The sequence below is a fragment of the Comamonas avium genome (assembly GCF_014836675.1).
Lineage (GTDB): Bacteria > Pseudomonadota > Gammaproteobacteria > Burkholderiales > Burkholderiaceae_C > Comamonas > Comamonas avium.
In genome coordinates, this window is the sequence record NZ_JACSQK010000005.1 from 48,392 (window position 1) to 104,959 (window position 56,568).

The 56,568-nt window shown below is 55.5% G+C and carries 55 protein-coding genes, 1 tRNA gene and 1 pseudogene (1 of these 57 running past the window's edge); 31 read left to right on the top strand and 26 right to left on the bottom strand.

Features of this window, described 5'->3' with window-relative positions; genetic code table 11:
- The 9 genes from H9646_RS10420 to H9646_RS10460 form a co-directional block, all read right to left on the bottom strand.
- A partial coding sequence (locus H9646_RS10420; protein ID WP_225214125.1) for a hypothetical protein occupies positions 1 to 494 on the bottom strand: 494 nt, incomplete at its 3' end.
- Positions 469 to 639, bottom strand: a complete 171-nt coding sequence (locus H9646_RS10425) for a hypothetical protein (protein ID WP_191723316.1) — start codon at positions 637 to 639, stop codon at positions 469 to 471. The genes H9646_RS10425 and H9646_RS10420, both read right to left, overlap by 26 nt.
- Before the next feature lie 50 nt (positions 640 to 689).
- A complete protein-coding gene (locus H9646_RS10430) occupies positions 690 to 1,775 on the bottom strand; it encodes a ribonucleotide-diphosphate reductase subunit beta (RefSeq protein ID WP_191723317.1) in 1,086 nt (361 codons plus the stop codon).
- Positions 1,776 to 2,052: 277 nt separating this feature from the next.
- Positions 2,053 to 4,959 carry a ribonucleoside-diphosphate reductase subunit alpha gene (locus tag H9646_RS10435; protein ID WP_191723318.1) on the bottom strand — a complete coding sequence of 969 codons (2,907 nt, stop codon included), beginning with the start codon at positions 4,957 to 4,959 and terminating at the stop codon, positions 2,053 to 2,055.
- Positions 4,960 to 5,472: 513 nt separating this feature from the next.
- Positions 5,473 to 6,069, bottom strand: coding sequence for a 1,6-anhydro-N-acetylmuramyl-L-alanine amidase AmpD (gene ampD / locus H9646_RS10440; protein ID WP_191723319.1), 597 nt, complete (start codon positions 6,067 to 6,069; stop codon positions 5,473 to 5,475).
- A complete protein-coding gene (locus H9646_RS10445; RefSeq protein ID WP_191723320.1) occupies positions 6,053 to 7,507 on the bottom strand; it encodes a sigma-54-dependent transcriptional regulator in 1,455 nt (484 codons plus the stop codon). The genes ampD and H9646_RS10445 overlap by 17 nt, the downstream gene beginning before the upstream one ends.
- 8 nt (positions 7,508 to 7,515) lie before the next feature.
- Complete coding sequence (locus H9646_RS10450; RefSeq protein ID WP_287915184.1) at positions 7,516 to 9,246, bottom strand: ATP-binding protein; 1,731 nt, start codon at positions 9,244 to 9,246, stop codon at positions 7,516 to 7,518.
- 30 nt (positions 9,247 to 9,276) lie between these two features.
- The gene (locus H9646_RS10455; RefSeq protein ID WP_191723321.1) at positions 9,277 to 9,504 is read right to left on the bottom strand and encodes a PP0621 family protein; all 228 of its coding nucleotides are present in this window, start codon (positions 9,502 to 9,504) and stop codon (positions 9,277 to 9,279) included.
- On the bottom strand, positions 9,501 to 10,316 hold the full coding sequence (locus tag H9646_RS10460) for a cytochrome C assembly family protein (protein ID WP_225214126.1): 816 nt from the start codon (positions 10,314 to 10,316) through the stop codon (positions 9,501 to 9,503). Before H9646_RS10460 ends, H9646_RS10455 begins: the two co-directional genes overlap by 4 nt.
- Positions 10,317 to 10,576: 260 nt before the next feature.
- Here H9646_RS10460 and ffh point away from each other — a divergent pair, with 260 nt between their 5' ends.
- The 3 genes from ffh (at position 10,577) to H9646_RS10475 (ending at position 13,228) form a co-directional block, all read left to right on the top strand.
- Positions 10,577 to 11,968, top strand: coding sequence for a signal recognition particle protein (ffh, locus tag H9646_RS10465; RefSeq protein ID WP_191723323.1), 1,392 nt, complete (start codon positions 10,577 to 10,579; stop codon positions 11,966 to 11,968).
- Positions 11,969 to 12,173: 205 nt separating this feature from the next.
- On the top strand, positions 12,174 to 12,740 hold the full coding sequence (locus H9646_RS10470) for a C40 family peptidase (protein ID WP_225214127.1): 567 nt from the start codon (positions 12,174 to 12,176) through the stop codon (positions 12,738 to 12,740).
- Positions 12,741 to 12,814: 74 nt separating this feature from the next.
- A complete protein-coding gene (locus tag H9646_RS10475) occupies positions 12,815 to 13,228 on the top strand; it encodes a hypothetical protein (protein WP_191723325.1) in 414 nt (137 codons plus the stop codon).
- A 77-nt stretch (positions 13,229 to 13,305) separates the two neighbouring features.
- Here the strand turns inward: H9646_RS10475 and H9646_RS10480 are convergent.
- From H9646_RS10480 to H9646_RS10500, 5 genes are all read right to left on the bottom strand, one after another.
- A tRNA-Met gene (locus tag H9646_RS10480) sits at positions 13,306 to 13,382 on the bottom strand.
- A gap of 26 nt (positions 13,383 to 13,408) precedes the next feature.
- Positions 13,409 to 14,188 carry an enoyl-CoA hydratase gene (locus tag H9646_RS10485; RefSeq protein WP_191723326.1) on the bottom strand — a complete coding sequence of 260 codons (780 nt, stop codon included), beginning with the start codon at positions 14,186 to 14,188 and terminating at the stop codon, positions 13,409 to 13,411.
- A gap of 69 nt (positions 14,189 to 14,257) precedes the next feature.
- Positions 14,258 to 16,024 (bottom strand): M61 family metallopeptidase, encoded by a 1,767-nt coding sequence (locus tag H9646_RS10490; protein WP_191723327.1) that lies wholly within the window; start codon positions 16,022 to 16,024, stop codon positions 14,258 to 14,260.
- Positions 16,025 to 16,111: 87 nt separating this feature from the next.
- Positions 16,112 to 16,825, bottom strand: a complete 714-nt coding sequence (locus H9646_RS10495; RefSeq protein WP_191723328.1) for a DsbC family protein — start codon at positions 16,823 to 16,825, stop codon at positions 16,112 to 16,114.
- Between the two features lie 80 nt (positions 16,826 to 16,905).
- Positions 16,906 to 18,045: an FAD-dependent monooxygenase gene (locus H9646_RS10500; protein WP_191723329.1), complete on the bottom strand. Its 1,140-nt coding sequence runs from the start codon at positions 18,043 to 18,045 to the stop codon at positions 16,906 to 16,908.
- A 108-nt stretch (positions 18,046 to 18,153) separates the two neighbouring features.
- Between H9646_RS10500 and H9646_RS10505 the strand changes: the two genes are divergently transcribed.
- The 5 genes and pseudogenes from H9646_RS10505 to H9646_RS10525 all read left to right on the top strand — a co-directional run bounded on the left by H9646_RS10505 (position 18,154) and on the right by H9646_RS10525 (position 22,360).
- Positions 18,154 to 19,041, top strand: coding sequence for an MOSC domain-containing protein (locus H9646_RS10505; RefSeq protein ID WP_191723330.1), 888 nt, complete (start codon positions 18,154 to 18,156; stop codon positions 19,039 to 19,041).
- A gap of 50 nt (positions 19,042 to 19,091) precedes the next feature.
- The gene (locus H9646_RS10510) at positions 19,092 to 19,391 is read left to right on the top strand and encodes a hypothetical protein (RefSeq protein ID WP_191723331.1); all 300 of its coding nucleotides are present in this window, start codon (positions 19,092 to 19,094) and stop codon (positions 19,389 to 19,391) included.
- Positions 19,392 to 19,668: 277 nt separating this feature from the next.
- Positions 19,669 to 19,770, top strand: a pseudogene (locus tag H9646_RS10515) (GTPase); the annotation flags it as partial.
- A 299-nt stretch (positions 19,771 to 20,069) separates the two neighbouring features.
- On the top strand, positions 20,070 to 20,459 hold the full coding sequence (locus H9646_RS10520; RefSeq protein WP_191723332.1) for a nucleotide pyrophosphohydrolase: 390 nt from the start codon (positions 20,070 to 20,072) through the stop codon (positions 20,457 to 20,459).
- The gene (locus H9646_RS10525; protein ID WP_191723333.1) at positions 20,459 to 22,360 is read left to right on the top strand and encodes a DUF2075 domain-containing protein; all 1,902 of its coding nucleotides are present in this window, start codon (positions 20,459 to 20,461) and stop codon (positions 22,358 to 22,360) included. The genes H9646_RS10520 and H9646_RS10525 overlap by 1 nt, the downstream gene beginning before the upstream one ends.
- Positions 22,361 to 23,535: 1,175 nt before the next feature.
- On the opposite strand, the gene H9646_RS10530 is transcribed toward H9646_RS10525, so the two are convergent.
- Together H9646_RS10530 and H9646_RS10535 are read right to left on the bottom strand one after the other, a co-directional pair.
- Positions 23,536 to 24,447 (bottom strand): hypothetical protein, encoded by a 912-nt coding sequence (locus H9646_RS10530; protein ID WP_191723334.1) that lies wholly within the window; start codon positions 24,445 to 24,447, stop codon positions 23,536 to 23,538.
- Positions 24,448 to 24,604: 157 nt separating this feature from the next.
- Positions 24,605 to 25,315 carry a recombinase family protein gene (locus tag H9646_RS10535; protein ID WP_191723335.1) on the bottom strand — a complete coding sequence of 237 codons (711 nt, stop codon included), beginning with the start codon at positions 25,313 to 25,315 and terminating at the stop codon, positions 24,605 to 24,607.
- 414 nt (positions 25,316 to 25,729) lie between these two features.
- Here H9646_RS10535 and H9646_RS10540 point away from each other — a divergent pair, with 414 nt between their 5' ends.
- Positions 25,730 to 26,170 (top strand): recombinase family protein, encoded by a 441-nt coding sequence (locus H9646_RS10540; RefSeq protein ID WP_225214128.1) that lies wholly within the window; start codon positions 25,730 to 25,732, stop codon positions 26,168 to 26,170.
- Positions 26,171 to 26,265: 95 nt separating this feature from the next.
- Complete coding sequence (locus tag H9646_RS18710) at positions 26,266 to 26,340, top strand: helix-turn-helix domain-containing protein (protein ID WP_404813102.1); 75 nt, start codon at positions 26,266 to 26,268, stop codon at positions 26,338 to 26,340.
- Between the two features lie 39 nt (positions 26,341 to 26,379).
- Here H9646_RS18710 and H9646_RS10545 read toward each other — a convergent pair whose 3' ends face one another.
- Entirely contained in the window at positions 26,380 to 27,423 is a 1,044-nt protein-coding gene (locus tag H9646_RS10545; protein ID WP_191723336.1) for a DUF6602 domain-containing protein, read from the bottom strand.
- A 226-nt stretch (positions 27,424 to 27,649) separates the two neighbouring features.
- On the bottom strand, positions 27,650 to 28,780 hold the full coding sequence (locus H9646_RS10550; protein WP_191723337.1) for a tyrosine-type recombinase/integrase: 1,131 nt from the start codon (positions 28,778 to 28,780) through the stop codon (positions 27,650 to 27,652).
- A 153-nt stretch (positions 28,781 to 28,933) separates the two neighbouring features.
- Between H9646_RS10550 and ychF the strand changes: the two genes are divergently transcribed.
- Entirely contained in the window at positions 28,934 to 30,028 is a 1,095-nt protein-coding gene (gene ychF, locus H9646_RS10555; protein WP_191723338.1) for a redox-regulated ATPase YchF, read from the top strand.
- A 240-nt stretch (positions 30,029 to 30,268) separates the two neighbouring features.
- Here ychF and H9646_RS18715 read toward each other — a convergent pair whose 3' ends face one another.
- Genes H9646_RS18715 through H9646_RS10570 form a run of 3 tightly spaced genes read right to left on the bottom strand, consistent with a single transcriptional unit; the run spans position 30,269 to position 32,172 of the window.
- Positions 30,269 to 30,631 (bottom strand): DUF202 domain-containing protein, encoded by a 363-nt coding sequence (locus H9646_RS18715; RefSeq protein WP_225214129.1) that lies wholly within the window; start codon positions 30,629 to 30,631, stop codon positions 30,269 to 30,271.
- 2 nt (positions 30,632 to 30,633) lie between these two features.
- Positions 30,634 to 30,987 (bottom strand): YidH family protein, encoded by a 354-nt coding sequence (locus H9646_RS10565; RefSeq protein WP_191723340.1) that lies wholly within the window; start codon positions 30,985 to 30,987, stop codon positions 30,634 to 30,636.
- A gap of 21 nt (positions 30,988 to 31,008) precedes the next feature.
- Positions 31,009 to 32,172: an acyl-CoA dehydrogenase family protein gene (locus tag H9646_RS10570; RefSeq protein WP_191723341.1), complete on the bottom strand. Its 1,164-nt coding sequence runs from the start codon at positions 32,170 to 32,172 to the stop codon at positions 31,009 to 31,011.
- A gap of 178 nt (positions 32,173 to 32,350) precedes the next feature.
- On the opposite strand from H9646_RS10570, the gene H9646_RS10575 reads away from it, so the two are divergent.
- A complete protein-coding gene (locus H9646_RS10575) occupies positions 32,351 to 33,568 on the top strand; it encodes a CaiB/BaiF CoA transferase family protein (protein ID WP_191723342.1) in 1,218 nt (405 codons plus the stop codon).
- Between the two features lie 23 nt (positions 33,569 to 33,591).
- Here the strand turns inward: H9646_RS10575 and H9646_RS10580 are convergent, their stop codons facing one another.
- Together H9646_RS10580 and H9646_RS10585 are read right to left on the bottom strand one after the other, a co-directional pair.
- On the bottom strand, positions 33,592 to 34,368 hold the full coding sequence (locus H9646_RS10580) for an IclR family transcriptional regulator (protein WP_191723343.1): 777 nt from the start codon (positions 34,366 to 34,368) through the stop codon (positions 33,592 to 33,594).
- A 20-nt stretch (positions 34,369 to 34,388) separates the two neighbouring features.
- Entirely contained in the window at positions 34,389 to 35,189 is an 801-nt protein-coding gene (locus H9646_RS10585; RefSeq protein WP_225214131.1) for an IclR family transcriptional regulator, read from the bottom strand.
- 100 nt (positions 35,190 to 35,289) lie between these two features.
- On the opposite strand from H9646_RS10585, the gene H9646_RS10590 reads away from it, so the two are divergent.
- The 6 genes from H9646_RS10590 to H9646_RS10615 all read left to right on the top strand — a co-directional run bounded on the left by H9646_RS10590 (position 35,290) and on the right by H9646_RS10615 (position 39,071).
- Positions 35,290 to 36,255 carry a tripartite tricarboxylate transporter substrate binding protein gene (locus H9646_RS10590; protein WP_191723344.1) on the top strand — a complete coding sequence of 322 codons (966 nt, stop codon included), beginning with the start codon at positions 35,290 to 35,292 and terminating at the stop codon, positions 36,253 to 36,255.
- A gap of 2 nt (positions 36,256 to 36,257) precedes the next feature.
- Positions 36,258 to 36,413 carry an acetate--CoA ligase family protein gene (locus H9646_RS10595; RefSeq protein WP_191723345.1) on the top strand — a complete coding sequence of 52 codons (156 nt, stop codon included), beginning with the start codon at positions 36,258 to 36,260 and terminating at the stop codon, positions 36,411 to 36,413.
- 14 nt (positions 36,414 to 36,427) lie between these two features.
- Positions 36,428 to 37,417 carry a Bug family tripartite tricarboxylate transporter substrate binding protein gene (locus tag H9646_RS10600; protein ID WP_225214132.1) on the top strand — a complete coding sequence of 330 codons (990 nt, stop codon included), beginning with the start codon at positions 36,428 to 36,430 and terminating at the stop codon, positions 37,415 to 37,417.
- 41 nt (positions 37,418 to 37,458) lie between these two features.
- Positions 37,459 to 37,602, top strand: a complete 144-nt coding sequence (locus H9646_RS10605; protein ID WP_191723346.1) for a hypothetical protein — start codon at positions 37,459 to 37,461, stop codon at positions 37,600 to 37,602.
- Positions 37,603 to 37,624: 22 nt separating this feature from the next.
- A complete protein-coding gene (locus H9646_RS10610; RefSeq protein ID WP_191723666.1) occupies positions 37,625 to 37,825 on the top strand; it encodes a DUF1254 domain-containing protein in 201 nt (66 codons plus the stop codon).
- Positions 37,826 to 38,144: 319 nt separating this feature from the next.
- On the top strand, positions 38,145 to 39,071 hold the full coding sequence (locus H9646_RS10615; RefSeq protein WP_191723667.1) for an NUDIX hydrolase: 927 nt from the start codon (positions 38,145 to 38,147) through the stop codon (positions 39,069 to 39,071).
- 33 nt (positions 39,072 to 39,104) lie between these two features.
- Here the strand turns inward: H9646_RS10615 and H9646_RS10620 are convergent, their stop codons facing one another.
- The gene (locus H9646_RS10620) at positions 39,105 to 39,629 is read right to left on the bottom strand and encodes a YqaA family protein (RefSeq protein ID WP_191723347.1); all 525 of its coding nucleotides are present in this window, start codon (positions 39,627 to 39,629) and stop codon (positions 39,105 to 39,107) included.
- A gap of 61 nt (positions 39,630 to 39,690) precedes the next feature.
- Here H9646_RS10620 and H9646_RS10625 point away from each other — a divergent pair, with 61 nt between their 5' ends.
- From H9646_RS10625 to H9646_RS10655, 7 genes are all read left to right on the top strand, one after another.
- Positions 39,691 to 40,266 (top strand): hypothetical protein, encoded by a 576-nt coding sequence (locus H9646_RS10625; RefSeq protein ID WP_191723348.1) that lies wholly within the window; start codon positions 39,691 to 39,693, stop codon positions 40,264 to 40,266.
- Positions 40,267 to 40,399: 133 nt separating this feature from the next.
- Positions 40,400 to 41,452, top strand: coding sequence for a tRNA dihydrouridine synthase DusB (dusB, locus tag H9646_RS10630; RefSeq protein ID WP_191723349.1), 1,053 nt, complete (start codon positions 40,400 to 40,402; stop codon positions 41,450 to 41,452).
- On the top strand, positions 41,449 to 41,700 hold the full coding sequence (locus H9646_RS10635) for a helix-turn-helix domain-containing protein (RefSeq protein WP_191723350.1): 252 nt from the start codon (positions 41,449 to 41,451) through the stop codon (positions 41,698 to 41,700). Before dusB ends, H9646_RS10635 begins: the two co-directional genes overlap by 4 nt.
- Before the next feature lie 83 nt (positions 41,701 to 41,783).
- The gene (gene purH / locus H9646_RS10640) at positions 41,784 to 43,382 is read left to right on the top strand and encodes a bifunctional phosphoribosylaminoimidazolecarboxamide formyltransferase/IMP cyclohydrolase (protein ID WP_191723351.1); all 1,599 of its coding nucleotides are present in this window, start codon (positions 41,784 to 41,786) and stop codon (positions 43,380 to 43,382) included.
- Between the two features lie 228 nt (positions 43,383 to 43,610).
- Entirely contained in the window at positions 43,611 to 44,060 is a 450-nt protein-coding gene (locus H9646_RS10645; protein ID WP_191723352.1) for a c-type cytochrome, read from the top strand.
- A gap of 302 nt (positions 44,061 to 44,362) precedes the next feature.
- Positions 44,363 to 45,838, top strand: coding sequence for an amino acid permease (locus H9646_RS10650; RefSeq protein WP_191723353.1), 1,476 nt, complete (start codon positions 44,363 to 44,365; stop codon positions 45,836 to 45,838).
- Between the two features lie 167 nt (positions 45,839 to 46,005).
- Complete coding sequence (locus H9646_RS10655) at positions 46,006 to 46,611, top strand: DNA-3-methyladenine glycosylase I (protein WP_191723354.1); 606 nt, start codon at positions 46,006 to 46,008, stop codon at positions 46,609 to 46,611.
- Between the two features lie 57 nt (positions 46,612 to 46,668).
- Here the strand turns inward: H9646_RS10655 and hemL are convergent, their stop codons facing one another.
- Both hemL and thiD read right to left on the bottom strand, forming a co-directional pair.
- Complete coding sequence (gene hemL, locus H9646_RS10660) at positions 46,669 to 47,973, bottom strand: glutamate-1-semialdehyde 2,1-aminomutase (RefSeq protein WP_191723355.1); 1,305 nt, start codon at positions 47,971 to 47,973, stop codon at positions 46,669 to 46,671.
- Entirely contained in the window at positions 47,957 to 48,946 is a 990-nt protein-coding gene (thiD, locus tag H9646_RS10665; protein ID WP_191723356.1) for a bifunctional hydroxymethylpyrimidine kinase/phosphomethylpyrimidine kinase, read from the bottom strand. Before thiD ends, hemL begins: the two co-directional genes overlap by 17 nt.
- A gap of 111 nt (positions 48,947 to 49,057) precedes the next feature.
- On the opposite strand from thiD, the gene H9646_RS10670 reads away from it, so the two are divergent.
- The 6 genes from H9646_RS10670 to H9646_RS10695 all read left to right on the top strand — a co-directional run.
- Positions 49,058 to 49,210, top strand: coding sequence for a rubredoxin (locus tag H9646_RS10670; protein ID WP_225214156.1), 153 nt, complete (start codon positions 49,058 to 49,060; stop codon positions 49,208 to 49,210).
- Positions 49,211 to 49,272: 62 nt separating this feature from the next.
- Positions 49,273 to 49,671 carry a response regulator gene (locus tag H9646_RS10675; RefSeq protein WP_191723358.1) on the top strand — a complete coding sequence of 133 codons (399 nt, stop codon included), beginning with the start codon at positions 49,273 to 49,275 and terminating at the stop codon, positions 49,669 to 49,671.
- Between the two features lie 26 nt (positions 49,672 to 49,697).
- Entirely contained in the window at positions 49,698 to 50,069 is a 372-nt protein-coding gene (locus H9646_RS10680; RefSeq protein ID WP_191723359.1) for a response regulator transcription factor, read from the top strand.
- Positions 50,070 to 50,079: 10 nt separating this feature from the next.
- Positions 50,080 to 50,625, top strand: coding sequence for a chemotaxis protein CheW (locus H9646_RS10685; protein WP_191723360.1), 546 nt, complete (start codon positions 50,080 to 50,082; stop codon positions 50,623 to 50,625).
- Positions 50,626 to 50,649: 24 nt separating this feature from the next.
- Positions 50,650 to 52,884 (top strand): methyl-accepting chemotaxis protein, encoded by a 2,235-nt coding sequence (locus H9646_RS10690; protein WP_191723361.1) that lies wholly within the window; start codon positions 50,650 to 50,652, stop codon positions 52,882 to 52,884.
- A 69-nt stretch (positions 52,885 to 52,953) separates the two neighbouring features.
- On the top strand, positions 52,954 to 56,568 hold the 5' portion of the coding sequence (locus H9646_RS10695) for an Hpt domain-containing protein (protein WP_191723668.1). The gene runs 2,481 nt beyond the window's last position; 3,615 of the gene's 6,096 nt are visible here — the first part of the coding sequence; it begins with the start codon at positions 52,954 to 52,956; the stop codon falls past the right edge of the window.

Here is a 56,568-nt window from a genome sequence, read left to right on the forward strand (position 1 = left end):
TGCGGTGCCAAAACAGTCTTGGCCACAGGTGCCGTGGTTTCTGCAGCAGGAGCAGCAGCCTTCTTGGCAGGAGCAGCAGCCTTGGCAGCAACAGCCTTCTTAGGAGCAGCGGCCTTGGCAGCAACAGCCTTCTTAGGTGCAGCGGCCTTGGCAGCAACAGCCTTCTTAGGTGCAGCGGCCTTGGCAGCAACAGCCTTCTTAGGAGCAGCAGCCTTGGCAGCAACAGCCTTCTTAGGTGCAGCGGCCTTGGCAGCAACAGCCTTCTTAGGTGCAGCAGCCTTGGCAGCAACAGCCTTCTTAGGCGCAGCGGCCTTGGCAGCGACAGCCTTCTTAGGCGCAGCGGCCTTGGCAGCAACAGCCTTCTTAGGCGCAGCGGCCTTGGCAGCAACAGCCTTCTTAGGCGCAGCAGCCTTGGCAGTCACAACCTTCTTAGGTGCTTCGGATTTAGTTACGGGGGTGGCTTTTTTATCAGCCGCTTTCTTTGCAGTTGCCATCGTTTTCTCCTTCATCAATTTGCACACAGCGTTTGAGCGATCGGACTCCAAGAGCGATCTCAAGCCATAGCGACGTGGAGTGGTTCGACGCATGGACAAACAAACGCCCCATGCCATCACCTGTAGAAATAATTTGTGATGGCATGGGGCGCATTATGAATTCCATTGCAAGAGTTTGCGAGGCTTTATCGAGACTTAATCCCAAGAAAGTGCACCACCGGATTGGTATTCGATCACACGTGTCTCAAAGAAGTTACGTTCCTTCTTCAAATCGATCATCTCGCTCATCCATGGGAACGGATTTTCTTCGCCAGGAAAGAGCTCTTCCAGGCCAATTTGTGTGGCGCGTCGATTGGCGATGTAGCGCAGGTAGCCCTTGAACATGGATGCATTCATACCCAGTACGCCACGCGGCATGGTGTCCTCGGCGTATGCGTATTCCAGGTCCACTGCCTGGCGGAATAGGGCGTTGATTTCTTCCTTGAATTCAGGTGTCCACAGGTGCGGATTTTCCAGCTTCAACTGGTTGATCAGATCGATGCCGAAATTGCAGTGCATGGACTCGTCCCGCAGGATGTACTGGTACTGCTCGGCAGCGCCCACCATCTTGTTTTGGCGACCCAGTGCCAAGATTTGCGTGAAGCCCACGTAGAAGAAAAGGCCCTCCATCAGGCAGGCAAAAACGATCAGCGATTTCAGCAGTGTCTGGTCATCTTCAGGCGTGCCCGTGTGAAAGTGCGGGTCCATGATCGACTCAATAAACGGGATCAGGAACTCATCTTTGTCGCGGATGGATTTGATCTCGTTGTAGGCGTTGAAGATCTCGCCTTCATCCAAGCCGATCGACTCCACGATGTACTGGTAGGCGTGTGTATGGATGGCTTCTTCAAACGCTTGACGCAGCATGAACTGGCGGCACTCTGGTGCGGTGATATGGCGGTAAGTCCCTAGAACAATGTTGTTGGCCGCCAACGAATCTGCCGTGGTGAAAAAGCCCAGGTTGCGTTTGACGATGCGGCGCTCATCTTCTGTCAGGCCGTTCGGGTCTTTCCACAGTGCAATATCGCGCGTCATATTCACTTCTTGCGGCATCCAGTGGTTGGCGCAAGTAGCAAGGTACTTTTCCCAGGCCCATTTGTACTTGAAGGGCACGAGCTGGTTGACGTCAGTCTTGCCGTTGATGATGCGTTTGTCTGCGGCATTCACGCGCAGATGTGCGCCGCTAGGTGCAGGTGCGGCAGCGGTGTCGGTGGTGGTGATTTCGTCGTCAAAACTCAGCATGTCGGGCTCCTGGTGTTTTGCAAAAAAGAGAGCTGGCTGCGCTTTTGAAACAAAGGTTTCAAAATGAAAATGTTCGGAAACCTTGGTTAAATGAGCGCTGGCTGCTATGAAATAAAAGTAGATGCGAAGGGGCTTTAGACCCACTTACCCCACCCGGCAAATCGAACACTTGCAATGCACACGAGGTGCGAAGCCGCAGGCCAAGCTGTACAAAGGACATGGCAAGGCCTGGGCAATAACGTATCAAGGTTGGGGTTTGCGGGTGTTGTTAGCGGCCTTACTGGCAGGCTTCGCAGCCGGGGTCATCAATCGCACAGAACTTGATGTCGGTGGCCGGGGCACCCGTGCTGGCGCGTGCTGCCGCAGCGGCGCGGTCCAGCGCGCTGCTGGTTTCAACAGCTGCAGGCGATACCGCGTTGAGCGTGCGACTTTGGATGGTGGATTTCTCTGCCGCAGTAGCGCTGGTGGTGCGCAGGTAGTAGGTGGTTTTGAGGCCTCGCACCCACGCCAGTTTGTAGGTTTCGTCCAGTTTCTTGCCCGATGCGCCTGCCATGTAGATGTTCAAGCTCTGGGCCTGGTCGATCCATTTTTGGCGGCGAGCAGCAGCTTCTACCAGCCATTCGGGTGCGACTTCAAACGCCGTGGCATACAGCTGCTTGAGGTCTTGCGGCACACGGTCAATGGCGCGCAGTGAACCGTCAAAGTGCTTGAGGTCCATGACCATCACGCTGTCCCACAGCCCGAGCTTCTTCAAGTCACGCACCAGATTCTGGTTGATGATGGTGAATTCACCCGACAGGTTGGACTTGACGGACAGGTTGCCGAACGAAGGCTCAATCGAGGCATCAACGCCCACGATGTTCGAGATGGTGGCTGTAGGAGCGATGGCCACGCAGTTGCTGTTGCGCATGCCGTCGGCCTTGATCTTGGCGCGCAGCGCATCCCAGTCCAGCCGGGTGCTGCGATCGACTTCAACATAGCCGCCGCGTTGCTGGGTCAGCAGTTCCAGCGAATCCAGCGGCAAGATGCCTTGTGACCACAGCGATCCTGGGTAGCTGCTATAGCTGCCGCGCTCTTTAGACAGCTCGGTTGAAGCCCAGTATGCGTAGTAGCAAATGGCTTCCATGGAGGTGTCTGCAAATTCCACGGCGGCATCGCTGGCGTATGGCGTGCGCATGGCATACAGCGCATCTTGAAAACCCATCAAGCCCAGGCCGACAGGGCGGTGACGCAAGTTGGAGTCACGTGCTTTGTCGACGGCGTAGTAGTTGATGTCGATGACGTTGTCGAGCATGCGCATGGCTGTGGTCACGGTCTTGCGCAGTTTGGTGTGGTCCAGTACGCCATCAGTGATGTGCTGCGCCAGATTGATGGAGCCCAGGTTGCACACCGCCGTTTCGCTGTCGCTGGTATTGAGCGTGATCTCCGTGCAAAGGTTAGATGAATGCACGACGCCCACGTGCTGCTGGGGCGAGCGGATGTTGCATGGGTCCTTGAAGGTGATCCATGGATGCCCGGTTTCAAACAGCATGGACAGCATCTTGCGCCACAGGTCTGTGGCCGGGATGGTTTTGAACAGCTGAATATCACCGCTGACAGTTTGCGCTTCATAGGCGGTATAAGCCTTGGCAAAATCTGCTCCGTACAGGTCGTGCAGGTCGGGTACATCGGACGGAGAAAACAGTGTCCACTGGCCTTTTTCCATCACGCGTTGCATGAACAGATCGGGAATCCAGTTGGCTGTATTCATGTCGTGGGTGCGACGGCGATCATCGCCAGTGTTCTTGCGCAGCTCCAGAAACTCTTCAATGTCCAGGTGCCAGCTTTCCAGATAGGCGCAGACTGCGCCTTTGCGCTTGCCGCCCTGGTTGACCGCTACGGCAGTGTCATTGACCACTTTCAGGAAAGGTACGACGCCTTGTGACTCGCCATTGGTCCCTTTGATGCGAGCACCCAGCGCACGCACTGGGGTCCAGTCATTGCCCAGTCCACCGGCAAATTTGGACAGTAAGGCGTTTTCTTTGAGTGCATCGTAGATGCCACCCAAGTCATCGGGCACCGTCGTCAGGTAGCAGCTGGACAGTTGCGAGCGCAGCGTGCCGCTGTTGAACAGCGTAGGTGTCGAGGACATGAAGTCAAACGAGGACAGCAACTCGTAAAACTCAATCGCACGCGTGTTGTGGTCTTGTTCATTGATGGCCAGGCCCATGGCCACGCGCATGAAGAACGACTGGGGCAGCTCAATGCGTGTTTTGCGCACGTGCAAGAAATAGCGGTCGTACAGGGTTTGCAGGCCCAGATAGTCAAACTGCTGGTCACGCTCAGCTTTCAGGGCTGCGCCCAGACGAGCAAGGTCAAACTTCAGCAGCTCGGGGTTGAGCAGCTCGTGATCGACGCCTTTTTGGATGAAAACAGGAAAGTTCTCTGCATAGGCCGCAGGCATGTCACAGGGCTGTACATCGCGGCCCATGACTTCGCGCACGATGGTGTGCAGCAACAGGCGGGCAGTGACGTAGGTGTAGTCGGGGTCGCGTTCAATCAGAGTGCGGGCGGCCAGTATTGAGGCTTTGTAGACTTCGGCCAATGGTACGCCGTCGTACAGATTGCGCAGGGTTTCTGCCACGATGGGGTCGGGCTTGATGTCAGCATTGAGGTTGATACAAGCTGCTGCAATCAGGGCTTCCAGACGGTCCTGGCGCAATGGAATTCGCTCCCCGTTGTCGCTCACATGCAATACGGGCTGCGGTGCAGCGGCAGCCGCGGCATCTTCCAGCGCTTTTTTCTTTGCGGCCGCACGTTCCTGGTTGCGCGCTTCGCGGTACAGCACATAGGCACGGGCCACATCTTGGTGCCCACCGCGCATCAGGGCCAATTCCACGTGGTCTTGCACATCTTCTATATGGAAGGTGCCGCCTTCAGGGCGTGAACGCAGCAACGCACGCACGACGGCGTTGGTCAATGCTTCGACCGTTTCGCGGATGCTGACAGATGCTGCGCCTTGCGGGCCACGCACGGCCAGAAAGGCTTTGGTGACGGCGATGGCGATTTTCTGCGGGGAAAAGGGAACGACATCCCCGCTGCGGCGAATGATTTGGTATTGATCGAGTACCGCTGGAACACTGCTAGCACCGGGTGTGTGGGGCGCTGAAAAATCAGAGTTCGAGCTGTTCATAGCGTGTTGCATGAGGGCCTCTTGGTACGGGTAGTGGGGCGTTGCGGTATGTGGCAAGGCCTTGAATGGTCACGTTGGGCAGGATTTATTCTCTACCAATGGTGTTTTTGATAATTTAAAACACTAGGGGTAGTGTATTGGCCTGTGGTCAAGAAAACCATTGTGTGGATGCCCGGCACTAGGCAATGTTCCTTGTTGACACGCGGCTAAGCCTTGAGGACGTTGCTTGGAGATGGAAAAAACCATGTCTGGTGCGGCTTGCAAGGCCAAAGGGGGCTTGAATGCCTTTGTTGGCAGCAATAAAAAGCGCGCAAAAATTAAAAAATCCCTGACGTGGTGATGGGATATGGACGCTAAATATATGGATGTAAATCCATGTCAAAGCACTAGATATAGTGTTTTGACGGTTTTCTCAAAAAGCAGGCGCTGAATGGCACAACGCGATGAGCACGGGCGGCTGCAGCGCTTTGTACGGATTGTTGTTGCTTGCCTTCAAGGCACTAGCGCTGGTGCTACTGCGTCTTGCTATGGAAACTGCAGTGGCAATGCTTGCAACTTTGTGTGCAGCAGGGGCCAGTCAAAACCTGCCCCCGGGTCTTGTTTGCGGCCTGGAGCAATGTGTTCATGCCCGGCAATCTGCGTGATGGGATAGTGGGCAGTCAAGGCTTGACACAACTGGCTGAGGGCTTGGTACTGAGAGGCTTCAAACGTCAAGCCTTCCAGACCCTCCAGTTCAATACCAATAGAAAAATCATTGCAGTTGTCACGCCCCCCCCACTGTGATGCCCCCGCATGCCAGGCGCGGTCATCGGCGCTGACAAATTGCCAGACCACGCCCTCACGGGTGATAAAAAAGTGCGAAGACACCTCCAGTCCCCGAATGGTTTGGAAGTAAGGGTGCGCATCCCAGTTGAGCTGGTTGCTAAAAAGCTGCTGTACGCAGCCAGTGCCATATTGACCGGGTGGCAGGCTGATGGAGTGGATCACGATCAAGTCGATGCGTGTCCCTGCCGGACGCTGGCCAAAGTTGGGTGACGGCTGATGCTGAGCGCTAGAAAGCCAGCCCTTATGCCAAGACAGGGGGGCGGCGGTTTTTTCCGTGGAATCAGTGGTGCACGTCATACAGCGCATTGTCGCTGGCTGGCTCAATATCTTCAGGTGAGATCGGAATGTTCAAGCGGGCAATGCGGTAACGGATCTGACGCAAGCTGATACCCAGCCGTGCCGCAGCTGCCGTGCGGTTGTAGCCACAGGCTTGCAGGGCACGCGTCAAAATGGCCCGCTCTTGCTGGTCCAGCCAAGCCTGCAAATCATCTGGCAGCGCGTCTGCAGGTAAGTGGCTGCTGCTGTCGCCCGCATTTTCATTCGTTGCTGGGGCTGCTGACACATTGGCCTCTTCTCCCAATGCTATTGCACGGTGCAGAAGGTTTTCCAGCTCGCGCACATTGCCGTGCAGTGGCTGGTGCTGCAATTGCGCCAGCACGCTGGCAGAAAGTGAGGAGGCTTCGTGTATGTGCTCGCCCGTAATGCGCCGCAGCAAGGCCGTGCATAGAGCTGGCAGGTCTTCGCGCCGTTCACGCAGAGGTTGAATCGCAATGTCGATGACGTTGAGGCGGTAATACAAATCTTGGCGAAAGCGGCCCGATTGCACATCTTCAGCCAGATTGCGGTGTGTTGCACTGACGATACGAACATCGACAGGCTCCTCCAGCGTCGCTCCCAGCGGGCGTACACAGCGCTCTTGAATGGCGCGCAGTAATTTGGCTTGCATGGACAGAGGTAATTCGCCAATTTCGTCCAGAAACAAGGTGCCCCCACGGGCTGCGCTAAAAAAACCTTCCCTGTCAGTCGTAGCTCCAGTGAATGCGCCTTTGAGGGCGCCAAAGAATTCAGCCTCCAGCAAGTGCTCGGGGATGGCGCCGCAGTTCACGGCCACCCAAGGTGCATTCGCACGGTGACTGCATGCGTGCAAAGCCCGCGCCACCAGCTCTTTGCCGGTGCCTGATTCGCCCGTAATCAGGACCGGTGCCATGCTTGGGGCCACCTTCTGGATGCGTTGCTTGACTTGCTGCATGGCCACCGAGGTGCCCACTAAACGATCCAGGGCGGCTGAAGGATTCAAGATGGCTCCCGTAGTGCTCGCTACGGTGGTGCTCGGCGTAAACATCCCGGGTGCAGACGTGACAGATTCACCATGTGCTGCAGAAGCTACGACGGTGCGAAATTGCTTGAGATCAACCGGTTTGGTGAGGTAGTCAAATGCCCCATAGCGCAGCGCCTCCACTGCATTTTCAGCAGAGCCATATGCAGTCATGACAATGGCGCGCTCCTTGCGACGTTGCTCGCGCAGTTCACGCAGCAACTCCATGCCCAGACCATCAGGCAGGCGCATGTCGGTAATCAAGACTTCAAAGCGGCACAACTGCAGCTGGGCGCGTGCTTCTGCCAGTGAACCAGCTGTTTGTACGCGGTAGCCTTCACGCAAAAGTGTGAGCTCGTAGAGCGTGCGCAAGTCTGGTTCGTCATCGACAACAAGAATAGAGGCAGTAGAAGTTCCCATGGCCTTGATCACACCACAATTGGGTCAAACAAGGAAACGTTGGCCGTGTGCAGGAGTCGACCTCTGAAGTAGACGGTAAATGCGTTACCGGTTTGCAGCCCGCGCGCGGTCATGCGCTCGCAGCGGCTGTAGTTGATGCTGCCGCCATGGCGCTGACAAAGCTCTCTGCAAATGTACAGTCCCAGACCTGAGGACCGACTTTGCGAAGAGAAGAAGGGTTCAAACAAGTGTTTCTGTACAGAGGCTTCTACGGCAGGACCCTCGCTCCATACCTGAAACCAAAATTGTTCGTCGCTGCTGGAGCCTGTGAGCAGCTGCAGCGCATCGTTGTGCTTGCCTTCACAGTAGCGGGCGGCGTTGTCCAGCAGGTTGACCACTACACGGCGCAGGTGCTCGCTGTCAAAAGCCACGTGTGCCTGCGCGCAATTGGGCGTGAAAAGACCGGGGCGCTGCATCGCATGCTGTTGCTGCCACTCTTGCCAGATGTGGCGCAGCTCTGCATCTAGCAACAAGGTGCGTGAATCGGTGTGCTGGATTTGCTGCTGCACGCGGGCAATGTCCAGTACGTCTTCGGCGATGCGCACCAGGCGCTGGGCGTTTTGTTCCACCATGTGGCTCAGGCGCTGCTGAGTGGGCTCTGTTAGTTCTTCTGCCAGCAAGGCGTTGGCTTGCACGATTGCGGCCAGTGGATTGCGAATTTCATGGGCCACAGCGGCAGACATGCGCCCCATGGCTGCCATCTTTTCAATGCGCATACGGGCTTCTACTTCGCGCAAATCATGCAAGAACATGACGCACAGCCACGGCTGCGGAGCCAGAAGGCTGTCAGGATGGGTGTCGTGCCGGAGTTCGGGAAGTGCGACATCAGCGGCGATGCTGGTGGTCAGCCAGGTGCGGACATACAGCCCCGTGGTGCTTTGGCCGGTAGCCATGAGGTGCATGTGCTGGCTCAGTGCCTGGTTGGTGGCGTAGGTCTGATCCACCATGTCGCGCAAAGGGAGCCATTCGGCATGGCATAAATCATGCAAAGCCAAAGGTGCAGGCAAGCCAAGTAACTCGCACGCCGCAGGGTTGGCCATGCGGACCTGGTAGGTGCTGTCCACGACCAAGATGCCTTCAGTCAGATTCGCGATGATCAAGCTGTTGACCTGGGCATGGGTTTGCGCCGCGTGCCGGCTGGTGCGTGCCTGACGTTCTTGATAGGCCAGTCGTTGCGCCAATTGACGGGTCAGGTAGGTGACTGCAAAAAAGCCTGCGCAGATGAGCGCAGTTTGCATGTAGTCCTCGCTTTGCAGGCGCCCCAGAACCCATGCATGAAAAATATCAGTGCCCAGCAAAATCAGGGTAATGCTGGCAGTTGTCGCCAGCGCCATGCGCATGGTGCCGAGCACCGAAACGGTCAAGATCGGCAACGCCAGCAATGGGGTGTAGTGCATCTTGCCGGTTTGCACCTCTTGCAAGATACAAATAGCCATGATGTCTGCGGCCAGCAGCAGAAGCCAGGGCCAGCGCCAGTCGCTAGCGGGAGGTTTCTGGTGCAGCAGTCCCCAGGCCAGCAGCGCAAGAACGAAGTAGCTGCCAGTCAATGCCCACGGCCAATACACATCGGGGTGCTGCACGCCGGGAGATGTCCAGGTCTGCGTAACCTGTAATGCAATCAGCAGTGTTGCAACCAGCACCCGGGCGGACAGAAAAGCCTGCCAGAGCCGGCGCGCACTTTGAAGAGGAAGTGTGGTCACGATAGGCAGCGGGCTGGGGCAACCAAACGATTAACGTGGTCCGAGGTGGCGATGCTCAGTGCTGCAGTAATACGTGCGATCAGGACTGGTGATTGCATCACTGGATGGCAAGTGCAGCCCGCAGTGCGCGCAGGTGACCATGTCTTCTGGCTGCCGCAGACGGGGCTTGGGTGGTGGCACAGCCCCCGCCTTACGGCGGTTATTGCGCCAAATGCCTATGGCAATAATCACAACCAGTGCGACCAGTAGATATTTCATGACAGACGTCCCAGCATGACGACTTCCAGTACAAAGCGTGAACCGGCATAGGCCAGCAACAAGAGCGCAGCCCCTGCATAAATCAAATGCACGGCGTGGCGCCCGCGCAGACCGAAACGAGAGCGCCCGATCAGCAGCAGGGCAAATGCCACCCAGGCCAGTAAGGAGAACACCGTTTTATGGTCCCAGACCCAGGCGCGGCCATACAGCGATTCACCAAACAGCAAGCCTGCCAGGAGTGTGGCGCTGAGGAGCACAAAACCTGCGGTGACAAAACGGAAGGTCAGGCGCTCCAGCATCAGTAAAGGCATGCCGCCTTCGTCGTTGGAGGCCGTGCGCATGCGGTGCTCGGCGCGTGACATCAGGCCCGCATGAACGACTGCTGCCGCACACAGCCCATACGAGGCAATGCCCAGCGCCAAGTGTAAAGGCAGCCATGCCGATGTTTGCAGCGCCATGGGCTTGCCGGGGAAGATCTGCGCCAGCAATACGGTCAGTGCACCCAGCACAGACAGCACGCCAACGGCGCGCATCTTGGGGTAAAGCTGCTGTTCAATGGCATAGACCGTCAGCATCAGCCAGGCCGTCATGGACAGCGCGGGTGCAAACCCAAAGCGAGCGGGGGTGGTCATCAAACCTGCCGCTACGGTCAGCAGGTGAAGAACCCAGGCACAGCGCATAGCCAGGCGTGTGTGGCTTTCGGCCATGCGCTGCACACCAAAAACTGGAATGAGATAGGACGCAATGGCAGCCATGGCCAGTGCCATGACCCAGGTGGGTGAGCCAGTGAAAATGTGGGTGGAAGACTCCATGCCTGCAATCATAGCTGCCCGCCCTATGGGCTGGGGCCGCTATTGTTTGCCATCCTTGCGCCGCGTCAGTGCTTGGGTGCTCTGTCCTTGGACAGGGCGAGTGATGTGCTCAACGGGTAGAATTGACGGCTTGTTTGTACAGGGCTGCCCGCGGCGGGCAGCACGGGCTACAGCGTAAGCTGCGCCCCCTGCCCAAAGCGCCGGGCCGTCAGGCCAAGCCGCACGCGGCGCAGCTTCTCTCTCTTCGGACACATCTGCTTATGGCATCCGCACTCACCGACAAACTCTCGCGACTCGTCAAGGAAATGCGTGGCCAGGCCCGCATTACTGAATCCAACGTACAGGACATGCTGCGCGAAGTGCGCATGGCCCTGCTGGAAGCTGACGTGGCCTTGCCCGTGGTGCGCGACTTTGTGGCCCGCGTCAAGGAAAAAGCGCTGGGTCAGGAAGTCATCAGCTCGCTGCAGCCAGGCCAGGTACTGGTTTCCATTGTCAACAAAGAGCTTTCGGCCACCATGGGCGAGGGCGTGGCGGACATCAACCTCAACGCCCAGCCACCCGCTGTCATCTTGATGGCCGGTTTGCAGGGGGCCGGTAAAACGACCACCACCGCCAAGCTGGCCAAGCACCTGATTGAAAAGCGCAAGAAAAAGGTGCTGACTGTCTCGGGTGACGTATACCGCCCTGCAGCGATTGAACAGCTCAAAACCGTGACAGCTCAGGCCGGTGCGCAGTGGTTCCCCTCTACGCCAGACCAAAAGCCCCACGATATTGCCGTGGCTGCATTGGACTACGCCAAGAAACACTACTTTGACGTGCTGCTGGTGGATACGGCCGGTCGCCTGGCCATCGACGAATTGTTGATGGCTGAGATCAAGGACTTGCACGCCACGCTCAATCCGGTTGAAACCCTGTTTGTGGTTGATGCCATGCAGGGCCAGGATGCGATCAACACGGCCAAGGCCTTCAAGGAAACGCTGCCGCTGACCGGCATCGTGCTGACCAAACTGGACGGTGACTCGCGCGGTGGTGCGGCGCTGTCCGTGCGCCAGATCACGGGTGCGCCCATCAAGTTTGCCGGTGTCTCTGAAAAGCTCGATGGCCTGGAAGTGTTTGATGCTGACCGCCATGCACAGCGCGTGCTGGGCATGGGCGACATCGTGGCGCTGGTGGAGCAAGTCACCAAGGGCGTGGACATGCAAGCGGCGCAGAAGATGGCCGAGAAGCTGAAAAGCGGCGACGGCTTTGATCTGCATGATTTCTTGGCGCAACTGCAGCAAATGAAGCAAATGGGGGGCTTGTCCAACTTGCTGGACAAATTGCCCTCCGAGATGACCGCCAAGGCGGGTGCCGTGGATATGGACAAGGCCGAGCGCGAAATCAAGCGCAAGGAAGGCATCATCTGCTCCATGACTTACAAGGAGCGCAAACGCCCTGAACTCATCAAGGCCACCCGTAAAAAACGCATTGCTGATGGCGCTGGCGTGCAGGTGCAGGACGTAAACCGCCTGCTCAAAGAATTTGAGCAGATGCAGACCATGATGAAAAAGATGAAGGGCGGCGGCCTGATGAAGATGATGAAGAAGATGGGTGGCATGAAGGGGATGAAAGGCATGATGGGCGGTGGTGGCATGCCCAAGCTGCCTTTCTGATTGCAGCCCCCTCTTTGCATTTCGGGCTCAAGCCGCATCGCTGTTAAAGCCATGCGGCTTTTTGCTGGATAGAAGCTAGAAAACAGGAGCTACTTGCACAGGCTTTATGCGTACTTCGGATAGATAACTATTGGAGTTCCTTGTTACATATGCGCTGCAAGCTCTGATTTTTGCTTTTTCTCGTAAGTTGCCCATAATGCACGGCATGCAAGCACCGTCTCATCTTTCTGCGCCGCACCCTGCAACTCGACGCATGTGGTTGCTGGCAAGCGCAGCCGCAGTGCTGGCGGGCTGCTCCAGCACACCCCGTACCCCAAGTGCATCTCGCACTGCACCTGTAGCGCGCAGCGGCGGCTCCAGCGCACGCGCGGTAGACCCTTTGCAGCTGCAATCCGATCTGCGCGAGGCCCTGCTGGCGCGCACCATGCTGGTGGTCAACACGCCCTATACCTACGGCGGAAACTCGCCTGAAGGTGGCTTTGACTGCAGTGGCTTGATTCAGTGGGCCGTGCAGGGCATTCATACCGGCAAGCTGCCGCGCACCACATCGCAATGGGCGCAGTCCAGCACACCCGTGCAAGGACGGGGGCTGCAGCGTGGTGACTTTGTGTTTTTCAACACCATGGGCAGCAACTATTCCCACATGGGTATTTTTGTGGGCAGTGGGCAATTTGTGCATGCACCTTCCAGCGGTGGCACGGTGCAGCGCGTGCGCATGGACAATCCGTATTTCGCCAAACGGTTCACTGAGGCGCGCAGCATCTTCGCATAGCAATGGCAAGGGTATTTGCCTGACAGACAGGAGTTGTCAGACAGGTCAGCATGGTGCATTTGGAGGATGTAGCCATGCCCACGACACAACCCATCCGTTTTTACGCATTGAGTGCAGTGGCTGCGCTGGCCGTGCTGACTGCCTGTGACCAGTCAGGCCCGCAAATGCGCGCAGACACTTTCCCGATGGCAGCCATTGATCGCTTTGATCAACCGCCACCAAGCAAGCCACTGTTTGGTTCTACGAACTATTTGCGCAGCCACGATGTGCTGCCTGTTGCCAAGGCAGATATCCGTGAGCCTTTGCCTGCTGCTGTGCCGCTGCCAGCGAAGGTTGAGAGCATTGAGGTCATTCAGCCGCCATCCACGGACGCTGAGGCCTCCAAGGGGCAGGGTGGGGTGACACCTGCTGCGGGCATGGCGGCGGTGATTACGGGTGCCCAGGGCGATGGTGAAAAGCACAAACTGGACGGCGGCACAGTCAAATAGCAGCGTCGTTTGGGGTGCTGCTGTGCAGGTATAAAGAAAAACCCCGCAGTACTTGCGTACTGCGGGGTTTTATATTTTGGTGGTCGTAGGTGGACTTGAACCACCGACATCAGCATTATGAATGCTGCGCTCTAACCAACTGAGCTACACGACCAAGAGAACGAAATTATATATCAATATTTAGCGGTGAATAAAATTCGCGGGGCGCTTGTTGACAAATGCATCCATGCCTTCTTTTTGGTCCTGGGTGGCAAACAGTGCGTGGAAAAGGCGGCGTTCAAACATCACGCCATCATTGAGGCTGCCTTCGAAAGCACGGTTGACCGATTCTTTGGCAGCCATGACAGCAATTTGCGAGAAGCCGCTGATGATGATGGCTGCGCCCAGTGCTTCTTCCATCATCTTGTCAAAGGGCACAACACGGCTGACCAAACCAGCTCGCTCGGCTTCGGTGGCGTCCATCATGCGGGCGGTCAGTGCCATATCCATGGCCTTGGCTTTGCCCACTGCACGGGGCAGGCGCTGTGTGCCGCCAGCGCCGGGGATCACACCCAGCTTGATTTCGGGTTGGCCAAACTTGGCGTTGTCAGCAGCAATGATGAAGTCGCACATCATGGCCAGCTCACAGCCGCCACCCAGCGCAAAGCCGCTGACTGCTGCTATGACGGGCTTGCGAATACTGCGAATGCTTTCCCAGTTGCGGGTAATGTAGTCACCCTTGTAGGCATCGGCAAAGCTGTACTTGGCCATGGCACCAATGTCTGCACCAGCAGCGAATGCGCGCTCGCTGCCTGTAATGATCATGCAGCCAATGCTTTCGTCAGCATCAAATGCCTTGAGCGCTTGGCCCAGCTCATCCATGAGCTGGTCATTCAGGGCGTTGAGTTGTTTGGGGCGGTTGAGGGTAATGATGCCCACTTTGTCCGCTTCCACGCGGACCTCGATCATTTCGTATGCCAAGGCTTATCTCCTAATAGTCATGTGTGGAAAACCCAGCACATGACTATACCCAAGCTGTCAGCAGATGGCTTATAGAGCCAGCCAGCGGTCGAGCGCCGCAGCGTCGGTGATGCTGAGCTGGAAGTTGGAGGCAGGAGCGTCAGTGACTGCTGCGGGCAAGCTCAGTGGCAAGCGAAGCAATTGACGGTCCCGAGCCACCAAGGCCGTGATGTGCAAGGTGCCACGGGCTGTGTACATATCCAGCTCTTCGAGTTTGGTGAGACGCCATGCGGGCGGTGTCTCTGCTCCAGGCAGTTCAATGCCATACCACTCATCGCCAGCCATCATGCCGGCTTGCTCGGCCAAACCACCACGCAGCACTTGCTTGATGATGACGCTGTGCGTCTCTTGCACGCGCAGCCCCAATGCCTGGGCAGGAGCAGGTTTGTCGATGTCTGCGCGCACGCCGTGGCTGCTCAGCAGTGCTTGCAGCGGCAACTCCTGCGTACCGTGTACCCATTCCTGAAGCTCTTCATGCCAGCTGCGGCCCGTCTGCTCTTGCAGTACTGCCAGTACGTCGGCCTCGGTCATGGCGCCACCCTGGCAGCGTTGCCACAATGCGCGCATGGTGTCATCCAGCGTGGTGTTGCCTTCTTGGCGCAGCTTCAAGTCCAGGCACATGGCCACCAAGGCCCCCTTGGTGTAGTAGCTGACGGTGGCGTTGGCTGTGTTTTCGTCTTGGCGGTAGTACTTCACCCAGGCATCAAAACTGGACTGGGCAACGCTTTGTACTTGTCGGCCCGGCGTTTGCTGCACCTGATTCAGTGTCTTGGTGATGAGTTTGAGGTAGGCCGTGCTGTCAATCAAACCTGCGCGTCGCAGCAGCAAGTCGTCGTAATAGCTGGTGAAGCCTTCAAAGAACCACAGCAGCTGCGTGTAGTTTTCTTGATCGTAGTTGTAGGGAACCAGTTCTGCAGGGCGCAGACGTTTGACATTCCAGGTGTGAAAGTACTCGTGGCTGATCAGACCCAGCAATTGAATGTAGCCGTCACTGGCCTTTTCTGTACCAATGCGCGGTAGATCGGGGCGGCTGCAAATCAGCGCTGTGGAGTTGCAATGCTCCAGCCCGCCATAGCCATCGTGTGTCACGTTGAGCATGAATACATAGCGGCTGTGTGGTGCTACGCCCCAGAAATTGATTTCAGCTTCACAAATTTTCTGGGTATCTTGCAGCAAACGCTGGCCGTCAAACGATGCCGGTGCTCCGGCCACCACGAAGCGGTGTGGTACACCGCAGGCTGTAAAAGTGCCACTCCAGAAATCACCCATCTCTACAGGGCAATCAACCAGTTCGTCGTAGTTGTCTGCTGCGTAGGTGCCAAAACTTTGCTCATCGACAGCGATGGCGGTCAACCCCGTTGCCAGTTGCCAGTGCGGCACTTGTGCGCAAGGCTGAATTTGAAGGCGATGGGCCTGTGCTTCTTGTCCGTGCACGCGCAGCAGCAGGCTGGTTCCGTTGAAAAAGCCCCGTCGCTGGTCCAGCCAGGCGGTGCGCACAGAGGTGTCGTAGGCGCTGACTTCGTAAGTGAGCTCCAAGGGATGCTCGGTTTGGCAGGCTACTTGCCATTGATGCTTGCTGAGCTGTTGGACAGCAATTGATTTTTCGCCTTGGCTTGCGTGCAGACCGTGCAGATTTTTGGCAAATTCACGCACCAGATAGCTGCCAGGAATCCAGACGGGCAGAGAAACGCGCTGCTGTGCACTTGGCTGTGCAATCGTCAAAGTGATGCGATACAGGTGTGCATGCAGGTCATGCAACTGAACGCGGTAATGAACGGGGGCGGTGGTGTGAGGCATGGTGCTGCTGATAGGTTCAAGCCCACGGCATGCCTGGCGGCTGTGCCGCAGATAAGGCAGGCAGCGTTTGGCTGCCTGCAGGATGTATTATTTTTTATGCGCTGCGGCCAGGTATTTTTCAACCTCGCTGGCTGGAATGGCGCCGGGCACCCGGGTATTGTCTGCAAAAATCAAAGTCGGTGTTCCCGTGATTTTGTGTTTGCGACCCAGAGCCAGATTACGCTGAATGGCATCAATGTCACAGCTGGCTGCAGCAGGTGTTTTGTCCTTCAGCATGAGTTCATGCCAAGCTTTTTTGCTGTCCTTAGCGCACCAGATGTTGCGCGATTTTTCAGCAGAGTCACGGCTCAAAATAGGATAGAGGAACAGGTAAACCGTCACGTTGTCTACGTTTTGCAGGTCACGTTCAAAACGTTTGCAATAGCCGCAGTTGGGGTCTTCAAAGACTGCCAGCTTGCGCTCGCCCTTGCCGTGCACGATCTTGATGGCATCAGCTAAGGGCAGATTCTTGAAGTCCACCGCTGTGAGCGTGTTGATACGGTCTTCCGTCAGGTTGCGCTGTGCTTTGGTGTCAATCAATTCCCCCTGAATCAGATAGTCGCCGGTTTCGTTGGAGTAAAAGACATCTGTGCCGACTCGCACTTCATACAGGCCCTTCATTGGGGTGGGCTTGACTTCGTCGACCTGCTGCAGCTGGGGAATGCGCTCTGCCAAGGTTTTGGCAATTTGGTCTTGGGGCTGTGCAGCGATCGCGCTACCCCAAGCTGCTGTGGCCAACAATGCGGCGGCTAACAATTTCATGGCAAAGATTCCCGTGAATAAAAAACGATTAAGGCTTGGTTGATAAAGGGCCCAAAAGGTTCCCTTGGTGCCAAGCACAATTAGCGGTCCAGACCCATTGCTTGGCGCGCAGTCCAGTCTTTGAGCAAGCCGCTGCGCTCAAAACTGCGCAAACCCCAGTTTCTGAGGGTTTGCAGGGGCGCTTCGGTGCGGGTAAATAGTTGCTGCAAGCCATCCATGGCCATGCCAACAGGCGCCAAGCCTGCTTTGCGCTCTCGCTCATAGCGGCGCAGCAGCTTCAAATCTCCGGTACTGCGCCAAGCATCGCGTGTTTGGAGGATACGTGCCAACGCCTGTACGTCGGCCAGCCCGATATTGAGGCCTTGGCCCGCCAGTGGGTGCACATTGTGGGCAGCATCTCCGGCCAGGACCCAGCTGGTGGGGGTACGTGCCTCAGTGGTGCCAGGAAAGGGGCCGCACCAGCGTTTGGCAACGGCCTGCTGCAAAGGCCAGGACATGCGTGGTCCGCACAGCTGCAACTGGCCCAGGCTGCTATGGCTAATTTCCATCAATGCCTGCGTGAACGATGCTTCGTCTTGCTCCAGCCAGTTGGGTGCTGCAGATTGAGGGACTGAGCATACGACAGCTACGCTGTGCCCGTCGGCGCCATCCAGGGGTAAAAAAGCCAAAATCCCTTGCGGTGAGAACCATTGGCGAGCGACTTGCCCATGAGGCAGTTCGCAGCGCAGGCGGGTGGCGATGGCGTGCTGCCCATAGGGGGTAACATCAAAATCCACGCCAAATTCTGTGCGTGTGGTGCTGGCACGACCTTCGCAGATGGCAGTCAACGGTGCATCTACAGGCGCCCCTACTATTTCGATCTGAGGCTGATAGCGCACAGCCTCGGCCAGTCGCTGCTCCAGAGCAGGAACATCGACAATCCAGGCCAAGGCTTCTACGCCTTGGGCTCCTGCATCGAAATGCACACTGCCATCCACATCGCCATGCACTTCCATGTGTTTGACTGTGGTGGCGTGGAGGGCATCTGGCCATGTTCGCAACGATTCCAGCATTTGCTTGGAGTTGGCGTTCAGTGCGTAGGCCCTGACGTCGGTCTGTGCTGGGGTTGAACGAGGGGCGTCAACAAGGGCCACTCGCAGCCGCTCTCGAGCCAGCAAAAGAGCCAAGGTGCGGCCGACAATGCCAGCTCCGCGGATACATACATCAAAGGTTTGCGCCATGCGCCACATTGTAGGAGGGCTGGAGCAAGCGTTTGGACAGGACGGTTTCCCGAAATCAACAGTGCTGCATATTTGCCTGTGCCCGTGATGCCAGATCACAATATGTGCATGACAACCAATTTTGATCAAGCAGACGTCGCAGGCACGGTTGGTGCTTTGTGGGTATTTCCTGTCAAGTCCTGTGCGGGCATCTCTGTACAGCAAGCCAAATTGTTGCCCACAGGCCTGGAGTGGGATCGTGCGTGGATGGTTGTGGATGAGCAGGGCGTGTTTGTTACACAGCGCGAGGTGGCGCACATGGCTTGGGTGCAGCCGCGCATTGATGTGGACGGTGGACAGCTGCTGCTGAGTTTTCCCGGGCAGGAGGATCTGAGCATTCCTTTGGCATTGCCATGGATGACTGAGGTACCCCAACTGCACGTGCAGGTGTGGAGCTGTCACGTCAATGCCTGGGACATGGGGCCAGAAGCGGCAAGCTGGTTCAGTCAGGCCTTAGGACGTGCTTGCCGCTTGGTCCGCTTTGACCCAGCGCAGCAGCGTCTGTCCAGCAGCAAATGGACGGGGGGTATTCGAGCGCCCAACCAGTTTGCTGACGGCTACCCCTTGCTTGTAACGACGAGCTCGGCTTTTGCTGCCCTCAATGAGCGGTTGCAGGCACAGGGGCATGCTGTTGTAGATGGTGTGCGCTTTCGTGCCAATATTGTGCTGAATGGCCTGGCTGAGCATGAAGAAGACTATATAGACACGCTGTGGGTACAAGCTGCTGAGCCCGTGGCCATTCGTATGGGCAAACCTTGCTCTCGCTGTCCGATCCCGAATATCGACCCTCGCACTGCTCAGTCCAGTCCTGAAGTTGGTGACACTATTCATCAGTACAGGCAGGATGCAAGGCTGGATGGTGCTATCACTTTTGGTATGAACGCCGTAGTCGCGCAGGGTGCCGGCCAGCTGCTGCAGGTGGGGCAGGCGGTTGGCGGGCTGCTGAAATTTGACTGAAGCCAGCCACTCTTCGTTAAGATGCTGCTCAATTTTGGAGGAGTTCACCCATGAAATTCGTAATGTTGGCAGCAACCGCTGCGCTGGCTCTTGCAGGTTGTGCGACACAGACGGACCCCATGGCAAAAGATGCAGCACCTTATGTTGCCAAGCCTGATTACGAGCATGCTTTGGTATGCGACACACGCTACGACGATCTGCAAAAATGCGAAGCAACTTTGAAGATGCTGTGCGGCGACCGTGGTTTCCTTGACCTGCGTATTCGCCCTTTGCGTGAGCCTGGCAGCAGTGTTGACAGTTCCACCCACCGTCTGCTGCAGCTGCAGTGCAAGCCGCGTCCGGCCAAGTAAGACTCTGGCCTTGATTGCAACAGCCTGCCTTTTTTGGGCGGGCTGTTTTACTTTGTATCCCCGTCACGTAGATGCGGGGCAATCTGCCCCTTGCCGTCAGAGATTCGCCGCTCATTACAATCGGCATAAATTTTTGTGACAAACCGGCACCAAACTTTGCCAAGCAAAGTGCTTTTCATCACATCTCTCCATAGAACCAGATTCGCCCAGTGCGGATCGGGCACTTCGGCCACGCTGGTGTGGTGCCGGGTAGTGCATTGATACCAAAGGAATTTCCATGAGCCTCAAATGTGGCATCGTGGGCCTGCCCAATGTCGGCAAGTCCACCCTTTTCAACGCCCTGACCAAAGCCGGCATCGCTGCCGAGAACTATCCCTTTTGATGGCGTTCTGAGGAAGTCCTTGCAAATCAATTGGATCCGATGGGTGGAAGCATCGGTCTCCTCAAAATCAGAACAAAGATGTGACTCTTTGCCGTAGAGTTTAGCTTGCTTCCACAAAAAATGGCCGTGTTTTTGGGACTTCGTATAGACGTCCGAAGACGTTGCGTGAAGTGGCTTTTGAGCCAGCAGGAGCATAGAAAAGTGTTGCTAACACACAAGCAGTTGATCTTCTGCTAGATCTAGCGGTTCCAGTGTTGCTTGGCATAATCAATTCCAACTAAACGACAGTCTGAAAAATGCCGGATCAAAGCGACCACAAGTCAGCCGCCTCCTTGTTGGATGTGGAACCATTAAAAATTGAATTGAGAAAATTCGCAGCTGACAGAAACTGGGGACAGTTTCATTCTCCCAAAAATTTAGTGATGGCCCTGACTGGAGAAGTTGGAGAGTTAACGGAATTGTTTCAATGGTTGACCGAAGACGAGTCTCGCAACGTATGCAAAGATGCGACTGCGTCAGTAAAGGTAGAGCAAGAACTGGCAGATGTGATGTTGTATCTAATTCGGTTGTCAGATGTTCTTGGTGTTGATCTCAATCGCGCCGTTTCCAGTAAGCTGAAAATCAACGCGGAAAAATATCCAGTAGGACGTGCATACGGTTCTAGCAAGAAATACGACGAACTCTGATGCAAACAGAAAAACCTACACACCTTCTCGTTTATCAATCAACCGTTGCACAGTTTCTACAAGACTGTGACGAAATTGAAATTTCTTCATTAATCCATGACCGATACGTTGCACTAACCGGTGGCAAGGTTGGGCCAAGTGAGCAAGCATCTTGGAAAAATTCACTGAGCGAGATGGCCCGAGTTCTACGTAGGTCGCAGCTCGATGAGACAGTTGGGGTGGGTATTGAGCTTTTTGCTCCTCAGGCTACGTCTCGTGTGGATTTCTCGCTGTCTGGGCTGGGAGCGGAGGGGGATAAGAAGGTGATATTAATTGAGCTCAAGCAGTGGAGCTCGGTAGATGTCACGGAAAAGGATGCGATTGTTAGAACCGTTTTGGGGGGCGGTAAACAAGATGTTCCGCATCCTTCGTATCAAGCATGGTCTTATGCCAACTTGTTTGAAGGCTTCAACGAGGCCGTCTCTTGCGGTGACATCAAAGTGGTGCCTTGTGCTTTTCTTCATAATTATGAAAGCACTCAGCGGGAGATTATTGATCAACGCTATGACGTTTATTTGCAGAAGGCACCACTGTTCCTTAAAGGTGATTTGGAGAAATTTAGGGAGTTTTTGCGTGAACATCTTCATGGAGGTGATAACGGTAAGGTTATTCACGCCCTTATTCACGCAAAAATTGGAGCCTCTAAAGCTCTCATAGAGGGACTAAACCATCTGCTGAAAGAAAACAAAGAGTTTGTTCTCATTGATCAGCAAAAATTGGTCTATGAGGCGGTCAGAGCAACGGCTAAAGCGGCAGCTCCCGGTAAGCATAGGGTCATCATCGTTGAAGGCGGGCCAGGGACTGGCAAGTCGCTTATTGCAATAAATTTGCTAGTTAAGTTACTGCACGATAATTTGGCGATACGCTACGTTTCCAAAAACTCAGCACCCCGCCATGTTTATAAATCGAAGCTGACTAAGTCGACATTACGAAGTCGTTTCGACAGTCTTTTTTGCGGGCCTGACAGCTTTCACAAGGTGCAGTCGAATACTTTTGATCTTCTGTTGGTGGATGAGGCTCATCGTTTGACTGAGAAAAGCGGGGCTTATGGCAATTTAGGTGAAAACCAAGTCAAGGAACTGATTAATGCAGCTAAGTGCACTGTATTTTTCATTGACGAAGATCAGTGTGTGACGTTTAAAGACATTGGTTCCAAAGCGCAGATAAGACGCTGGGCGCAAGTCAAAGGAGCTGTAGTCGAAGAGTATGAGTTGCAATCTCAGTTCCGTTGCAGTGGCTCTGATGGTTACATCAGCTGGCTAGACAATATATTGGGTATCCGTAGCACTGCAAATCATTTTTTAGACAGTAAGCAGTATGATTTCAGAATCTTCGACAGCCCGCAGGAGCTGCACGAAGTAATAGAGTCAAAAAACATAGAGAATAAGGCTCGTGTGGTTGCTGGGTATTGCTGGCCTTGGAGTAGTAAAAACGATATTTCCAAGATGGATATCGTTATCGGTAATTATCAGCGGCAGTGGAATCTGTCGAGCAACAGCAGTGTTTGGATCGTGACACCCGGATCGATTGACCAAGTTGGATGCATTCACACTTGTCAGGGTTTAGAGGTCGAATATGTCGGAGTGATTGTTGGACCAGATTTGATCGTGAGGGATGGTCAGGTGGTTACAGCCCCGGAAATGCGCTCTTCGATGGATCAGTCGATTCGAGGTTACAAGACCCGAGTTAAAACAAGCCCAAACGCAACCAAAGCCTTAGCTGATAAGGTTATACGAAACACTTACCGGACATTGATGACTCGTGGGCTTAAGGGGTGCTATATATATTGCACAGATGACGAAACGCGTAGCTACTTCAAGGCTAGGCTTGAAGGTCACGGTAGTGCTTCTTCAAAGGAATGAATCAGCAAACCGCAATCGGTCTCCCTAGTAAGGTCTACTCACTTCAGATGTGCCTTGTCCGAGCCTCTCGGAGGTGCCTCTGGGGTATTGAATTGAAGTTGCCCATAGGGGACGTTGCAGCTCTATGGTTACGGCCATTGACATGAAGTCCTGTTTACGGCCGCCTGTCTGGGAGGATTTTGGTCGAAGGTAAGTGGCCTTTCTTAGTCAGGAAATAACCTTCGTAGTAATGGCGCCGTAGGGCCACTACCGGTATCGACATGCCTATAAAAGGCAAGAAAACCGCTGAGAGAGCAAAGTTCCGCAGCCGCAGCATTGCCTTTCAATGACATTGTGATAGTGGGCCTTAGAAGATGTCTGGAATCTACAAGTTGGTTGCTATGACTTGGTGCCTTATGGGTGAACCATAGTCTCTCAATCAACGCCGACACCAGCCAGCACCTAGATTAGCCAAGCGCAGCGACGACCAGCCTCTGTCTCAAGCGTTCTCCGAGGCTTTAAATGGGGCGCTGTGAAGGTTTTACTAACAGGGGTGGTGCAGCTCTGGGCTAGGGACTATGGCTGAGCCATAGACCCATTTCAGCCCCTTGTCTGTAGAGCATCCTCAACCGAGGGTGCGGGAGCGTAGTGGCCGCATCCGGTAGTTACTTCAGCCCAACAACTCCCCCTTTTGATGGCGTCGCAAGGAAGTCCTTGTAAATCAACCTGATCCGATGAATGGAAGCATCGGCCTCCTCAAAATCAGAACAAAGATGTGACTCAGACCTAGAGTCTAAACACTTCCACACACCCTTGTCCGAGCTTATAAATGGGCCGCTGTGAGGCCTACTTTATTCAATGTAGGTGGGGCTTGGCTTAGGCCTGCGGCTGCGCCACAGGCCTATTCAGTCCCTGGCCGGCAGACTCCGTAACCGCGGATGAGGGAGCGTAGCGACCGCAGCCGCTAGAATTCATACTAGAACCCATTGACTCTCTTGAGGTTCGGGGGGAGCGAAGCTCCACCCCGGCGCAGCCGCGTAGCGGCGAGCACTGCCTTCCTAAAGATTTAGAGCTTTTCTGTTTCTACGGTATGTAGTTATGGCGTTTTAGTTTTTGTAATATGTTGATATTAAAGGTGAATTTCAGATTCACTGCCCGATCTTGGCCATTCTTCTGCACCTGAGTCTTCCTGCCGCCTACCCGCCGGCTTTCTTGAGAAGTGTGTCAAGCTGGCTCTTCACTGTCTTAGGATCTTTTGGGGGCACTCCGAGTGCAACGGCCAGAAGCTCGCTGAGCATTCGTCCGCTCGGCGAGGACCCAAGGGTCATGTGCAATTTCCAAAGTGCTTGGTAGGTTGGACGGTGCTTTTTTGCGCAGGCAGACTGCCTTTCCCAAGTTGACAGCTTTCGCTCAAAACTAGAGCGCGGGGAAGGAAGGCGCTGTTTCTCGCCTTTGATTGCCTTATCCAAGTGCTCAATGCGCAACTTCATCTCGGAGCTTTGCAGTGCAGCCAGTTGCACTTGCTGGAAGTCTGTCAGTCGCATGCATTCCAAGACACGGTTGTCTCGCTTCCATTTCTTTGCTGCAAACTTATCGCAAAGGGCAAAGTCGAAAGGTGAGCTGAGGTTTACAAGATCTGCAAAATCATCGTCCTTGGCGTTGATATTGACTTCCTCATTCCGGCAGTAGAGCCAATGGCAGTCGATGGCAATCTGATCACGGTAAATCTGAAAAAAGATTGGGTCGTTGTGTTTCTTCCCTGTTTGAATCTCTTTCCTAAAAGCTGGGGCTAGCTTGCCGTGCGTATTCAGCTCAAAAGAGCAGAACCGATAGCGTTCGCGGGATGATTCGTAGTCGCCGGTAACTTTTATTTGCTGACAGACGGCGTGATAGTTCTCTAAGGCTTCTTCGTATTCGAATAACGGTTCGCGGTTGGCATGACGATTGCTGATTGCGCTCGTGTGCGAATCCGCACCTGATGACATTTCAAATTTAGTGCCGTCAGCCAGAGTGAGGTCAAGCTCAACATCGTCACTGATCTCATCAAGTTCGGCAGAGGTTTGGGAAAGGCGATGCTGGTCGGATGCATTGCTGCTGGACTGTTGCATGTTGGTGCTATCAAAAGATTGTGAAAGCTCACATTTCGGATTGCCAAGGTTTGACAGATTGAAAGTGAGGGGTCACGACTCAGTATAGAAAGCGCTCTACTTAGCTTCGGTGGGTAATTGAATTATCAATCAATAATTGACATCCGATAGTCTGTGACTAATTCGTGTGTGTGGTGAGTGAATTGACTCTAAAGAGCAAACGCTGAACCTGATAAAGCGACCACTGCCCACCGCGCGGAGTTTTGATGCCAAGCTGGTTTAGCTCCGCAGCCATGGCGCGCTGCGACAGCCCGCGATCCTGCATAGAGTGCATGGTGTGGCGCAGTCGCTCAGCAAAGGCATCTGCGGCCTGCTGGCGCTCTTCAATATTAGGGCGCAGGTTGTCTATCCCCTTGCTGCCTAGAACGCGGCCACGGGCTTTAGCTGCCGCCAGTGCAGCCTTGGTGCGTTCGCTGATGCGCCGTGCTTCAAACTCAGCGAAGTTCGCCATGCTGACCAGCACCATGCGGCCTTCGGCCGTTGATGGATTGACGTCCGGCAGATCAGCGAATGCGATGCTGACTTTGCAGGTGTCGATTACTTCCAAAAAGAAACGCACGTCACGTGCCAGTCGGTCGAGCTTGCCGATGACCAATGCGCATCGGTGCTTGCGGCAAAAGGCGAGAGCCTTCTCAAGTTCTGGCCGTCCCTTCATGCCTTTGCGACCGCTCTCGACTTCTTTGAACTCTTGCACCAAGGTGCCGTAATGGTCTTGCACATATCGCACAACGGTAGCCTGTTGAGCTTCAAGGCCCAGACCGCTGTGTCCTTGCTTTTGTGTGCTGACGCGGAGGTAGCTGACGTATGGAGTGTTGCGTTCCTGTTGCATGACCAAATCTCAAGACGACCGTTTAATAGTTTGTCATTGCCAGTATAGGAAGGAGTCGGCTTAAAAATGGCTGGTCAGTGAAAAATTCTTTGTTTTTTATGAGTGCTCACTTTTTGGATTGTTGTTTTCAATATGGGGAAGGGATTGCGAGGGGGGGAATTCCTTTTGAAGCCTATGAGATGCGTATGAGATGCAACAGATTTCGCGTGTTTTTGTTGCATCGGAGTGAAGTCCTAGAAAACAAGGAAAAGCGGCTATGTGATGCATTCACAAAAATCCGCTGTCTTCAGAATGTCTTATATGTCACTAATTTTTTGGATATACCTTAAGAGAACCATGTTTCTTGGTTCTACTTATTGGTGTTTACGACCTAAAACGAACCTATTTCGAAGAACCATCTAAAACGAACCAAGCATGTTTGTCCGCGCCTACCTACGAGCCTCCACCCAAGAACAGGACGCTACCCGCGCACGCGCTGCCCTTGAGGCCTTCGCTGAAGAGCGTGGGCTGACCGTGGCTGCGTGGTATATCGAGAATGAGTCGGGGGCCAGCCTGAAGCGCCCCGAGCTGTTTCGGCTGCTGAGTGACTGCAAGGCTGGGGACGTGCTACTGATTGAGCAGGTGGATCGCCTGTCGCGTTTGAACGATGCGGACTGGTGGGAGGCTCTGAAGCGCGAGATTGGTGCGCGTGGTGTGCGTATCGTGGCGCTGGACTTGCCGACCTCATGGCAGTGCATGACAAGCACTGACGAGACTACGGCACGTATCTTGGCCGCGGTGAATGGGATGCATGCTGGACATGCTGGCTGCGATTGCTCGCAAGGACTACACAGACCGCCGCCGCCGTCAGGCTGAGGGTATAGCTAAGGCGAAGACGGAAAGGGTTTACAAGGGGCGCAGGGAGGATGCAGAGCGTAATGCCGTCATCGTGTCCATGTTGTCCAAGGGGGATGACGTGGAGCGAGATTCAAAAGGCCACAGGGTGTAGCCGGAGCACCCTCAGCAGATTACGTGAAAGGGTTTAAATTGAAAATTAGAGGTTTGTTTAATGAGAATTTCTCACTCTAAAAATATATCTCCTTCAGATCAGATTCACGAAAATTATTTTTTAATTTCGCCCAATTTTCCTCGCTAATTATTTCTCTACTCCATACCAAATCTGTAGTAAAAGAGCTGACACCTCCAGAAGAATATGGAATATGAACAGATTTAAAGTATTCAACTATCTCTAACAAATTCTTATCTCTATAAGACATCTTGTCGTAAAAACTTGCAATAAATGATCCTAAAGGAGTGTAAAATTTCGCGTAATTATTTTCTTCACCCTTATTGTTTAAGGGCGGGGCATAGAGAGTGATGAATGAACTATGAGGGCGCTCAAAAACCAGTTCTCTATAATTTCCTCTATCAATATCTAATATGCATGGGTGGCTGCTGATTTTTTTAAAATAATCAGCTTTTAATCGACGCTCTTCTTCTGTTTTTTCTTGAAAGAGGAGTTTTGATTTTAAACAATGAGCAACCCTCCACGAGGCTAAATCAGCTATGCACAATAATTCAGGAAGATCACGAGGATGTGTTGAAGTTGATTTTGCAACTTGGACTAACTTCTCATCTATTTTTTTTATTTTTTCATCAATATTACCCCTAAGGTCACTCGTATGTGCAAGCACGCCATATATAATGGGTGAAATTATTTCAGACGATGCCTTGTTATATTTGTTTGTTTCTAGCTCTGCTATTTTTTTAGAAGTTTGAAATATTTTATCAAAATGACTTAATTTGATATTTATTTTGCACTCGAATGCTGCTGCAACGCCATTAAATAAATAATATTTCTCTGTTTTTAAGAATTTAGGATAGTTCGGCTTGAGAACTATTAAATCAATTTGTGGGCTCGCTAGCCCATTTGCGCCAAGAATTCTCCCTTTCGTGACTACGGTATAGCCTTCAGGTAGCCAGTCTTCAAGTAGCTTTTGCCAAGATATTTCTCCTTGATCCCCTGCCGTTCCGGGATCTTCTTTTACCCTTTTATTAATTGCTTCATAGTCTTCAGCAATTCTTCTGGAATAACTTCTGATATATCCGTGCAACTCGTGGTCTTGCATAATTATTTCTTGATAAATTTATTAATTTTTGTGCAGCGCTGTTTTATCGGTTTAAGTGTAAGTGTGAAAAATACGTCGAAGCATAAATGCCTAAAATTACAGCGCTGCGTGTGCCACAAGGGTGTAGCATAAGCTCTAACTTGATCTGGGGTCTTAGTCTGTATGACAGGGATTTTTAGTAGCTCAAAAGTGTGTGCCACATCCCATCATTCGCTCCATCGTTTCCCTAACTTGCGGACTGCACGGCAGCCTGAATTCTCACTAGTTCTGCCGAAACTGCTGTCAACTCCACAGCAACATAGTGGCGGTTGAGTGTGTCTGACTTGGGCGGTGTGTGGTTGAGGATTCGACGCAGCACGGAATCCGGGATGCCTTGAGCCTTACCGACAGAAGCATGCAGCTTGCGAAGATCGTGAAGCATGAACTTCGGCGCTCCTGCGCGTATTGCCATCTCGGCAAGGTGTTCCACGCTGACCCCTTTGAAAAGCGTTTGTGGCGCTGCTAGACCCTTACAGCGGCGGCGCAAGATGGCATCCATCAGTGGCGTTATGGGAAGCCTATGAGGCTTGCCATTCTTGGTCATCGGTATGGTGATCAGCCCTTTCTCGAAATCGACCTGCTCACGCGTTAGTCCTGCGCATTCACTACGCCGTAGGCCGGTATACAGCAGCAGCATCAAGCAATCCCGCTGAGGCTCAGGCAAGGTATCCACTGCACTTTTCCATGCAGGTAGGTCGCTGACCTCTAGCGTTCTTGGTCTGGGCTTTGCACGTTCGGGCATCAGGCCTGCGGCGGCCAGCTTGGTGAAGGGGGTAGCCAACTCCAAGCCATGCACAGCATTTGTATATTTGATAAGCGCACCTATCACGCCACGACCGAACTCAACCAGCGCAGCCCCCTTGGTCTGTGCGAACTGATGGCAGTGCTCCGCAAAGGTGGGGTGGCGCAGGTCGTCCACAGGCCGTTGTAGCCATTCGGCAAAGTGCGTGCGGAAGAACGAGTCGTAGCGCTTACGGCTGGTCTCTTTGAGTTTCTTGGCATCACAGTAAGCGGGTAGCACCTCTGCAAGCGTAGGAAGTGCTTTGAACGCTTTATCAGGACGCTCTGGAAATACACCACGTCGGCACTCTCTTAATAGTGCCATGGCCCGATCTCGGGCTTCCTCAACGCTTATCAGGGGCCAGCGTCCCAAGGTGCATCGGAACTGCTTACCCCGCACGCTAGTAGCAACTTGAAAGGTCTTGGTGCGTGCGCCAACCTTCACACAGAACCCGCACAGCACTCGGTCACGCAGGATTACCCCGGGCCGCAATCCGTCCCTCACCAGCAGAGATTCGCTGATCATTACAATCGGCATAGATTTCAGTGACAAAACTGGCACAAAACTCTGCAAAAACAGAGCGTCTACGTCACATCTCTTCAAAAGAACCAGATTCGCTGCAATGCGGATCGGGCACTTCGGCCACGATGGTGTGGTGCTCGATAGTGCATTGATATTTAAGGAAAATCCATGAGCCTCAAATGCGGCATCGTGGGCCTGCCCAACGTCGGCAAGTCCACACTTTTTAACGCCCTGACCAAGGCGGGCATCGCCGCCGAGAACTACCCTTTTTGCACGATTGAACCCAATACCGGCGTAGTGGAAGTACCTGATCCTCGCTTGGATCAACTGTCCGAAATTGTGAAACCCGAGCGCGTGGTCCCTGCAATTGTCGAATTTGTGGATATTGCCGGTTTGGTGGCTGGCGCCTCCAAGGGCGAAGGTCTGGGCAATCAGTTTTTGGCTCACATCCGTGAAACCGATGCCATCGTCAACGTAGTGCGTTGCTTTGAAGACCCCAATGTGATCCACGTGGCCAACAAGGTGGACCCGATCGCTGACATTGAAGTCATTCAGACCGAGCTGTGCCTTGCTGATATGGCCACGGTGGAGAAAGCGATCCATCGCCACACCAAGGCTGCCCGCTCAGGCAACGACAAGGAAGCCGCCAAGCTGGTTTCGCTGCTGACGCCCATCCTGGAAGCGCTCAATGAAGGCAAGCCAGCGCGTTCGGTACCAATCTCCAAGGAAGATGCACCCCTGCTCAAGCCTTTTTGCTTGATCACGGCCAAGCCGGCCATGTTTGTGGGTAACGTCTCCGAAGACGGGTTTGAGAACAATCCCTTGCTGGACAAGCTCAAGGCCTATGCCGATGCGCAGGGTGCACCCGTGGTCGCCATTTGCGCCAAGATTGAAGCGGAAATGTCGGAGATGGAAGACGAAGACCGCGACATGTTCTTGCAAGAGCTGGGTCTGGAAGAGCCCGGTTTGAACCGCCTGATCCGTGCCGGCTTCAAGCTGCTGGGCCTGCAAACTTACTTCACCGCAGGCGTCAAGGAAGTGCGCGCCTGGACCGTGCGTGTGGGAGCTACTGCACCCCAAGCTGCCGGCGTGATTCACGGTGATTTTGAGCGCGGTTTTATCCGTGCGCAGACCATTGCGTTTGATGACTTTATTGCCTTCAAGGGCGAGCAAGGCGCCAAGGACGCGGGCAAGATGCGCGCTGAAGGCAAGGAATACATTGTCAAGGATGGCGATGTTCTGAACTTCTTGTTCAACGTCTAACGTTGATCTATTGCCTCACGGGTTCTGTGAGGCTTCTTGAAACCCAGTAAGTTAATGATTTACTGGGTTTTTTAGTTTATTTGCTGTGTTTTATTGAAGTGGTTGCGTTGGTGGGAGTGGTTGCTGTATTCCCGCATTTAAAAGTGGATACGGAGACTGGAAGGGCAGCGCCAAGTTGAATGGCTCGCAGTGCCGTACGTCCAAGTCTGGGCTTTGCTCGCTCGGGTGCATGTTGTCTCCTCAATGTGTGCAGGAGGAAAGCGATAGAAGCATTGAGGCTATTGCAGTAGCACATGCTACGAGTACGCTGACGCAAGTTGCAGCCATGGGCATCGCGGGCACCGCGATCGAATCCGCGCCGCAGAGCATGTGCTGCTGCCGAAACGCGCCGTAGGCCAGGACTGCACCTGCCGCAGTAAGCAGTATCAATCCCATGGCGGTGATCGGCATTTCCTGGTGAATCCAGCCTGATCGCAATGCAAGCAGTGCATTGGCAAAGATTGCCAAGCCTGTCCGACTCCAGGATAGTGCGGTGCGCTGCGCTTGGAGCCCCGTGTCCTGGCTTGGCGAGGGGGTGCTTGAGGTATGTCTGGCGCACCTCATTGTTATTGTGAGCAGAGGATGTATATGACTGCTGCGCCGATACAGCAAAGTGATGCGGCAAGGGTCGGGATGGCTAGGGTGCTGGGCAGCCTGCGAGAATGGCGCATTGCGATCTCATTGGCGCGCCAGCGCACGTAAGCCATGGTGCAAAGCAGTGTTGCCAGCAGGCTCAGAGCGATGGACAGGGCGACGATGAACGTGCGCGGACCGAGCTGGGTGGAGGCCTGCTCAAGCAAGAGTCCACCAGCAAGCAGCCCGAGGGCAGTGCGTATCCATGCGAGAAAAGTGCGCTCGTTGGCCAGTGAGAACCGGTAATCCGGCTCTGTGCCTTGCCTGCGCCATTGCGGTTCACGCATTGCGAGTTCCTGTTTGTGTCATCAGGGCCTGAGGTCGTAACCTGCGGCGCTGAAGGTGCGTCTGGCAATATTGAGCTGATGGATCTGGCTGGTGCCTTCGTAGAGCCTGAATAGCCGGACGTCGCGGTACAGGCGCTCGATGCTGTTATCCGTGATGTAGCCATAGCCACCCAGGGCCTGCACGCAGCGGTCGGCAACACGACCGCACATCTCAGAAGCAAAGTATTTGCAGATGGAGGCTTCCATCGTCACATCTTCACCCGCATCGCGCTTGCGCGCCGTCTCCAGCACGAGTGCGCGAGCAGCATGAATCTCTGTCTGGCAGTCCGCAATCAGTGCCTGAACCAATTGAAAGCTGCCTACAGGCTGCCCGAATTGCTTTCTAGTAGCCGTATAGGCGACAGCGTCATTGAGCATGCGGATAGCGGGACCAATGCACAGTGCGGCAAGGTGCAGGCGCTGCTTGTTTAGCACCTTCATGGCAGTTTTGAAGCCCTGACCTTCCTTGCCGATCAGATTGGCAGCCGGTACTCGGCAGTTGTCGAAGTGGACCTCGGAAACGGGTGACCCAGCCTGCCCCATCTTGGCATACGGTTTGGCAGTGCTCAGCCCAGGCGTTCCGCGCTCGACCAAAAAAGCAGACACACCGCCAGCTCCTTGGTTGTCAGTGGCAGTTCTTGCCATGACCGTGAAGAGACCTGCAATAGGTGCATTGGTGATAAAGCACTTGGTTCCGTTAAGAACATAGTGATCGCCATCACGCACGGCCGTGGTGCGCAGTGCTGTCGCATCCGAGCCGGCATCGGGCTCGGTGAGCGCGAAACAGCCAGTCAGCTTGCCACTGGCCAGGTCGGGCAGATAACGTCGCTTTTGCTCGTCCGAGCCGTCGGCAACCAGAGCTTCAGATCCTATGCCTGTGTTGGTGCCAACGCGGGCCCGAAATGCCACCGAGCATTGCGACAGCTCCATCGCCGCCATCACCAGCTCTTCAGTGGTCATGCCTGCACCGCCATACGCGGCAGGGATCGAATAACCGAACAGACCATAAGCGGCCATTTCTGCTACGACCTCGGCAGGCACCTCATCCTCTGCGGCCACACGTGCTTCGTGAGGGACGAGGCGCGTGCGTACAAAGTCGCGCAGTTCGTGGATGAAGCTTTCAAAACTTTTCGGATCTTGGATCATGTTTTTTCCTACAGACTTTGCCCGTAGCGCCGGGCTCTGAAATGAATGTAGAAAAAAACGTGGCCAAGAACGACATGTGTTTTGCTATGTTAGCCAATGCCTGGTGGCGAGGTTGTCTGAGTCACATAGCAAAACTGCTTGCATTCAATTGGAGCAATGCTTTCAAACTGGAGGCACTATGAATATCACTCCAAACCCTTCTAATTCAGGTCCGTTGAGCGGCGTGCGAATTCTTGATCTCGCCACCGTGCTTGCCGCCCCATTTGCCTCGACGCTTTGTGCAGACCTGGGAGCGAGTGTCATTAAGGTGGAATTGCCCGAGGGGGGCGATTCGCTGCGCAGTCTTGCACCCGTCACATCTGAGCACGCCTTGTTCTGGAAAGCGGCAAATCGCGGCAAGAAGGGCATTTCTCTGGATATACGCAAGCCCGAAGGCAAGGTACTGCTACTACGACTGCTAGAGAAAACGGATGTCCTCGTAGAGAACTTCCGTACGGGCACCCTGGCACGATGGGGCTTGGATTTTGAAACGCTCAAGCAGGCAAATCCTCGTCTCATCGTGCTGCGGCTGACTGGCTTCGGTCAGACCGGACCCTATGCATCACGGCCAGGTTTCGCCCGGATATTTGAGGCCATGAGTGGCTTTGCCCACATCACCGGTGAAGCCGACGGAGCACCTCAACACATGAATTTTCCGTTCGGTGATGTGGTCTGCGGCGTGTTTGGCGCGTTCACTATTGCGGCGGCCGTTGCCGAGCAGCGGGGCAGCAATACGCCTGAGCCAAGGGAAATCGATCTATCTGCGACGGAAGCGCTGCTGAGGCTACTTGATCCGTTGCCTGTGGAGTTTGAGCAGCTGGGCGTTGCACGTCGCCGCGCGGGCTCGCGTGCCACCTACACTGCACCGTCCAATATGTATTGCAGTGCGGACGGTGTCTGGATTACCTTGGTGGGCACTTCGGATGCCATTTTTCAGCGCGTGACACAGGCAATGGGCAGGCCTGAGCTCACCAGCGATCCGCGTTTTGCCACCAATCCATTGCGCGTTGAGCATCTGGAGGTCCTCGACAGAGCGATTGCAGACTGGTGCAAATCGTGCACCTTCTCGGATCTGGCTGATGTACTGAGTCGGCACCAAGTGCCGTTCAGCAAGGTCTATGACATCAAGGATGTCATGGAAGATCCACATTTCAAGGAACGGCAGGCCATCATCCGCATTCCGGACAAAGACTTGGGCAGCATTCCGGGTCCCTGCGTGGTCCCCCGTTTCAGTGGTCACACCTCAAAGATCGAAGCATCCGGTCCGGATACTGGCGAGCACAATGCCGAGGTTTACGGTCAACTTGGTCTCACGGCTGACGATCTGGGGCACTTGAAGCAAGCTGGAGTGATTTGACGCAGATGGTGATCCGAAAGGGCTTACTCGTTGTCAAGGGTGCGCATGCCAATGGCGACCTCGATATGGCGCACCATGTCGCGCAGTGCATAGCCAGCCTCGCGTGCCTTGGCAAGGCGCAGGGATTCGTCTGCAAGCAGCGAGCAGTTGAAAACAATCAGCTCGCCATGCAGCAGTTTGCACATTGGCACGGCCACTGCCACGCGGCGAGCATCATGGGCTCCCCGGTTAATGCTGAATCCATGGCGCTGCATCTGGCTCTTCGTCTTCTCGATCTCTTTTTGATTGGCCTCGAACACCGCAGGCGTTTGCAGGCGAATCTGGTTGAGAGCAGCGGTGCGCTGAGCTTCGGATACAGAGCATAGCCAGGCGCGACCTGCTGCCGAGGCGAGCAGCGGTAAGCTGGATCCGATGTCGACCGACGGAGTGTTGCTGTCTATTTTGCGTACCGAATCCAGGTAGATGATCGAGGAACGATCGCGAACGCACAGAGAGACGGTACCGTCCATATGCTCACTGAGGTTGTGCATCCATGGCCGGGCGACTTGCCGGATATGCATGCTGGCCAGCAGTGGATAGCCTAGTGTCAGTACGCCGGTGTCGAGTGAATAGCCGCCGCGCAATCCTTCGCGGCGCAGATAACCCAATTCGATCAAGGTGAACGCCAACCTGGACACCGTTGCCTTGTCCATGCCTGTCAGTGTTACCAGTTCTCCATTGGTTAAGGTGGGTTTTTCGCTGGAGAATGCCTGAAGGATTTGTACACCACGCGCGAGCGTGATGGTGAAATGCTCATCCACTTCTTGGGTCCCGTGCCGCGTCATCGTGCCGGCTCCACTTGCTGCTGTGCAAGCAATTGGTCGATTTGCTGCGCAGTCTTTCTGAGCAGTGGGCCCACCTTGCGCTCGAGCTTGGAGGAGGGCATGCGGTGCTGAAGCATGCCGCAATTGAGTATGACCAGATCGCCGCGCACCCGCTCCCGTAAAGGCAAAGCGATGGCGTTCACATCATGCACAAAATCTCCCTGCGACATGCAAAAGCCACGCTCGTGCAAATCGCGCATTGCAGTGCTGACGACGTCAAGGGCGCCAAGTGAAGAAAGACTCATGCCTGTACTACGTTGTAGCCAGGCGTAGGCATCGTCGCGCTCAAAATCATCACATGCGGCAAGCCAAGCACGTCCGGCAGCCGTGCCCAGTAGCGGCAGAGCCGCCCCGATTTCCGGGCGAAAATCCTCTGCATCGTGTTCTCGCGTGGTTTCGATGTAGATGACGGAGGCACGGTGCCGCATGCTCAGCGAGATGCTGCCGCCGGTGCGATTTGCCAGCTGCTGCATCAATGGTCTGGCTACTTGCCTGACGGCTAGGCGGGAAAGTAGTGGGTAGGCGATGGACAGGGACATGGCACCGAGCCGGTATCGGCGTGCTTCCTGGTCGAATTGCAGCAGGCCTATTAGCTCCAGGGTGTAACTCAGGCGGGATACCGTTGCCTTGGATAGCCCCGAAAGTCGAGCCAGCTCACCATTGGTTAAGCAGGGTGCGAATGGGGTAAAGCAACGTAGCAAAGCCATGCCATTTGCCAGTGTGGTGGCGAAGCGCTGATCGTTGGTGCTTCTTTCCAAGAATCTCTCCCGGCGGGATGGCTGAGTAATATGCCGAAATCTTATACCACGTCAAAAGCAGCATCGCGGATCATCTCTCCACTACAACACGGAGACATCCATGCGCCACCTGCACTGCCGTTTCGTATTGGTCGCCACCGTGGTATTGACTTGCCAGTCTGCCATGGCCAGCGACTACCCCAGCAAGCCTGTCCGCTTGGTCGTGCCATATGCAGCTGGTGGCGGCACGGATATCGTGGCGCGCCTGGTTGCGCAAAAGCTCGGTAATCGCCTGAGGCAGCCCGTCATTGTGGAGAACAAGGCAGGAGCTGCCACCCAGTCCGGTACCACGGCGGTCGCCAAGGCGGCACCTGACGGTTACACCCTGTTGATGGGTACTGCCAACCTCGCCACCAACGTACCGCTATTCAAGAAATTGCCCTACGACGCCAGCAAGGATCTGGCACCGGTTTCGTTGGTGACCAAGGTTCCTGTGTACCTGTTCGTGACGCCGAAATCCTCCATCAAGAGTGCAACGGATATCTTGAGCCAAGCCAACGCAACGAATGGCGGCCTCTCCTGGGCTTCGGCCGGTGTTGGCAGCACACCCAATTTGGTAGGTGAACTCTTTCGCATGCAGACACAGGCCAATATGACGCATATCCCCTACAAGGGAAGCTCCGAGTCCGTCATTGCGGTAGCCAGTGGGCAGACTGCATTCGCCTTTGACAACCTGCCACCTTTTGCCGGTCAGGTCGCAGCGGGCAAGGTCAAACCAATTGCAGTGGCTCTGCCGCAGCGCTCCACGTTGACACCTGACGTTCCCACGCTGCAGGAGTTGGGTATCCCGGTGGTTGGTTACTCTTGGTGGGGTGTGCTGGCGCCAGCGGGTGTGCCGACGTCCATTGTTGACAAACTCAGCCAAGAAATCGCCGCTATCGTGCAGGAACCGGATACCAAGGACCGCTTTGCACAACTCGGCATTGAAGCCGTCGGCAGCACGCCAGCAGAATTTCGTACCCACATCACGTCAGAAACAAAGAAATGGAGTGAGGTGGTGAAGGCGGCAGGTATTCAGGCCGAGTGAGCATGAAAACGCAAGCACTGGTGAATACGGTGCTGCGATTTAGCGAGCTGGCCTCTGCGTTGGGGTCTCGTCTGGGCACGCTCGAAATCAATCCGTTGATGGTGACGGTGGATGGTGTGGCAGCGGCAGATGCCGTTGTGAGTTTCGTTGAAGCTTGAAAGGAGACGGGTCTATGAAAAATTCGTGTACCTCAATGCCGAGTCGGCGCGCATTGCTGATCAGTGCTGCAACCCTGACTGCAGCACCACTGCTGGCACATGCAGCCAATACCAGAGGCAAGGCGATTCGCATCGTTGTGCCATTCCCTGCAGGAGGTGGCACGGATGTGATGGGGCGCCTGATAGCGCTGGAGCTTGGGCGGGAGCTCAATGCGACGGTGATCGTCGATAACGTGCCGGGCGCAACGGGAACGCTGGGCAGCGCGCAGGTGGCCCGCAGCGCGCCCGATGGATTCACGCTGCTGCTGGGTATTAGTGCCACCCACTCCATCGCACCGGCCTTGTTCAAGGATCTCAAATACAGCCCAGAGCGGGATTTTGTCGCTCTGGCGCGGATTGCCCACGGTGGAAATGTACTGGTTGCCAACGCCAAGTACGCGGCAGATACGCTGCCCGAGATGCTGGCCTTGGTCAAACGATCTGGTGCTCCGTTGATGTATGGGTCGTGGGGCACTGGTTCCGGCGGGCATTTGGCTGTGGAGAGTATTCGTCTGTCTACCGGCATACCCATGGAACATGTGCCTTACAAGGGAGTTGCTCCGCTATTGCAGGATTTGGCTGGTGGCCAGATAGAGGTTGCAATGGCCGATGTGGCTGGCGCTTTGCCGTTACTGCAGGCGGGCAAGATAAAGGCGCTGGCAGTGTCGGGGCGCAAGCGTTCCTCGGCATTGCCGCAGGTGCCGACTTTGGTGGAAAGCGGCGTTGCCTTTGACACCGAGATTTGGTACACCTTGTTCGCTCCAGCCAAGCTGTCTCCTGTTGACGTTCAGCGCCTAGCGCAGGCGAGCGCACAGGTGCTGCTGCAGCCACGCGTTGTGGAGAAGATCCGGAGTCTGGGAATGGAAGCAGAGCCTATCTCGCGCGAGGCTTTCGAGAAGCAGTGGCACGAGGACACTGCCGTCTGGGCACGTCTGGTGAAGGTCAGCGGCGTCACTGTGAATTGAACAAAAATAATTACAGGAGACCGCAGCATGGCATCCATTTTTTGAGCCAGAAATTTACGGTGCCTCAGGCGGTCTGGACGGCGCACAGTGCTGTGCCAGCCATCGTCGCCGGGTACCCGCTGTTGGAAGCCATCTGTACCTGCCATGTGCAGACCTTGCTTGGTGCGCAGGCCTCCGGCCAATGATCTGCTCTAAAGCAATACCTGGATCGATCTGTGCCAGGGGCCTGTTGTCATCACGGTTCCGCGACAGACCGGCCGCTGTTTTGTACTGGAGCTCATGGATGTTTACACCAATAACTTCCATAAACAAGATTCGTCGCCGCTGGAGTTTTTGCTGCAGGCCGTGACTCAAGCAGTCTTTGCAGACATATTTGAGACCTTGGTGGGAGCGGGTGTGTTTGACTGAGGCAGCAGATGGACTGGGAGCTGAAATGAAAACCGGCAAAATTCCAGCCTGGTTCAAGGAGGCATTACTGGCTAATTCTGAGCAGGGTGTTGCAGCATCAAGTGGTGCATAACGTCGATAATCACGGCTGGTGGATGGGTGTCTGTCATCGGTGAGTGCTTGCCTGATGACTGGTGGGCGGTGCGGGGACCATGCTGCAATCGTCTGAAAGCGTCTGTTTTTTTACTGGGCAAGAAAGCGGGGATGGATATGGGGCATATGACTAAGCAGCTGGTACTGGCGCGAGTTGCACCCTTGTTCTCTTTGTTGAGTGTCTAAATTGAGCAAAACTGCGGAGCAAGCTTTGCATGCTGAGTTGGTGGCTGTTTTGGCAGCTGTCAGCCAGGGGCAGCCTCGGGTACTTACCACCCGGGGAGGCGAGGCTTTACCGGCGGGGCCATTTCAAATGGTGCATCGCTCGCTGCAGGCGGGCTTGCGTGCATGGGTGGAAAACCAGACCCAGCACAGTTTGGGCTATGTTGAGCAGCTCTACACCTTTGCCGACAGAGAGCGTAGTGAGGCGGCACATGTGCTGTCCATCAGCTATCTGGGGCTGACACGCGAGCCTGAGCAGCCGCCGCAAGGGGATACCAGCTGGCAGGACTGGTACAGCTATTTCCCCTGGGAGGACTGGCGAACGGGTGCACCCGCAGTGCTGGCTGATTGCATCGTGCCGCACCTGCAAGCATGGGTCAAAGAAGCGCCAAACACGGTGCAAAAGCAATCTAGGCAAGCGAGGGCCGCGATTAACTTTGGCGTTAATGAACAAGCCTGGAACGAAGACCTGGTGCTGCAGCGCTATGAGCTGCTGTTTGAGGCTGGTCTGGTGCAAGAGGGTGCGCAGCGTGGCATGGCCGTGCGTGACCGATTGCCGGGGCGTTCCATGCAGCATGACCACCGCCGCATACTGGCCACCGGCATTGCGCGCCTGCGCGCCAAAATTAAATATCGACCTGTCGTGTTCGAGTTGATGCCGCCCGCATTCACCTTGCTGCAACTGCAGCAAACGGTCGAAGCGCTAGCGGGGCGAGGCCTGCATAAACAGAACTTTCGCCGCTTGATTGAGCAGCAGGACTTGGTAGAAGAGGCCGGGGGGGTGACCGCCGGTGGAGCTGGGCGGCCAGCCAAACTTTTTCGTTTCCGCAGCGACGTGCTTCAGGAGCGGGCAATTGCTGGCAGCAAGTTGCCACTTGCGCGTGGCACTTGAGGCTTAAATTCAGAAATCTGTCGGCCTGAGTACTTAGCCCGGCAAGGCCCACAAAATGGCCGCAGTCATGGCCAGGTAGCGAAAGAACTTGCCGATGGCCATGTAGAACACGCAGGGCCAGAACGGCAGATTGAGCCAGCCAGCCACCGCACACAGTGGGTCTCCTACAATCGGCAGCCAGCTGAGCAGGCAGGTTTTTGCACCCCATTTACGCAGCCAAATGCGGACACGGCGTTCATGGCGCGAGAGCGAGCGTGGTGGTTTCGTGCCTGGTATATCTGGCAGCCCGGCGCGGCGGCGCTGGCGGGCAGCGTGCCAGGCTTTGTGGGCTCCCAGCCCCATCCACCAACTGATTGCTCCACCAATAGTGTTGCCCGCAGTCGCGGTGAAGATGGCGGCCCAGAACAGGTGGGGATTCAGTTGTAGCAAGCCCACCACAGCCGGTTCGGACCCCATGGGCAGTAATGTGGCAGACACCAGGGCCACGACGAACAAGGTGCTCAGGCCAAATTGGGGCAGCGCCAACCATTGCAAAATTTCTTGAAACCATGCTTGCATCTGACTAAGTGTAGGTGCATGTCTGCTGGCAGCAGACAGAGGCTTAGCCTAAGCTGGGGGTATGAACATTGCATTGATCGAAAGAAAGTGTGTGACATTGCCCATGCGTGGAGTGCTCTTGGCGGGGTTAATGGCGTGCTTGCCAGTGCTAGCCAAAGACAGCGCCATACCCATGGACGAAGAAGAAAAACAGATTGCAACCGATTGCGCCGCGTTGCTGGACCAGGCAAATACGCGACGGGCGATGCATGTTGTGCGTGTGCAGTTGCAGGCACAAGGCATGAAGCTGGTGACCCAGGGCTGCCCTTTTGTGCGTACAGGAGTTGGCAACATGCAGCAGGTGCTGGATGTGCGTGTACAGGTGACTGACAGCGATGCTGCAGCTCAATTTGTGCGTGGGCCCCTGGCGGATGGCGAAGAGGTCGATATGGGGGCTGTGCACCTGGGCATGCCCGGTCAGGTTCATCAGGTTCATCACGTCGATCAGGTCCAAGAGCTGGGTGCAGCGCAGCAGGAAGAGGTTTCGCCCGATGTGCTGTTTAACCGCCAGTGGCTGGCCGGTGTCATGAAAGCGCGTGGCTTGCAGACCGTGCAGGACCACTGGTGGGCCTTTGTGCCCGCAGCCACCCGCAATTGAAGGCCGGCTTGGAGAAAGTGGGCTTGGGCTTACCTGATTCTTTGCTAGTGTCTTTGTAGCAGCAGGGTGCTGCTCATTTTTTGGGCAGATACAATACTGCCTCTTTCCCCACCGTCGATTGCTTTACCCACCCATGACTGCGCTACGCATTGGTCAGCATACGCTGGCGAACAACCTGTTTGTTGCACCCATGGCGGGTGTGACGGATCGGCCATTTCGCCAGTTGTGCAAGGCATTGGGGGCCGGTTATGCCGTCAGCGAGATGGTGACATCGCGCAAGGACTTGTGGAACAGTCTCAAGACCAGCCGCCGCGCCAACCACGCTGGAGAGCCGGGACCGATCTCGGTGCAAATTGCTGGCACCGATGCACCCATGATGGCCGAAGCGGCCATCTACAACATCGAGCGCGGTGCGCAAATCATCGACATCAACATGGGTTGCCCGGCCAAGAAGGTGTGCAACAAATGGGCAGGCTCTGCGCTGATGCAAAACGAGCCTTTGGCCGTAGAGATCGCCCAGGCCGTGGTGCAGGCTGCACGCCCCTTCAACGTGCCTGTCACGCTGAAGATGCGCACGGGTTGGTGCGATGCACAAAAAAATGCCGTCCTTTTAGCGCGGCAGTTTGAAGACGTGGGCATTCAAATGCTCACGGTACATGGCCGTACCCGCGAGCAGGGCTACAAGGGCTTTGCAGAGTACGACACGATAGCTGCGGTCAAGCAGGCTGTGCATGTGCCCGTGGTGGCCAACGGTGACATCACCAGCCCTGAAAAGGCGCGTGATGTGCTGGCCTATACCGGTGCGGATGCTGTCATGGTGGGCCGTGCAGCACAGGGCAGGCCGTGGATTTTCCGTGAGATTGGTCACTTTCTGGCCACAGGCGCGCACATGGCTCCCCCCTTGGTGGCCGAAGTACGCCGCCTGCTGCTGGACCACTTGCACGACCACTATGGCCTGTATGGTGAGCTGACCGGTGTGCGCAGTGCGCGCAAGCACATTGCATGGTACGTGCGGGCATTGCCGGGTGGGGAAGAACTTCGACAACATATCAACACCATCGACGACTGCCTGGTGCAGTGGCAAGCTGTGGCGGATTACTTTGATCAGCTGTGCTTGCAGATGGAGCGTCTGCCGCAGATCCATGCGGTCGATGCAGAGCAAGAGATTGAGGAACTGGCTGCATGAGCGCCCCACATAACAACGATAACCAAAACATTGAGGAATGCGTGCGCGCAAGCCTGGAGAGCTACTTCAGCGATCTGGGTGGCGAGACGCCCAGCAATATGTATGACATGTTGCTGCGACTGGTGGAAAAACCGCTGCTGGACGTGGTCATGCAGCAGTCTGACAACAACCAGTCACGTGCTGCGCAATGGCTGGGTTTGAACCGTAACACCCTGCGCAAAAAACTCTTAGAGCATGAAATGCTTTAAGGGCACGCATTGCCTGAACTGATAGCTGTCGACGCCTGCCAGATAGGCGCCAAGTAACGATTTCACTATTATTGAGTTGCACCATGAAAGCACTGCTCTCCGTTTCTGACAAGACCGGCATCGTTGAATTTGCCCAAGCCCTGCACGGTCTGGGTATTCAACTGCTGTCCACTGGCGGTACCGCCAAACTGCTGGCCGACAAGGGCCTGCCCGTGACCGAGGTGGCAGAAGTCACCAAGTTCCCTGAAATGCTGGATGGCCGCGTCAAAACCCTGCACCCCATGGTGCACGGTGGCCTGCTGGCTCGCCGCGAGCTGCCCGAGCACATGGCTGCGCTCAAAGAGCACGGTATTGAAACCATCGATCTGCTGGTGGTCAATCTCTACCCCTTTGAAGCCACTGTAGCCAAGGCCGGTTGCACGCTGGCTGATGCGATTGAAAACATCGACATTGGCGGCCCGGCCATGGTGCGTTCTGCCGCCAAGAACTGGGCCGATGTGGGCGTGGTCACCGCTGCTGACCAGTACGACGCCGTGCTGGCCGAGCTGAAAACTGCTGGCAAGTTGAGCAACAAGCTGCGCTTTGAGCTGTCGGTGGCTGCATTCAACCGCATTGCCCAGTACGACGGTGCCATCAGCGACTACCTGTCTAGCGTGAAGTTTGAAGATGAAAAGCTGTCCGAGGCATATGTGCCTGAGCGCGCGCAGTTCGGTGGTCAGTCCAACGGCCACTTCATCAAGGTGCAAGACCTGCGCTACGGTGAAAACAGCCACCAGCAAGCGGCCTGGTACCGTGATCTGTACCCCGCACCGGGCTCGCTGGCTACTGGCGTGCAGCTGCAAGGCAAAGAACTGAGCTACAACAACATTGCCGATGCAGATGCCGCCTGGGAATGTGTCAAGAGCTTTGAAGTGCCTGCCTGCGTGATCGTCAAGCACGCCAACCCTTGCGGTGTGGCAATTGGCAGCGATGCGCACGAGGCGTATGCCAAGGCATTTCAGACCGACCCTACCAGTGCGTTTGGCGGCATCATCGCTTTCAACCGCGTAGTCGACAAGGCTGCGGCAGAAGCCGTGTCCAAGCAGTTCGTTGAAGTGCTGATGGCCCCCGAATTCACCGCTGAAGCGCTGGACATCTTCAAGAGCAAAGTCAATGTGCGCCTGATGAAGATTGCCCTGCCTGCAGGTGGCAAGACCGACTGGGAAAATGGCCGCAATGCAGTGGAGTCCAAGCGCATTGGCTCAGGCCTGCTGCTGCAAACTTCGGACAACCACGAGCTGACACTGGCCGACCTGAAGGTGGTGACTGTCAAGCAACCTACTGCGCAAGAGCTGCAAGATTTGCTGTTTGCCTGGAACGTGGCCAAGTTCGTCAAGTCCAACGCCATTGTGTTCTGCAAGAACGGCATGACGATGGGCGTGGGCGCAGGCCAGATGTCGCGTCTGGATTCGGCCCGTATTGCTTCGATCAAGGCCGAAGCGGCCAAGCTGTCGCTGCAAAACACTGTGGTGGCGTCGGATGCTTTCTTCCCCTTCCGTGATGGACTGGATGTGGTGGTCGATGCCGGTGCAACCTGCGTGGCGCAGCCTGGCGGCTCCATGCGCGATCAGGAAGTGATTGACGCAGCGAACGAACGCGGTGTGGCCATGGTGTTTACTGGCGTGCGCCACTTCCGTCATTGATCGCCTGGGGCAGCGCATTGCACGCTTGATGCGTCGTTGCAATCTCTGGCCGTAGTATTGCTGCGGCCTTCGGGATTGATGCCTCGCCTCAGCGGCCCATCTTGCAATGGGTAGCGTGAACTGCACTGTCTGGGAAGCCCTCGCACTCATCAGGTTGAGCGAGGCAATGCAAACTCGGCATGGTTGTTTCGGCACCATGCCGATTGTTTTTTGGAAAAGGATTTTTGCATGCAGGATTACGACGACGAGCCCGTGCAGCGGCCGCGCTGGCTGGGCTGGGTCATCATCATTGGCATGATTTTGGTGGTGCTGGGTTTGCTCAACTTGGGGGCGCGCATGATCATTGGCACGTCCTCAGACCAGGCCGCTGCACAGACTGTGGCAGCGGTGGCTGAGCACAATCCGGCACTGATGGGTGGCAAGACCTTGATTGATGGCAGCGACTGCATGCGTTGTCACGGTGTGGAGCGCAAATTTGTGGGCCCGGGCTTGGTGGAGATCGCCGAGCGTTACAAGGACCGCGCAGATGCACAGACTTATCTGGCTCAAAAGATTCGGGAAGGCAGCGTGGGGGAGTGGGGCCGCACCATCATGCCGCGCCATCCGCAGGTGACCGAAGCCCAATCGCTGGAAATGGCGCAATGGATCATGGCGCTGGCGGGTAGCAAAGCTCCGTAGCGGTTGCTCACTTCGAACTTGAAGACCCGATGCATATGTTGCTTGCATCGGGTTTTTTTGCGTCTATGAATGATGTAGCGCAGCTTGAAAGCGCTTGTAGTGCTCTGCACGCACTCTTTGTGAGTGTGGTGTTTGGCTATCGCTAAAATCCAAAGTTTGCCCCATCACGCGCACTAAACAAGCGTGCACAGGGGAGTAAGTGCAGGCTTTGTGTGTGATGTACGTGCAAACCCTATGCTTGCGTTTTTGAAACGAGAGCGTTACCTGTGCCATGGGCATTCAAGGTAACCAAAAGGGATTGCATGCAGTGGTTAAAAACCAAAACCGTCGCTCAGGCATTGGCCGATGCGGATGAGCCCGGGCGCCAGCTCAAGCGCAGCTTAGGCACCTTTGACTTGATGATTCTGGGCCTGGCTGTGGCTGTGGGAGCTGGTATTTTCTCGGTCGGTGCGCGCGCTGCAGGCACGTTTGCTGGCCCAGCGGTGATCTTTTCCTTCATCATCGCGGCGTTCACCTGCGCGCTGGCCATCATGTGCTACGCGGAGTTTGCGTCCAGCGTGCCTGTGACGGGCAGCGCCTACACCTATACCTACCTCACCATGGGAGAAGGGCTAGCGTGGATCATTGGCTGGAATTTATTGCTGGAGATGATTTCTGCTGCCGCGGTGATTGCCAAATACTGGGGCATTTATCTGAGTACGGTGCTGTCGATTGCTGGCATTGATCTGTCATCCACCATCCAGCTCGGTGGCCTGACCATGTACTGGGGGCCGTTCTTCATCGTGGCCATATTCACCGTGCTGCTGATTGCGGGCACGCAGGTATCGGCCAAGGTGAACAACGTGTTCACCATCCTCAAGCTGGCGATCACCGTGGTTGTCATTGTGGTGGGCTTTACCTACATGAACACGGACAACTTCACGCCCTTCATTCCTCCGTCGCAGCCACCCGTGGTGGCGCATGGTGTGAGTGGTGATGTCTGGGGTCAGCCCATGCTGGCCTGGCTGTTTGGCGCGGCACCCAGCCAGTACGGCTGGCTGGGCGTGATCTCAGGCGCTTCACTGGTGTTCTTTGCATTTTTGGGGTTTGACATCGTGGCCACATCGGCCGAAGAGGTGAAAGACCCGCAGCGCACGCTGCCACGCGGCATTTTGGGCGGCTTGGCACTGGTCACCGTGCTCTACATTCTGGTCACACTGGCGTTGACGGGCATGGTGCCGTACACCGAGCTGGCCAAGGCCGAGAACCCTTCGCTGGCCACCGCGTTCATTGCTGTGGGGGCCGGCTGGGCTGCGCAAATCATCTCTGTCGGGGTGCTGGTGGGCATGACCACCGTGGTCATGGTGCTGCTGATGGGTAGCTCCCGCGTGTTGCTGGCGCTGTGCCGCGATGGCCTGCTGCCTCGCAGCTGGGGCGTTACATCGAAAAAGCGCCAAACGCCTGAGCGCCTGCAGATTGCTGTCGGGGTGGTGGTGGCTATCTTGGCAGGCTTTACTAAAGTAGAAGCGCTGGAGGAGATGATCAACATCGGCACGCTGTCAGCCTTTGTGCTGGTCAGTGTGGGCATCCTCATCCTGCGCAAGAAGAACCCGCACAGCGCAGGCTATCGCGTGCCGTTGGTGCCGTTCCTGCCCGTGCTTTCTGCGCTGCTGTGCGTGTATTTGATGATGAATCTGACCACTCTGACCTGGGTGCGCTTTCTGGCGTGGATGGCACTGGGCGTGGTGGTCTATCTGGCTTACGGCATGCGCCATTCACGTTTGGCGCAAAGTAAATAATAAAGGGAGCGCATTGCGCTTTCCAGTAAACGTTTTCAGTATGAAAACTATTTGAAGTGATTGACTGGTAAGCGTTAGCAGCTTCTTTTTTAGAAACCCAATGTCTCAAACACATTGGGTTTTTTTGTAGCCTGTTTGTTTTACAGTGGCAGGCAAGGAGAGCGCTGATGATTCCCACAGGCCTTGGCCCAGACGGCCACACACGCTGCAAATGGTGCTTGGCCACCGATCGCTATATTCACTACCATGACCATGAATGGGGTTTCCCGGTCGCGGATGACCGCCGGCTGTTTGAGAAGATCAGCTTGGAAGCCTTTCAGTCCGGGTTGAGCTGGTACACCATCTTGCAAAAGCGCGAGAACTTCCGCGCAGCCTTTGCGCAGTTCGACTTTCATGCTGTGGCCCGCTTTACCGAGGCTGATGTCCAGCGCCTGCTGCAAGACGCAGGCATTGTGCGCCATCGTGGCAAGATTGAAGCCGTCATCCACAACGCAAGCCGGGCACTGGAGATGGTGCAGCAAGAAGGTTCGCTGGCAGCCTTCTTTTGGCGCTTTGCACCAGAAAAAAGTGATGCGGGCATTGCGTTGCAAGCACAGACGCCTGAATCGCAAGCTCTGGCCAAAGCACTGAAAAAACGTGGCTGGAAGTTCGTCGGTCCCACCACGGCCTATGCCTTCATGCAATCGATGGGCATGGTCAATGACCACGCCCCTGACTGTATGACTCGCAGCCTGGTAGATGCGGCGAAACAAGCTTTTCAGGCACCACAATAAAACAAAGCCCTGCAGGCTGGGCGGCGTGCAGGGCTTGGTTGACAGCTGAAAAAGCTTTTACAGCGTCTTGAACACTTCGCTGGCCGCTTCGATGGTGCGATCGATATCGGCCTCGGTGTGAGCGGCGCTCACAAAACCGGCTTCATACAACGCTGGCGCAAAGTAATGGCCACGCTCGAGCATGCCGTGGAAGAACTTGTTGAACAACGCGCCGTCGGTTTTCATGACTTCGTGGTATGTCGCGGGCAGTTCGGGCAGCAGGTAAAAACCAAACAAGCCACCTTGCCAGTCGATGCTGAAAGGAATGCCTGCGGCATCGGCTTCGGACTTGAGGCCTTGCATCAACATGCCGGTCTTCAGGTGCAACTGCGCATGAAAGCCGGGCTGGCTGATCAGCTCCAGGGTCTTCAAGCCACAGGCTGTGGCAATGGGGTTGCCTGACAGGGTGCCCGCCTGGTAGACCGGGCCCATGGGCGAGAGCTTTTCCATAATGTCGCGGCGCCCGCCAAAGGCTGCCATGGGCATGCCGCCGCCAATGACCTTGCCAATCACCGTCAGGTCAGGCTGAAAGCCTTCAATTTGCTGCGCGTAAATGCTTTGCGCGCAGCCCAGAGCTACGCGAAAGCCGGTCATGACTTCGTCATAAATCATCAGCGCACCGTGCTCTTGGGTCAGCTCGCGGATGCGGCGCGTGAAGTCGACCGAAGCGCGAACAAAGTTCATGTTGCCGGCAATCGGCTCCATGATCACGCAGGCAACCTCGCTGCCAATCTTGGCAAAGGCTTCTTCCAACTGGGCGATGTCGTTGTACTCCAGCACGATGGTGTCTTTGACCACGTCGGCAGGCACACCCGCTGAGGACGAAGAGCCAAAGGTGGCCAAACCCGAGCCAGCCTTGACCAGCAGCGAATCAGCGTGCCCGTGGTAGCAGCCGTTGAACTTGATGATCTTGGTGCGGCCGGTGTAGCCACGCGCCAGACGCAGGGCGCTCATCCCGGCCTCAGTGCCCGAAGACACCATGCGCACCATTTCCATGGAGGGCACCAGTTCGCGGATTTTTTCCGCCAGCACCACTTCACGTTCTGTCGGAGCGCCAAAGCTGAAACCTTCAAGCACGGCGGCTTGCACGGTCTCCAGAACTTCCGGGTGACCGTGGCCCAAAATCATGGGCCCCCACGAGCCGATGTAATCCACAAACTGCTGGTCGTTGGTGTCCCAAAAGTAGGGGCCTTGGGCACGTTTGACAAAGCGGGGCACGCCGCCCACCGCGTTGAAAGCGCGCACTGGCGAGTTCACGCCGCCTGGGATCACGCCCTTGGCGCGTTCGAACAAAGGAAGATTCAAATCAGTGTTTGGTGTCATGAGAAGGCAGCACAAAGCCCTCAAGGGGCGGTTGATGCCCCTCTTGAGAGGGGCTGGTAGGCAGTGGTTCCTCGGTATCTTCGCTGCTTTCGGCGGCGTCCACACCATCTTCGGGTTGCGCCCAAAACATCCGGTCGGGTATGAGTTGACCCATGCCCGGGCGAAAACCGTTGGCAAGGCTGCGGTCCAGATACTCCAGCGCTTCCTGAGAAGCAGCGCCCAAGTCATTGCCAGCGGCCAGCAAAGCGGTCAAAGCTGCCGAAAGTGTGTCGCCAGCGCCATTGAAGCTGCCATCAAACAATTCAAACTTGCTGCTGCCAATCACGGTCTCGGTGGAGGCCAGAACGTTGTCAATATGTTGTTCAGGCAGTGGAATGCCAGTGACCAAAACAAAAGGTACGTCCAGCGCCTCGGCGGCTTTGGCGATGTCACGTGCAGTGGGGCTGCGGCTGTGGCTCCAGTCAGGAAGCAGCCAGCGGCTCAAGGTTCCGTGGTTGCCAACCAACACTGAAGTTTGAGGCATCACAAGAGCTTGAAACGCATCCAGATATTCTTCCAGACCGTCGCCTTGCCACCAAGACAAGTCAGGCATGTAGCTGACAACGGGGATATCGGGGTAGTCGCTCGCCAGCTCGGCAATGGCCGCCAAGTTGGCAGGACTGCCCGCAAAGCCCACTTTGATGGCGCGAACCGGGATGTCTTCCAGCACAGTGCGCGCTTGGTCGGACACGGCTTCATCGTCGATGCAGGTGTGCGAGAAAACATGGCTGGTGTCGCGTACCACTACGCCAGTGACGATGGCCACAGGGTGGCCGCCCACTGATGCAATGGTCGTTATGTCGGCCGTGAGGCCGCCTGCTCCACTGGGGTCGCAGGCGTTGAAACACATCACGCACATGGGCTGCGCGAGAGCGGTTTCTGTGCTGTCGGGGGTATTTTTTGCAGTTGGAACTGCTGGGGGCTGAAATGCCATGCGTTGTTCCAATGACCGTCGTTCTGTCAAGAGGGCCTTGGTAGGTGCCTAGATACAATGATTGCATTCTATTGGAAGCGACTTTAAGCTGTGACTGACCCTAAAACTTGGATGTGTTTGATTTGTGGCTGGATGTATGACGAGACGGTGGGTGATCCTGAGCACGGCATCCCAGCAGGTACTCGGTGGGAGGATGTGCCAGATGACTGGACATGCCCCGAATGTGCCGTCAGTAAATCTGAATTTGAGATGGTCGAAATTTGAGTGGACGACAGGTGCTGTGTAGCCCTGTTGGGGATTTTTTATAACCCAGGGGGCGTTTCAAATTGAGTACAGCAGGAGCATCCTTCAAAGTGCTGGTCGTAGATGACAGCAATACTATTCGCCGAAGCGCGGAAATTTTTCTCAAGCAAGGCGGCCACGAAGTGCTGTTGGCCGACGATGGATTTGATGCACTGGCCAAGGTCAATGATTTTCAGCCACAGCTGATTTTTTGCGACATCTTGATGCCTAAATTGGACGGCTATCAAACGTGCGCCATTATCAAGCGCAACCCCCATTTTTCTGGCACACCAGTTGTCATGCTTTCGTCCAAAGACGGGGTGTTTGACAAGGCTCGCGGCCGCATGGTCGGCTGCCAAGAATATCTCACCAAGCCATTTACAAAAGACCAGCTGTTGCAAGCGGTGCAGCAGTTTGGCCGTGTCGCGCCTGTTGCTGTCTGAATCTAATAAAACGAGAGGAGAGGGCCATGTCCATTCAAAAGGTATTGGTTGTGGATGACTCGAAAACCGAGTTGATGTATTTGACGGACCTGCTGCAAAAGCAAGGCTATCTAGTGCGCACTGCGGAGAATGCGCAAGAAGCGATTGCCCGTTTGGGTGAAGAAAAGCCGGATCTCATCTTGATGGATGTGGTCATGCCCGGCCAAAACGGTTTTCAGCTGACGCGCACTATTGCGCGTGACGCTAACTATGCCGACGTGCCCATCATCATGTGCACCAGCAAGAATCAAGAAACCGACCGTGTATGGGGCTTGCGACAGGGGGCACGTGACTACATCACCAAACCCGTTGACGCCACTGAGCTGCAAGCGAAGATTGCTGCGCTGAGCAACGCGTAAGCGGATAGCTATGGCTAATCGACAAGCGCTGCGTGAATTGCAGACGCGCCTGGCAGACCGTCTGCAAGCTGCGCGTACAAATACTTCCCTTGGAGCGAGCTGGCTGGCTGTCCAGATGGGGAGGCATAACTATTTACTGCCTCTTGAGCAGGCCGGCGAAATTTTTTCGTGGCCAGGTGTTCTGCGCGTGCCCTATACCAGCTCATGGTTTTGGGGAGTAGCCAACTTGCGTGGAAGTTTGGCTGGCGTCGTTGATATGTGCGCATACCTTGGGCATCCCATCGAGCGCACGGAGCAATCTTTGCATGAGGTGAGCTTGCTGACGATCAACCCAGCCTTGCAAGTGAATGCGGCTTTGGTGGTTGATCGTTTGATGGGCCTGCGCAGCGCGGATGACTTTATCTCGACGCCTGTTGAGGCAGCGCAGGAGCCAGGACGGGCGCAGCCGGGTATGGTCGGTGCTAGCAGCTACACAGATAGTGCCGGTAGCGTTTGGCAGGTTTTGCAATTGCATCAGTTGGTGCAGTCTCCGCAATTCCTGAGCATTCGCGTCTGATCTTTTGATTCTTCGAGGTTGAGCATGTCTTTATTCCAGCAGGTCAGTGGTATTTTTCGTCGTACACCCAAGGGTGAAGATGAAAAATTGGAAGCGGTAGGCGCAGATGACTCCTCGCAGCACATGCTGAGCGCGGATACGCTGCAAAGCGTCCAAGATACGAATCTGATGGACGAAATGCCTCTGGAGCAGAGCGATATCAATTTGCCTTTGCTCGGCCCTGCCCCCGCCGCTACCCATCAGCGACGTTTGCTGACCATGGTTGCGCTGGGTATTGTGCTTTTGGCCTTGGTGGCAGGTTGGGTGTTGCAGCAGGCCGATCGCTCTGCCAAGCAACTGGCCGCAACAGGCCAGTCATTGATGCAGTCACAGCGTTTGGCTAAATCGGTGACCCAAGCCTTGCTTGGCAAGGAGCAGGCATTTGTGGAGCTCAAGGACAGTGCCGCTGTTTTGGGCCGCAATGTGCGGGCTCTGGCTCAGGGGGATGCTGAACTCGGTGTTCAAAGCGTGGATTCGTCGTTTGAAGAGGTCCTGGGCTCTGTCAGCACCTTGGCGCAGCGTGCCGAAAATAATGCCAAAGCGGTGCTGGCGCAAAAGGATGTTTTGATACAGGCAGGCGATGCCTTGCGCTCTATCAATCGCCAGTCTTCCAGTTTGCTGGAGCTGGCGGAGGCGGTAGCCAATACCAAATTACAGGTCGGCGCATCTCCTGCAGAGATCGCAGCATCCAGCCAGTTACTGATGCTGACACAGCGTATTGGCAAGTCCGCCAATGAGTTTCAAACCATTGATGGTATTAGTCCCGAAGCAGTTTTTTTGCTGGGCCGCGACCTGAACTCTTTCAAGGAATTGGCTGAAGGGCTGTTCAAGGGAAGTGCAGAGCTGCGATTGCCAGCCGCACGGGACCCGCAGGTACGGGAGCAACTGGCCGCGATGCTCGAGGAGTATGAGCAAACACGCGTTCAATCCACCGCAATTTTGGGTAATTTGCAGGGGCTGGTAGCAGCGCGTGAAGCGCAAAATGCCATCATTGCAGACAGTGAGCCACTGCGTTTGCAACTGGAGAACTTGCAAACCAAGTTGTCCGGCCAAGCCGGTATTTCTGCGGGGCAGATGGCCTTGCTGGTGTTGTTGGGCTTGTTTGTATTGGCTTGTGGCGTTGGTATTTCGCGGGTGCAACTGCTGGACAGCCGCCAGCGCCAAGAGCTGGCAGAGCAGCAGCAGCGTGATGCACGGCACCAGGAACAAGAGGCCAAGCGTGTCAATGACGCCAACCAGGCCGCTATTTTGCGCTTGATGAACGAGTTGCAAAACGTGGCTGAGGGTGACTTGACCCAAGAGGCAACGGTGACGGAAGACATTACCGGGGCGATTGCTGACTCTGTGAATTACACGGTCGAAGAATTGCGATTGCTGGTAGGTAGTGTGCAGAACACCGCGACACGGGTGGCTAAAACCACTGCACAGGTAGACAGCACATCGTCTGAGCTGCTGGCCACTTCTGCAGAGCAGTTGCGTGAAATTCGTGAAACAGGTCAATCGATTCTCGATATGGCCTCGCGAATTAATACGGTGTCAGGCCAGGCCCAAGAATCAGCCACGGTGGCGCGCCAGTCCTTGCAAGCGGCTGAGCAGGGTCAGCAAGCGGTGCAAAACACGATTGGGGGTATGAATGCCATTCGTGACCAAATTCAAGAAACCTCTAAACGTATCAAACGGCTGGGTGAGTCGTCCCAGGAAATTGGCGAAATCACAGAGCTGATCTCTGACATTACCGAGCAAACCAACGTGCTGGCGCTCAATGCTGCTATTCAGGCCGCCTCTGCGGGCGAAGCGGGCCGGGGCTTCTCGGTTGTTGCGGAAGAAGTTCAGCGTCTGGCGGAGCGTTCCGCCGATGCGACACGGCAGATTTCTGCGCTGGTTAAAACCATTCAGACTGATACACAGGATGCTGTGGCTGCGATGGAGCGCTCCACCCAGGGTGTGGTGGAAGGTGCCAAACTCTCTGACTCAGCGGGTACGGCACTGACCGAAATTGATCGAGTTTCACGCCGTTTGGCCGAGCTGATCGAGCAAATTTCGTACACCGCGCAAAGTGAAGCTGCGCTGGCCAACGATGTGGCGGGCAATATTCAGCACATTTTTGCGGTGACAGAGCAAACCGGTGACAGTACACGCACCACCGCGGAGCAGGTGCGTGACCTGGCGCACATGGCCGAAGAGCTGCGTCAATCGGTATCTCGATTCAAAATCGACTGAGTCTCCCGTACATGGCGGCAATGACAATTTGCGCACGCAATCACGGCAGAGATAAGCCAAGGATGGATGATGTTACCCACTGAAGTCACTGCACCAACGGGAGGGAATACCTCTCAAGGGGATCAAGATTTAGGCCCATTGGCATGGGTGCTTGATGAGCTGCGCAAGTCGCTGGATAGTGCGGTCAAAGCCACTCGCCGTTTTGTGAGAGAGGCTCAAGAGGTTCGTGATTCAGACTTGGCTGCTTTAGACAGCAGTCCGCTGCGCATGGCCAAGCAGCAGTTGCACCAAGCTTGCGGTGCCTTGGAAATGGTCGGGATGCCACAGGTCGCTTTGCTGCTGCGGGCCATGGAAACCGCCGTGCAGCATTACGTGCAAAACCCCCGTGATTGCACCGAGGCTGTTTCGCTTACCTTAGAAAAATCCAGTTTTGCTGTGCTGGAGTTTTTAGAAGCCGTGCTAGCAGGCAAGCGCACTTCTGCGGTGTCCTTATTTCCTCAGTATCGAGATATACAGGCCTTGTACGGTAACGAAGGCAAGGTGCATCCTGCAGATCTGTGGCCGATCGAGCGCCGGTTGCGTGACCCAGACCTACCACGCCAAGTTCCGGCGCTGGGTTATGCACCAGAGCAACGCAAGATCTTGGACACAGCGGTTTTGCAAATCGTGAAGGGTCAGGACATTGCTGCAGCCAGTGCACGCGTATGTGACGTTTGTTTGGGCTTTGCGCAAGCGCAGTCCGAAATGCCCATGCGCATTTTCTGGAAGGTGGCTGCTGCTTATTTCGATGCGATGGCCCACGGGCTGCTCAACGCCGATATCTACGCCAAACGGATGGCTTCTCGTGTGTTGATGGTGTGTGCTGCTTTGGCCAAGGGCGAACCTGTTGCGCCTGAGCGGTTGTTGCAAGACATGCTTTTCTTTTGTGCCCAAGCTGGGACGGGCGCTGAAGCTGCAAAAAACGCCACGATCTGGCAGGCTGTCTATGCCAGTTTCGGGCTGCAGCGACACGCCGTTGTAGATTATGAGCGTGCACACTTTGGTCGATTTGATCCTGCTGTATTGACGCAAGCACGCAAGCGAATTGCGACGGCGACAGAAATCTGGTCGACGCTGGCTGGGGGGGATGTCAACAAGATCAAGCCGGCGGTGGATCAATTCACGCTGGTGTGTGACTCGTTGGCCAAATTGCACCCTGAGAGCCATCTTCTGGCTAAAGCCTTGATGCAGGTCATGCACAGCGTGGCAGCCAAAGGACAGCCGCCCTCTACCGAAGTTGCGATGGAAGTTGCAACTTCGGTGCTCTATTTGCAGGCCGCGTTTGCTTCTTTGGATATTGCAGATTCAGCGATGTCATTGCATGGCGAAACGCTTGCCAATCGCCTGACCTCAGTATTGGCGGGCCATGCTTCGCAGCCACTGGCGCCGTGGATGGAGCAGCTGTACCGGCAAGTGAGCGATCAGCAAACCATGGGCAGTGTGCTTGGAGAGCTGCGCGCAACTCTGGCAGAAGCCGAGAAGCTGCTGGATCAGTATTTCCGTAACCCGGCAGACACTGCCGTGCTGTCACCCGTGGCGTCACATTTGTCGCAAATGCGGGGTGTGCTGTCTGTCTTGGGGCTGGAGCCTGCGTCGCAGGCCATGGTGCGCATGCGCCAGAACGTGGAGCGTTTGCAGTCAGAGGATGTGCCCGAGGCAGAGCAGCAGGTACTGTTTGAAAAAATGGGCAATAGTCTGGGTGCTCTCGGGTTTTTGATCGACATGCTCAGCTACCAGCGCAACATGGCGCGCAAGCTGTATGAGTTCGATGAAAACGAGGGTGAACTCAAACTGTTGATGGGGCGTGTGCGCGTGCGCTCCAGTGATGAGGGGCAGAAATCCGTTTCGGAGGTGGTGCAGGCACGCGTGGAGCAAATTGTGCAGCCTGTGGTGCTGTCTCAGGGTGAACCTGCACAAGCGGAGAAAACCGCTGAAAACATCGCGCAGCCGACCATGCTCGCGCAGTCTAAGGCAGGAGAGTCTGAGGGGGCGGTACTGCCTGCTCAGGCTGACGCAGCGATAGAGGCTGCAGCCGCTTTGCAGGTGGCAGACGAAGATACTGACAGCGAATTGCTTGGCATTTTCCTGGAAGAAGCCCGCGAGGTGGTGGACAGTGGTCGAGCGGCTTTGCAGGGGCTGGCTCAAGAGCCTGCCAACTTGAGTGAGCAAACGGTTTTGCGCCGTGCCTTTCACACCTTGAAGGGCAGTTCACGCATGGTCGGGTTGGATGACTTTGGCCAGGCTGGCTGGGCCATGGAGCAAATGCTCAATGCATGGCTGGCTGAGCAAAAAGCCATGCCGCAGCCTATGCAGCAACTGGCGTTGCAGGCGTTGAATGGATTTGAAACCTGGGTCAATGCCATTGAGAAGGATGGAGCCGCGCAGTGGCAGTCAGCACCCTTCAGGGCCAGTGCAGATGCCATGCGGCTGGAGTCCCGCTTCATCACGCTGGATATGGCTGCCGTGCAAGGCGAGGCTGCAAGCGGTGTTGCTGAGCCAGTCGGCACGATTCAGTCACAACAGCACTGCGCAGCAGATGATCTGTCTTTGACAGAGACGCTGACGCAAAGTATTTCTGAGCCGGTGCTTTTGCAGGAGATTGCCACTGCTGCCATCGATGAAGAAATTCCTTTGGCGACAGCGCCGGAGACTGCAGAGTTTGCGTTGTCACTGGATCATTTCGATGATGTGGGGGCTGTAGCGCCTGTGGTCACCGAGGCGCAAGAAATCAGCTTTGATGAGTTCGATGCTTTGCTGCAGGCTGCAGGCGATGGTGTTTCAGCCCCCATCCTGTCGCCTGTCGAAGATGAGCCAGCTGCAGCATTGGCGCCGCAGGCAGATGGCGTAGAAAAAATAGCACTGGCACAAGCACAAGCACAAGCAGAAGCAGAAGCAGAAGCACAAGCAGAAGCAGAAGCAGAAGCAGAAGCAGAAGCAGAAGCAGAAGCAGAAGCAGAAGCAGAAGCAGAAGCTCAAGCCGTGGCAGCAGATGTGCTTGCAAATGTTGAGCAAGCCGAACCAGTGGTCAGTGCCCAAGCGGTGTTCGATCGCATGTCGCTTGAGGCTGAATCGTCTCCTGAGACAGTGCCTGAGCCAGTCACAGCGACCAAGCAAATTGGTGATCTGTCGATTGCGCTGCCTTTGTTCAATGTTTATCTGGGTGAGGCCGAGACATGGTCTTTCCGTTTGCTGGATGCACTGACTGCCTGGCAAGAGAACTTGGACGAACCACAGCCGGACATGGTGATTGCGTGGGCGCACTCTCTGGCAGGAAGCTCTGCAACGGTTGGGTTTTCTGCATTGTCGGGTCTGGCCCGGCAGCTGGAGCATGCGCTGCAGCACGTTCAGCCGCAGACGCATGGCGTGGCTGCACAGGTGCAGTGCTTTGTGCAGGCGGCAGAAGAAATTCGCGGACTGTTGCACCAATTTGCGGCTGGCTTTTTGCGCAGCGCCTCACCCGAGGTGCTGGCGCAGTTGCAGCAAATCGTGCAAGCACAGGTGCAACTGACTCCGCTGGCGTTGCCCAGCGCTGTTGCACAGACCGTGCAGGCGCCTGTGCTGCAGGAAGATGGCGCACGGGCTCTTGCGCCGCGTGCAGAAGTGCCGAGTGGCGGTGCTGCGCCAACTTTGGCCGTGGGTTTGACG

Excerpts from the sequence above, each read along its gene's own strand:
- ampD (WP_191723319.1), bottom strand. The coding sequence starts at position 6,069 with ATGACGTGCACCACTGATTCCACGGAAAAAACCGCCGCCCCCCTGTCT.
- H9646_RS10670 (WP_225214156.1), top strand. The coding sequence starts at position 49,058 with ATGTGTTTGATTTGTGGCTGGATGTATGACGAGACGGTGGGTGATCCT.
- H9646_RS10430 (WP_191723317.1), bottom strand. The coding sequence starts at position 1,775 with ATGCTGAGTTTTGACGACGAAATCACCACCACCGACACCGCTGCCGCA.
- H9646_RS10570 (WP_191723341.1), bottom strand. The coding sequence starts at position 32,172 with ATGATCCAAGATCCGAAAAGTTTTGAAAGCTTCATCCACGAACTGCGC.
- H9646_RS10455 (WP_191723321.1), bottom strand. The coding sequence starts at position 9,504 with ATGAAATATCTACTGGTCGCACTGGTTGTGATTATTGCCATAGGCATT.
- H9646_RS10550 (WP_191723337.1), bottom strand. The coding sequence starts at position 28,780 with ATGCCGATTGTAATGATCAGCGAATCTCTGCTGGTGAGGGACGGATTG.
- H9646_RS10500 (WP_191723329.1), bottom strand. The coding sequence starts at position 18,045 with ATGGCGCAAACCTTTGATGTATGTATCCGCGGAGCTGGCATTGTCGGC.
- H9646_RS10425 (WP_191723316.1), bottom strand. The coding sequence starts at position 639 with ATGCCATCACAAATTATTTCTACAGGTGATGGCATGGGGCGTTTGTTT.
- H9646_RS10690 (WP_191723361.1), top strand. The coding sequence starts at position 50,650 with ATGTCTTTATTCCAGCAGGTCAGTGGTATTTTTCGTCGTACACCCAAG.
- H9646_RS10540 (WP_225214128.1), top strand. The coding sequence starts at position 25,730 with ATGTTTGTCCGCGCCTACCTACGAGCCTCCACCCAAGAACAGGACGCT.
- H9646_RS10505 (WP_191723330.1), top strand. The coding sequence starts at position 18,154 with ATGACAACCAATTTTGATCAAGCAGACGTCGCAGGCACGGTTGGTGCT.
- H9646_RS10620 (WP_191723347.1), bottom strand. The coding sequence starts at position 39,629 with ATGCAAGCATGGTTTCAAGAAATTTTGCAATGGTTGGCGCTGCCCCAA.
- H9646_RS10490 (WP_191723327.1), bottom strand. The coding sequence starts at position 16,024 with ATGCCTCACACCACCGCCCCCGTTCATTACCGCGTTCAGTTGCATGAC.
- H9646_RS10645 (WP_191723352.1), top strand. The coding sequence starts at position 43,611 with ATGCAGGATTACGACGACGAGCCCGTGCAGCGGCCGCGCTGGCTGGGC.
- H9646_RS10445 (WP_191723320.1), bottom strand. The coding sequence starts at position 7,507 with ATGGGAACTTCTACTGCCTCTATTCTTGTTGTCGATGACGAACCAGAC.
- H9646_RS10510 (WP_191723331.1), top strand. The coding sequence starts at position 19,092 with ATGAAATTCGTAATGTTGGCAGCAACCGCTGCGCTGGCTCTTGCAGGT.
- H9646_RS10575 (WP_191723342.1), top strand. The coding sequence starts at position 32,351 with ATGAATATCACTCCAAACCCTTCTAATTCAGGTCCGTTGAGCGGCGTG.
- H9646_RS10600 (WP_225214132.1), top strand. The coding sequence starts at position 36,428 with ATGAAAAATTCGTGTACCTCAATGCCGAGTCGGCGCGCATTGCTGATC.
- ffh (WP_191723323.1), top strand. The coding sequence starts at position 10,577 with ATGGCATCCGCACTCACCGACAAACTCTCGCGACTCGTCAAGGAAATG.
- H9646_RS10495 (WP_191723328.1), bottom strand. The coding sequence starts at position 16,825 with ATGAAATTGTTAGCCGCCGCATTGTTGGCCACAGCAGCTTGGGGTAGC.
- H9646_RS10520 (WP_191723332.1), top strand. The coding sequence starts at position 20,070 with ATGCCGGATCAAAGCGACCACAAGTCAGCCGCCTCCTTGTTGGATGTG.
- dusB (WP_191723349.1), top strand. The coding sequence starts at position 40,400 with ATGACTGCGCTACGCATTGGTCAGCATACGCTGGCGAACAACCTGTTT.
- H9646_RS10545 (WP_191723336.1), bottom strand. The coding sequence starts at position 27,423 with ATGCAAGACCACGAGTTGCACGGATATATCAGAAGTTATTCCAGAAGA.
- H9646_RS10685 (WP_191723360.1), top strand. The coding sequence starts at position 50,080 with ATGGCTAATCGACAAGCGCTGCGTGAATTGCAGACGCGCCTGGCAGAC.
- H9646_RS10655 (WP_191723354.1), top strand. The coding sequence starts at position 46,006 with ATGATTCCCACAGGCCTTGGCCCAGACGGCCACACACGCTGCAAATGG.
- H9646_RS10625 (WP_191723348.1), top strand. The coding sequence starts at position 39,691 with ATGAACATTGCATTGATCGAAAGAAAGTGTGTGACATTGCCCATGCGT.
- H9646_RS10435 (WP_191723318.1), bottom strand. The coding sequence starts at position 4,959 with ATGCAACACGCTATGAACAGCTCGAACTCTGATTTTTCAGCGCCCCAC.
- ychF (WP_191723338.1), top strand. The coding sequence starts at position 28,934 with ATGAGCCTCAAATGCGGCATCGTGGGCCTGCCCAACGTCGGCAAGTCC.
- H9646_RS10470 (WP_225214127.1), top strand. The coding sequence starts at position 12,174 with ATGCAAGCACCGTCTCATCTTTCTGCGCCGCACCCTGCAACTCGACGC.
- H9646_RS10525 (WP_191723333.1), top strand. The coding sequence starts at position 20,459 with ATGCAAACAGAAAAACCTACACACCTTCTCGTTTATCAATCAACCGTT.
- H9646_RS10590 (WP_191723344.1), top strand. The coding sequence starts at position 35,290 with ATGCGCCACCTGCACTGCCGTTTCGTATTGGTCGCCACCGTGGTATTG.
- H9646_RS18715 (WP_225214129.1), bottom strand. The coding sequence starts at position 30,631 with ATGAGGTGCGCCAGACATACCTCAAGCACCCCCTCGCCAAGCCAGGAC.
- H9646_RS10475 (WP_191723325.1), top strand. The coding sequence starts at position 12,815 with ATGCCCACGACACAACCCATCCGTTTTTACGCATTGAGTGCAGTGGCT.
- H9646_RS10530 (WP_191723334.1), bottom strand. The coding sequence starts at position 24,447 with ATGCAACAGTCCAGCAGCAATGCATCCGACCAGCATCGCCTTTCCCAA.
- purH (WP_191723351.1), top strand. The coding sequence starts at position 41,784 with ATGAAAGCACTGCTCTCCGTTTCTGACAAGACCGGCATCGTTGAATTT.
- H9646_RS10565 (WP_191723340.1), bottom strand. The coding sequence starts at position 30,987 with ATGCGTGAACCGCAATGGCGCAGGCAAGGCACAGAGCCGGATTACCGG.
- thiD (WP_191723356.1), bottom strand. The coding sequence starts at position 48,946 with ATGGCATTTCAGCCCCCAGCAGTTCCAACTGCAAAAAATACCCCCGAC.
- H9646_RS10535 (WP_191723335.1), bottom strand. The coding sequence starts at position 25,315 with ATGCAACAGGAACGCAACACTCCATACGTCAGCTACCTCCGCGTCAGC.
- H9646_RS10460 (WP_225214126.1), bottom strand. The coding sequence starts at position 10,316 with ATGGAGTCTTCCACCCACATTTTCACTGGCTCACCCACCTGGGTCATG.
- H9646_RS10635 (WP_191723350.1), top strand. The coding sequence starts at position 41,449 with ATGAGCGCCCCACATAACAACGATAACCAAAACATTGAGGAATGCGTG.
- H9646_RS10680 (WP_191723359.1), top strand. The coding sequence starts at position 49,698 with ATGTCCATTCAAAAGGTATTGGTTGTGGATGACTCGAAAACCGAGTTG.
- hemL (WP_191723355.1), bottom strand. The coding sequence starts at position 47,973 with ATGACACCAAACACTGATTTGAATCTTCCTTTGTTCGAACGCGCCAAG.
- H9646_RS10650 (WP_191723353.1), top strand. The coding sequence starts at position 44,363 with ATGCAGTGGTTAAAAACCAAAACCGTCGCTCAGGCATTGGCCGATGCG.
- H9646_RS10595 (WP_191723345.1), top strand. The coding sequence starts at position 36,258 with ATGAAAACGCAAGCACTGGTGAATACGGTGCTGCGATTTAGCGAGCTG.